Genomic DNA, 45545 nt, shown 5'->3' on the forward strand with positions numbered 1-45545 from the left:
ATCACGCTGTGGATCGTCTTCGACCCGTCGGCGAACCCGCAGCCCAAGCCGAACGTGACGCGGATGGAGGTCAAGCTGAAGGAACTGCCCATCACGCTGAACCTCACCGACTTCGGCAAGGACGTGAAGATCACCAAGCCCGCCGGCTGATCGGCAGGCGCGCGGGCGGGAGTACGAGGGCCCGGCGGACTTCGGGGGAGTCCGCCGGGCCCCGTCGTCGCCCGGGCGCTCGCCCAGCGTCCTTCGCAGGGGACGCTAGCCGGACGATGCGGGGGGCTCTCCGGGGCGCTCGTCGGGCCAGGATCGGACCACCGCGAGGAGTCGTTCGCGGATCGGCGCGGCGCGCTCGGCGAGCGCCGCCTGCTGCCGGACGTACTCGCGGCGACCGTCGGCGGTCTCGATCGGGATGGGCGCGAAACCGTGCTCGGCGAGATCGTAGGGGCTCGCCCGCATGTCCAGCTCGCGGGCGTCGCGGGCCAGGTCGAAGGCGTCCGCCACCAGGTCCGACGGTGCGCCCGGGGTCAACTTGAACGCCCATTTGTAGAGGTCCATCCCGGCGTGCAGGCAGCCGGGCTGCTCCGACCCGACCTGGGTCTCGCGGGTGAGCTCGGTGGCATTGCGGGGGACCGCATCCGGGGTGAAGAAGCGGTAGGCGTCGTAGTGCGTGCACGTCAGTTGTCCCGCGCGGACGACTTCGTCGGTGCCCGTCGGGCCCAGGCGCAGCGGCACCGGGTGACGGGCCTGATCGGCCTCGCGGTAGACCATGGCCCACTCGTGCAGGCCGAAGCAGCCGAACACCGGCCGGCGCGCGGCGGTGGCCCGAAGGAGCCGCGCGACGTATTGCGCGGTGCCGGCGCGCTTGGCGAGAACGGCCGGATCCTGGGTCACGTGCGTCCCCGCGACGGCGTAGCCCCGGACCCCGCCGAATTCTTCCGCCGCCCGCGGCCCGACGAGCTGGGTGCCGAGCCCGGGATGCCAGCGCAGTAGGTGCGCGGGGCGGTGCCCGTAATAGGTGAACAGGAAGTCCCAGACAGGGTGCTTCTCGCCGCGCGCCGCGCGCTGCCGGTGTGCGGCGACGAAGGGGCTGAGCCGATCCCGGTGCGCGGCCGCGAGCGGCTCCCACTGCCCGTCGGTCAGGGTGCGAAGACCGGTACCGCTCACACGCGATGCGTTCCGTCGCGCACGGTGCCGACGAACTCCTCGACCACGTCCTCGAGCGCCACGATCCCGATGGTCCGTCCGTGGTCGTCGGCGACGGCCGCGAGGTGTCCGCCGAGGCGTCGGAGGTCGCCGGCGGCCTGATCCAGGGACAGGCTTCCATCGACCACGGGGAGCGGCCGGATGCGGGTGGCGCCGATGACCGACTCGGGGCCCACGGCGGGGTCCATGATGTCCGGCAACACGTCCTTGACGTGCAGATAGCCGGTGAACGCCCCGGCGCTGCCGCGCACCGGATAGCGCGAGTAGCCGGTCTCGGCGACGGCGGACTCGATCTCGCCGAGGGTCGGGCCCCAGACGCCGTTCCCGTCCTGTACCGCCTGGAGCCCGCGGATCCGGGTGAGCGGGATCGCGACATCGGCGACGGTGCGGCGCGAGTTCTGCAGCGCGCGGGTCAGGCGCATCCGCTCCTCGGCGTCGATCAGACCCTCGTCGTGCGATTCGGCGATGAGCACGCTCAGCTCGCCGGCGGAGACGGTGCCCTCCAGCTCGTCGCGCGGCTCCACCCCGACCGCGCGCAGGACCAGCATCGCGAGCCAGTTGTAGACCGCGATGAGGGGCCGCGCCAGGCGGACGAAGGCCACGAGCGGGGGGACCAGCAGCATGGCCGCGGCCTCGGGGCCGGCGAGCGCGATGTTCTTCGGCACCATCTCGCCGAGCAGGATGTGCAGCACCACGACGAGGCCGAGCGAGACGGTGAAGGAGATGGGGTGCAGCAGCGAATCGGGCACGTTCGCCCAGTTCAGCGGTACTTCCAGCAGGTGCGCGATGGCCGGCTCGCCGACCTTGCCGAGCAGGATCGAGCAGATCGTGATGCCCAGCTGGCAGCCGGCCAGCATGAGGGAGAGGTTCTCCGAGGCCTTGATGACGGCCTTCGCGCTCGACCGGCCCTGCTCCACGAGCGCCTCGAGCCGGTCGCGGCGGGCCGCGATGAGGGCGAACTCCGCGGCGACGAAGAAGGCGTTCGCGGCGAGCAGCAGCACGGTCAGGGCCACGCCCAGGAGGTCATTCATGGGTCACCTCCACCAGGTCCACGCGCCGGCCGTCCATCCGGGCCACCCGCGCCGACCACCGCGGGGCCGCGACCTCGTCGTCGACCGACTGGTGGTGGGGGAGCGGGACGCGGTCACCGACCGCAGGGATGCGGCCCAGAAGGAACATCACCAGGCCGCCGAGCGTGTCGTATTCGCCTTCGGGGGCGCGGTAGCCGGTGTCGCGCTCCAGCTCGTCCACGCGGAGCAGGCCGGAGCACAGGAAGCCGTCGTCCGTGCGCTGCACGTCGACCGGCTCGTTCGCGTCGTGCTCGTCGCGCACGTCGCCCACGATCTCTTCGATCAGGTCCTCGACGGTGACGATCCCGGCGGAGCCGCCGTACTCGTCGACCACGAGGGCGATCTGCAGGCCGTTGGCGCGCAACTGCTCCATCAGGGCGTCGCCGTCCAGTGTCGTGGGCACGACGGGGGCCGTCGTGGCGATCTCCGCCACCGTCACCGTCGCGCGACGGTCCGCGGGCACGGTCAGCGCCTGCTTCACGTGCACCAGCCCGATCGTGTCGTCGAGGTCGCCGCGGACCACGGGGAACCGGGAGTGCCCGGATTCGATCGACAGCGCCACCAGGTCGGCCACGGTGTCGTCCGCGTCGAGCGAGCGGATCCGCTGCCGCGGCGTCATCAGCTCCTCGGCGGTGAGCTCGCCGAACTCGAGGCTGCGGCCCACGAGCTCGGCGGTCGTCTCGTCGATGGCGCCGTGTGCGGCCGAGTTGCGCACGAGCGCACTGAGTTCCTGGGTCGAGCGGGCCGAGCTCAGTTCCTCTGCGGGCTCGATGCCCAGGCGGCGGACCATCGCGTTCGCAGTGCGGTTGAGGAAGGAGATCGCGAATCGGAAGGTCGAGGAGAACAGCGATTGCGCGCCCGCGGTGAGCCGCGCGGTCTGCAACGGCCGCGCGATCGCAAGGTTCTTCGGCGCCAGCTCACCCATGACCATCGACAGCGAGGTCGCGATGACCAGGGCCAGGATCAGGGTGAGCGCAGCCGACCAGACCTCCGGCATCCCCGTCCACTCCAGCGCGGGTCGCAGGAACTTCGAGAGCACCGGCTCCGCCAGGTAGCCGGTGACCAGGGTGGTGATCGTGATGCCCAGCTGCGCGCCGGAGAGCTGGAAGGAGAGGGTGCGGTGCGCGTTCTGCACCTGCTTGGAGCGGCGGTCGCCGCGGTCGCGCACGTCCGCGTCGATCGTCGACTTCTCGAGCGCGGTCAGCGAGAACTCCGCGGCCACGAACAGCGCGGTGCCGGCGGTGAGCGCGAGGAAACCGACGATGGCGCCGACGGTGATCAGCGCACTAGCCATCGGCCCGCCCCTGCGAGGTGGTCGGTGCGGTCCGCGCTCGTCGTCGGCGACCTTCGCCGGGGCTTCGGGACTTCATTGCCTTCCAGAGGTTCGTCGGTCGAGTTACTGCATCGTACCGACGATCCGTCGAAGTTCTCACCAACCGCCGGGGAGCGGCCGGCCCTCGGCGAATCCCGCCGCACTCTGCACGCCGACGGTGGCCTTCGCGTGGAACTCGGGCACCGATCGGGCGCCTGCGTAGGTGAAGGAGCTGCGCACGCCGGAGGTGATCCGGTCCAGCAGGTCCTCGACACTCGGCGCCTCCGGGTCGACGCGGATGCGTGAACTGGAGATTCCCTCCTCGAACAGCGACTTGCGGGCGCGGTCGAAGGCGCCCTCGCCGGCGGTGCGGGCCGCGACGGCCCGTTTGGAGGCCATGCCGAAGCTCTCCTTGTAGGCGGAGCCGTCGGTGGCGTACTTCATGTCGCCGGGCGACTCGTACGTGCCGGCGAACCAGGAGCCGACCATCACGTTGGACGCGCCGGCGGCCAGGGCCAGCGCGACGTCGCGCGGGTGCCGCACACCGCCGTCGGCCCAGACGTGGGCGCCCAGCTCGCGGGCGGCCGCGGCGCAGTCGAGCACGGCGCTGAACTGCGGCCGGCCGACGCCGGTCATCATGCGGGTGGTGCACATCGCGCCGGGGCCCACGCCGACCTTGACGATGGTGGCACCGGCGTTGACCAGGTCGCGGGCTCCGCTCGCGGCCACGACGTTGCCCGCCGCGAGGGGCAGGCCCAGGTCGAGGGATGCGACGGCCTCGAGGGCATCGAACATCTTGGTCTGGTGGCCGTGCGCGGTGTCCACGACCAGGACGTCGGCGCCCGCCTCGGCAAGGGCGCGGGCCTTCGCGGCCACGTCGCCGTTGATGCCGACCGCGGCGGCGATGCGGAGCTTGCCGGCCCCGTCGACCGCGGGGGTGTAGATGCCGGCGCGGACGGTGGCGGTGCGGGTGAGCACGCCGTGCAGCCGGTCGTCGCCGTCGACGAGGACCGCGAGCCCGGAATGGTCCTTGTCCAGCAGGTCGAAGACGACCTCGGGCGCGGTGCCGGCGGCGGCGCACACGAACGACGTGGCCATGACGTCGCGCAGCCGCGCGAACCGGTCGACGCCCTCGCACGCAGCGGCGGTCACGAGGCCGACCGGGCGACTCTCCGCGTCGAGGACCACGACGGCCCCGTGGGCGCGCTTGGGGAGCAACGCCACGGCGTCGCTCACCGAGTGCTCGGCGCCGAGCGTGACCGGGGTGTCGGCGACGAGGTCGCGGCTCTTGACGTAGGAGATGGTCTCGGCCGCAGCCCCCAGCGGGAGGTCCTGCGGGAGCACGACGATACCGCCGCGGCGCGCGACCGTCTCCGCCATGCGGCGGCCGGCGACGGCCGTCATGTTGGCGACGACGACGGGGATGGTGGTGCCGGTCCCGTCGACCGACGACAGATCCACGTCGAACCGGGAGGTCACGTCCGACCGGTTCGGGACGAGGAAGACGTCGTCGTACGTCAGGTCGTACTGCGGGCGGCTGTCAGGAAGGAACTGCACGTGGGGTCATGTTACCCACCCGCGGTGACGGCCCCCGACGACTACGACCGGAGGACGCGTCCCTGTGCGTCACGGACGCTGCCGGTGAGCATCATGATCGCGTCGATCAGCGCCCAGATGCCTCCCGCCAGGAAGAACAGCATCGCGATGAGCATGCCGATGCCGAGGGTGATGAATCCCAGGAAGAAGAAGAACCAGCCGACGAGGTTGAGGCCCAATTGGAGGCCGCCGATCACGCCGTAGCCCAGGTAGAACCGGCCGGCGCCGAGGCCCCCGAGGAAGAGCTGAAGGAGCCCCGCCACGACCTTCGACTTGTCCGACAGCGGGAGACCCGTCGCCGGATCCACGCCGTACCCTCCGGCCGGCCCGTACCCGAACTGCGGGTATCCGGCCTGCGGATAGCCCGGCTGCGGGTACCCCGACTGGCCGTAGGCGCCCTGCGCGACTCCCTGGTAGGGCGCGATCGCGCCGTACGGTTGCTGGGCGTACGGGTCCTGCGATCCGTACGGCTGCGGATCGTATCCCTGCTGGGTGTACGGGTCGTATTGCTGGCCGTACTGACGGCCGTACGGCTGCTGCGGATCGGTCATGGTGGTCTCCTCACTCTCCCCTGAGGAGCTCAGCGTACCGGCGCCGGATCAATGCAGCAGGAGTCGGGAGAGTTCGGTGAGCCAGGGCACCGCGACCGCGACCGTGGGCACCACCAGGATCAGGCCCGCGAGCAGGTAGACCGACGCGCTGAACAGGGTGCTGGCCGGGGGCATCGACAGCCGCTCCACGCGGACGACGGTGCCGGTCCCGCCCACGGCGAGGGCGCCGTGCGGCGCGGGGCTCTGCGCGCAGGTGACCAGGGCGTTGGCGAGGGGGACCGGCCCGGCGGCGGCGACGGCCTCGTCGTCGGCGAGGAGCTCGACCAGGAGCTTCACCGAGTCGAGTGCGGCCGACGAGCGGACCAGCTTGGGGAAGGCGTGGTGGACGGCGGTGAAGGCCTCGAGCACCAGATCGTGTCGTGAGCGCAGGTGGGCTCGCTCGTGCGCGAGAACGGCGGTCAGCTCCTCGTGGCTGAGCTGATTGAGGGTGCCGACGCTGAGCACGACGCGGTGCCGCAGGCCGGGCAGGCAGTAGGCCAGAGGCTGGTCGACGCCGAGCACGCGCAGGTCGGCGGCGGAGACGGGGTGGTCACCGTCGACCGCCTGGGACAGGATGTCGACGACGGTGCGGTGCCGGGCGCGGCGCCGGCGGGTGCGGATCGCGAGCCGCACGGTGGAGGTGATCAGTCGTGCGCCGACCAGGAGGGTCAGGGCGAAGGCGACCACCGCGACGATCCACGGAACGAGGCCGAGTTGGCGGATCTCGTCGAGCGGATTGGTCGTGGGCCGCCCGTCGGCGCCGGGGACCAGCAGGCGGCTGGCGATGGCGAGGCCCGCGCTGAAGGCGGAGAGTACGGCGGCGAGGGCGATCGCCTGCCACAGGACGAGGGCGGACCGGGGGGTGCGCAGAGGCCACTCGGCGCGGGAGAGCCAGGCGGGCACCGGCCCCGCGAGCAGCAGGGCCAGCGCTCCGAAGATGAAGGCCGCCATGGGTTGAGCCTACTGGTTGATCAGGGCTCGACGCGACGCGCGCCCTCGCCGGCTTCGAGCTTGGCGAGCGCACGGCGCAGGGCCTGCGCCTCGTCGGCGCCGACGCGCTCGACGAAGTGCACCAGCGCGGCCTCACGCGAGCTCTCGGCCTGGCTCAGCGCGTCGAACATCAGGTCGGCGACGAGTTCCTCGCGGCCGAAGCTCGCGGCGTAGCGATGAGCACGATCCGTGCGGAGCTGGCTCACCAGGTTCTTCTTCGCGAGGCGCTGCAGCACGGTCATCACCGTGGTGTACGCGAGCTCGCGGTCAGCGGCGAGCGACTCGTGCACCTGCCGCACGGTCTGCGGTTCGGTGGACGCCCACAGGTGGTCCATGACCGCGCGTTCGAGATCTCCCAATGCCGCCATTGTTCAGATTCTACTCGGAATGGTCCACGCCGCTACGACGGCCTGTCGTAATCCACGCCACGTCGATGAGGGCTTGCTAACTTAGGGGAGCCTGTCCTAGAGTGAGTCCCGTCGCCGCGAGCGACACCGAACCACATCGGACCGTGACGCGAACTGAGGGCTGCAGTGATCCGCCGGTCTGTGCCACGGCGGGTCCGGGGGATGGCTGAGCCCCCGGACCCGCCGACTACTTCTGCGCGGCCTCCGTGTCGCGGATCAGCCCTTGGGCATCACGAGCCAGAGCAGCAGGTACAGCAGGAACTGCGGGCCGGGCAGCAGGCAGGAAACCACGAAGAGCACGCGGACGAGCGTCGCGTCGATGCCGAAATAGCGGGCGATGCCGGCGCAGACGCCGCCGAACCACTTGTTCTGGACGTCGCGGGCGAAGCGCTTCGGCGGGGCCGGGGTGTAGGGGGTCTGGGTGAAGGGCGAGTTCTCGGTCATGACTCCACAGTGCCCGCGGCGCTCCCGCCACGCATCGGGGTCTTCCCGGACCCGTCCCGGATCTTCGGCGACGCCCGGCTCTAGGGTGGTTCCATGACGCAACCGACACCCGGACAGCAGCAGGCCATCGACCAGATCCTCGCCGGCGGCACGGCAGGTTTCGACTCGATCCTCGGCCTCGAGTACACGGCCGTCACGGCCGACGGCGTGGAGGCGAGCCTCACCCTGCGCCCCGAGCTCCATCAGCCCTTCGGTATCACCCACGGCGGCGTGTACTGCGCGATCGTCGAGTCGGTGGCCAGCGTCTCGGGTGTGGTGTGGCTCGGCGGTGCCGGGCACGTGGTCGGCGTGAACAACAACACCGACTTCCTGCGTGCGCTCTCTAGCGGCGTCCTGTCGATCCGGTCGACGCCGATCCACCGCGGCCGCCGGCAGCAGCTGTGGCTGGTGGAGATCGACTCCGAGGACGGCAAGGCCGTCGCGCGCGGCCAGGTGCGGCTGCAGAACATCGACGCCTGAGCGGCGCCTCCGGAACGCGACGAGCGCGCCACCCGCAACGGGTGGCGCGCTCGCGTGCGTTCGTACCGGCGTCGTGCCGGGCGGGGCTCAGCCCGCCTTCTCGGCCTTGTCCGCCGCGGTCGACGGTGCGGCCGGGGCCTGCGCCTGCACGCCCGACGTCGGCGCGGACTTCGGCAGCGCCTTGGTCGGCGAGCTGGTGTGCACCGGCGGGATCGCCGGCTTCGCCCCGGTCTGCAGGGCGTCGAGCGCGGTGCGCGCGTAAACCTGCTGCTCGGTGATCGTCATCTGGCCGCGCTTGTTGGTGAGGAAGGTGATCGCCCACGAGGTCAGCGTGATGACGCGGTTCTGGTAGCCCACGATGTACCAGAGGTGCAGCGCGAGCCAGCCGAGCCAGGCGAGGAAGCCGCCGAACTCGAGCTTGCCGACCTTGGCCACCGCGCTGGCGCGCGAGACCGTGGCCATCGAGCCCTTGTCGAAGTACTTGAAGGGCTTGCGCTCTGCGGGGGACTGGCCCTCGAGTCCCGCCTTGATCGCCTTGGCCGCGTAGGTGGCGCCCTGGATGGCGCCCTGCGCCATGCCCGGGACGCCGTCGACCAGCATCATGTCGCCGACGATGAAGACGTTGGGGTTGCCCGGGATGGTGAGGTCGGGCAGGACGCGGACGCGGCCGGCGCGGTCGGTCTCGGCGCCCGACTGCTCGGCGAGGACCTTGCCCAGCTTGCTGGCGGCGACGCCGGCGGACCACACCTTGCACTGCGCCTCGATGCGCCGCTCGGTGCCGTCCTTCTCCTTCACCACGAGGCCGTCGGCATCGACGTCGACGACCATGGCGTTGAGCTGGATCTCGACGCCCATCTTCTCCAGCCGCTTCGCGGCCATGGTGCCCAGCTTCTCGCCCATCGGGGGGAGCACGGCGGGGGCGGCGTCGAGGAGGATGACGCGGGCCTCGGTGGGGTCGATGTTGCGGAACGCGCCCTTGAGCGTGTTGTCCGACATCTCGGCGATCTGCCCGGCGAGTTCGACGCCCGTGGGGCCGGCGCCGATCACCACGAACGTGAGTAGCCGCATGCGCTCGTCGTGGTCGTCCGAGAGCTCGGCCTGCTCGAACGCCCCGAGGATGCGCCCGCGCAGCTCGAGGGCGTCGTCGATGGTCTTCATGCCGGGGGCGAACTCGGCGAACTGGTCGTTGCCGAAGTACGACTGATCGGCGCCCGCGGCCACGATGAGGCTGTCGAACGGGGTGACCGTGACGCGCTCGAGCAGGTGGCTGGTGACCGTGCGGTTCTCCAGGTCGATGTCGGTGACCTCGCCCAGCAGCACCTCCGCGTTGCGCTGCTTGCGCAGGATCATGCGGGTGGCGGGGGCGATCTCGCCCTCGGAGAGGATGCCGGTCGCGACTTGGTACAGCAGCGGCTGGAACAGGTGATGGGTCGTCTTCGCGATCATCGTCACGTCGACGTCCGCGCGCTTGAGGGCGCGCGTGCCGAACAGGCCGCCGAATCCCGATCCGATGACGACCACCTTGTGGCGGTGCGCTGCCTGGCTCATTACTCTCGTCGCTCCTGGGTTGGCGTCGAAGCCGGTATCCCCGGCGTGGGTGTGCAGTCCTACCGTAGTCGCCTGCTCAGCTCCCGTCGCGCCGCACACCGGAACTCGTCGCGCGACGCTCCCGATAGGCGGCGACGTGCGTCCGATTGCCGCAGTTCCCCTCGGTGCAGAAGCGACGCGAACGGTTCTTCGACAGGTCCACGAGAACTCGGTCACAATCGTCGGCCGCGCAGGTCTTCAGCCGGTCGACGTTGCCGCTGCGCACCAGGTCGACGAGGGCCATCGCGCACTCCACCCGGACGCGCACGGGGATCGGCGCGTCGTCGTCGATGAAGTGCAGGTGCCAGTCCCAGCTGCCGTGCCGGGTCAGCCGGGGCTGCTGCGGCGTGGCCGCGAGCATCTCGTTGACGATCCCGGCCACGGCGTCGGGGTGTGCGGCGGCGAAGACCCGTGCCAGCTCGGCGCGCAAGTCGTGAATGGGTGCGAGGTCGCCCGCTGCGGCGCTGCTCCATCCCGTGAATTCGTGCCGCCGCAGGTACTCCTGGAGCGCCTCGAGGGTTCCCAGGCGCTCCTCGTCGCCGTGGTCGGTGTTCACCAGGTCGGCCGCCATGAGCAGGGACGGCTCGGTGTCATGCGCGAATTTCATTTGACTCCTTACGGCGCTGGCCGCTACCGTCATGAGTGTACTTCACTTGACTCCTTACGAATCGCGCATACACGGAGGTGACACATGGGTCGGGGCATCGCAATCGCACTACTGTCGGGTTTCGCTTTCGCGATGTCCGGGCCCTTCGGCAAGCCCCTGCTCGAGGCCGGGTGGAGCCCGGCGGGTGTGGTGCTGGTGCGCATCTGGATCGCGGCGATCGTCACGCTGATCCCGATGCTCCTCGTCGGGCGGGCTCGCCTGGCGACGCTGCGGCACGCACCGTTCACCGTGCTCGCGTACGGGTTGCTCGCCGTGCTCGGCGTGCAGCTGGCGTACTTCAACGCCATCGCACACATGTCGGTCACCGTCGCGCTGCTCATCGAGTTCTCCGCGCCGCTGCTGGTGCTGGTGTACCTGTGGGTCCGGTTCGGGCGGCGCCCCACGCTGCGCACGATGCTCGGCGCGGCGCTGGCCGTTGCGGGACTGGTCGCGGTCGTGGGCGCGGCCTCCGGCAGCGCCGTCGTCACCCCGACCGGCCTGGCCTGGGCTTTCGTCTCGTTGGTCGGCCTCGCCGCGTACTTCCTGCTCGCCGAGGACGGGACCCGGGTCGACGACCTCGACGTCGCGGGCGATGAGGGCGCCAAGCCCGCCGTCGACCAGCTCGCGCTCGCCGTCGGGGGCCTGCTGGTGGGCGCCGTGGTGCTGTCGCTGACGTCGCTCGCCGGGCTCACGCCCGTCCGCGTCTCGACCGCCCCCGTCGTACTCGGCGCCCTCGGCGTGACGCCGTGGTGGGTGCCCGCGCTGGTGATCGGTGCGGTCGCCACGGGCCTGGCGTACCTCGCGGGGATTCTCGCCATCAACATGGTGGGCCCCACACTGGCGTCGTTCCTCGCCTTCTCCGAGGTGGTCGCCTCGGGTGCCGTGGCCTGGCTCATGCTGGGCGAAGCTCTCACCCCGGTGCAGATCGCCGGCGCCGTGGCGATCGTCGCCGGCGTGATCGCGGTCAAGCGGGGCGAGCAGCGCGGAACGGCCGACGGTCCGCGGCCGGCCGAGCCAGCCAGTCCGCGCGATGCAGCTCGTACTCCACCCGCGCGTACGGCGTGAGGTCGGCGTCGCCTTCGGCGTCGAGGTCCACCTCGCCCTGCAGTGACTCCCAGTCGAGCATGGCGATGTCCAACTGCTGCATGCCCAGGCCCGCCAGCACCCGCCGCGACGCGAGGTTCGACCACGCGGTGGAGGCGTAGATCCGCCCCGTGAGGCCGCGCTCGAGGGCGTGGCCCACCAGCGCGTGGGCGGCCTCGGCGCAGAAGCCCCGTCGACGGTGCGCGTCCGCGACCGCGTAGCTCAGCTCGAGTCCCCGTGCGCGACTGTGCCGGGACGCGCGCAGCGCGATCCTGCCCAGCGTGCGGCGACTGTGCCGGTCGACGATGTGGAAGCGCCCATCGGCCTCGGCGGCGGTGTCGGCGGCAGGGGCGAGGTGAAGGCGAGCCGTCTCGATGTGGACCCGCAAATCTCCCCGCACGGCGCCCAGCGTAACCGTTCGGTCGCGGGTCCCGGCGCAGTTGGCGCGGGTGTCGCGACGTCCGTGCGCCGTCGGCTGCCATACTGTCCGGCGTGACGTACCGAATCGCTCTTGCCACCTCCGCGGCGCAACCGGACAGTGACGACCGCGGCCAGGAGATCCTCGCCGCCCTCCGTGCCGCCGGTCACGAGGCCGAGTCCGTCGTGTGGTCCGATTCCGCCGTCGACTGGGAGCAGTTCGACGCGGTCGTGATCGCCGGCGCCTGGGACTACGCGCAGCGCTACGACGATTTCCTCGGGTGGGCCTGGCGCGCCGCCGCGCAGACGCTCGTGCTCAACCCGGAGCCTCTGGTGCGCTGGTACGCGGACAAGCGCTACCTGCGCGACTACGGGTCCGAGGGTATCCCGATCGTGCCGACGCAGTTCATCACGGTGCACGACGCCACGCTGGACCACGACTACCTCGGCACCGACCATGTGGTGCGCCCGTCGATCAGCGGAGGCCTCGCGCAGTCCTTCCGCTTCGGTCCTGGCGACGACGACGCGAGCCGCGCCAAGCTCGACGAGATCAAGGCGTCGGGCAGTAGCGTCATGGTCTTCCCGTACTCGGTCGAGGCCGGCGGCGTCTCGCTGGTCTACATCGGCGGCGAGTACAGCCACGCCTTCGGCCGCGACCTGGCCGCCGAGGTCAACGCGGAGCCCGTCGAGGGCCGTCCGGTGGAGGCGGTCGTCGACGCGGAGCCCACGGACGCCGAGCGCGCCCTCGCGGACGCCGCGCTCAAGCCGATCGATCCCGCGAACCCGCCCCTGTACGTGCGGGTCGACCTCGTGCGCACCCCCGGGGGCGAGCCTGTGATCCTCGAGGTCCAGGTCGTTCAGCCCGATCTGCACCTCGAGCGGCTCGGCGGCGGTGCGGAGAAGTTCGCGCAGGCCGTTGTCGCGCGCATCGCGGCCGAGAAGGCCTGACCAGCACATCGTCGCTCGTGCAGCCCCCGTCCGGACTCCGGACGGGGGCTGCGTCGTTCCCAGGGGGGGTTGCCTAAGAATGCATCACGATATATCGTGAACGCATCGGGTCGCGAACGGTGCGGCCCCTTACCGAAAGGAGTGCCACCATGCGTAGGCACACTCACGACGATCAGCGATTCGAGGGCCGTTGGGCCCGCTCCTGCGACGACCGGTTCGAGGGCCGGTTCGACGGCCGGTTCCGCCAGGGAGGCTTCCCCGGCGGGCCCGGCTTCGGCCCCGGCGGCCCCGGCCCGTTCGGCCCCGGAGGTCCCGGTGGCCACGGCGGCCACGGGCGCGGCGGCCATCGCGGCCGCGGACGCCGCGGCGTCCAGCGCGGCGACGTCCGGATCGCGGTTCTCACGCTCCTGGCGGCCGAACCCATGCACGGCTACCAGATCGTCTCCTCGATCGAGGAGCGCACGGCCGGGGCCTGGAAGCCCAGCCCCGGCGCCATCTACCCCACGCTCAGCCAGCTCGAGGACGAGGGGCTGATCACCATCGAGCGGGAGAACGGCCGCAAGGTCGCCACGCTCACCGCCGCGGGCCGCGAGTACGTCGAGACCGACCTCGCCGACGCGCCGGATCCCTTCGCCGGGTTCGACGGCGGCTCGGCCGAGCGGGGCCACCTCCGCGAAACGCTGCGCGAGCTGCACGAAGTCACCCGCCGGGTGGCCCGTACCGGCAACGCGGAGCAGACCGCCGCGGTCGACACCATCCTCGGCGACGCGATCAAGCAGGTCTACCTGCTGCTGGCCGGCGTGGACCGCACGCCGCCGGCCGCGAACCCCGATGCCGAGAGCACGGCTACGGCCGATCCGGAGCCGGGCGAGCAGTAGCCGCCCGCCGCGCCCGCGCCGGGTCGGGGCGAAGCCGCACGACGTCGCCGGGGTGCAGATCCCGGTAGCGCTCCGCCGGCAGCTCCGCGACCAACGCGGTCCCGTCCTCGACGGTGGCGGTCACGCGGCAGCGTCCGCCCGCCACCGTCACCTCGACCACGGTGGCGGGCCGCCCGTCACCGTCGGTCCCGTCGACGCGCACCGCGTCCGGCGGGAAGACCCACACCCCGTCGCCGTCCGGCAGCAGGTTCATCCCTGCCAGCCGGGCGGCGAACGGCGTCGCGGGGGAGAGCAGGAGCTCGGCGGCGGGGCGGCGATCGACCACCCGCCCACCCTCGAGGACCGCGGCCTCGTCTGCGAGGGCCACCACATCGGCCGCGTCGTGCGTGATCAGGAGGCACGTCCGATCCCGCAGCAGCGCCCGCAACAGTCCGCGCACCTCGGCCCGCGCCGAGACGTCCAGCGCCGACAGCGGCTCGTCGAGCAGCAGCACCTCGGGCTCCGCGGCCAGGGCCCGGGCCAGCGCGACGCGCTGCGTCTGGCCGCCGCTGAGCTCGTTCGGCCGCCGGCCGGCGAGGTGATCCGCCCCCACGGCCTCGAGCCAGCGGTCGGCCGCGGCCGCCGCGGCCCGACGGTCCGCGCCCGCGCTGCGGGGAGCGAAGGCCACGTTCGCGCGCACCCGCAGGTGGGGGAAGAGCCGCGCCGTCTGGCCCAGCAGCGCGACCCGGCGGCGGTGCGCCGGGATCCACGTGCCCCCGTCGAAGACCGTCCGGCCGCCGACGGTGACGCGTCCGGCGCCGGGCCGCACCAGGCCGGCAACGGTGCCCGCGACGGTCGACTTGCCCGCGCCGTTGGGGCCGAGCAGGGCCAGCGTGCGGCCCGCGGGGACCGCGAAGGCCGCCTCGACGCCCCGATCCGCGACGGCGACGTCGACCTCCAAGCCCGGAACCTCCGTCATCGGCGCCACGCGCGGACCCCGTACACCCCGGAGACGATGACCGCGGCCGCCGCCAGGAGCACCAGCGAGAGCGCCACCGCCGCCTGCGGATCGGTCTCGTTGCGCAGGTAGATCTCCAACGGCAGGGTGCGCGTGGTCCCGGCGAGGGACCCCGCGAACGTGAGCGTCGCGCCGAACTCGCCGAGCGCCCGCGCGAAGGTCAGCACCACGCCCGAGGCGATTGACGGCAGCACCAGCGGCAGCGTGACGCGCCGCAGCACGACCGACGGGGGCGCGCCGAGGGTCGCCGCCGTGTGCTCGAAATCCGTTCCCAGCGTGCGCAGCGCGCCCTCCACCGCCAGTACGAGGAAGGGCAGCGCGACGAAGGCCTGCGCGAGCACCACGGCCACCGTCGTGAAGGCGATGTGCCCGCCGATGCCGCCGTACTGGCCCACCAGACCGCGTCGCCCGAAGGCGTAGAGCAGCGCGATGCCGCCGACCACGGGCGGCAGCACCAGCGGCAGCAGCACCAGCGGCCGCAGCACTCCGACGAACCGGGAGCGGCTGCGCGCCAGGACCACCCCCAGCGGCACGCCGAGCACGATGCACACCGCGGTGGCGGCGAGGGAGGTCTGCAGTGAGAGCGTCAGCGCCGTGCGCGAGTCCGGGGAGGTGACCAGCTCGCCGAACCGCGGCCAATCGACCTTCGCCACGATCGCGACCAGCGGGACCAGCACGAAGGCGGCCCCGAGTGCGGCCGGGACGACGATCCAGCGCGGGTACCCGGTGATGGGGGTGGCGCGGGCCGGCGGGGTCAGTTCGGTGCCCCGAATCCGGCGTCCGCGAGCGCCGCCCGACCCTGGGGGCCGCGGACGAACTCGACGAACCGCTGCGCGCCGACGGCGTTCTTCGCGGCGGCGAGCGGCGCGATGGGGTAGACGTTGACCGCACCGTCGGCCTGCGCGAAATCGACGGACCCGACGGCGCCGTTCGCGCCCTTGACGTCGGTGCGGTAGACCAGGCCCGCGTCGGCCTGCCCGTGCCGGACCTTGGCAAGGACGCTGGAGACGGAATCCTCCTCGCTCACCGGCGCGAGGGTCACTCCGGCCGCCCTCGTGACCTTCGCGGTCGCGGTGCCGCACGGCACGGGCTGCGCGCACACGACCACGGACATGCCGGGCTTCGCCAGGTCGGCGAGCGCGGCGATGCCCTTCGGGTTGCCCGGCGCGGTGGCGATGGTGAGCACGTTGGTGGCGAAGGGCTGTGGACCGGTGACCAGGGACGCCGCCCTGGCCTTGTCCATCGTGGGCGTATCGGCGGACGCGAAGACATCCGCCGGCGCGCCCTGCGTGAGCTGGGTGAGCAGGCCGGAGGATCCGCCGAAGGAGAACTTCACCGTGGTGCCGGGGTTGCGTTCGCCGAACTGCGCGCCGAGCTTGTCGAACGCCGCCTGCAGGCTCGCCGCGGCGTAGACGATCACGGTGCCCGTCCCGGCCGCCGACGACGCGCTCTCGGGTGTGGTCGATGTCGAGCAGCCGGAGAGGCTCGCCGCGAGGACGGCAGCGGCGAGGACACGGACGGCGCGCATGACGACTCCCGGTGACGGTGGACGGCTTCCGATGGTCGAGACTATCCCCATGGCAACTCACGAGGTGACGGTCCCGCTGCGGTGGTCCGACATGGACGCGCTCCAGCACATCAACAACGTCGCGGTGATGCGGTTGCTGGAGGAGGCCCGCATCCGGTTCCTGACGGGCCACCTCTCGCAGTCCGGCGACGCGAAGGTCACGATGTTCGTCGCGCATCAGGAGATCGATTATCTGACGCCGCTGCTCTACTCGCCGGAGCCGGTGCGGATCGTCCTGAGCGTCACGCGGATCGGCCGCTCGGGTTTCGACTTGGGTTACGAGGTCATCGACGACGACGGCGCCGTGGCGGCCATCGCCGAGACCTCCATGGTCGTGGTCGACGGTGCCGGCCGCCCGACCCCTCTGCCCGCCGAGCTGCGCACGGAGCTCGGCGCACTCGTCGGCGATCCGGTGCCGTTCCGGCGGCGTCGCGTCTCCGTCTAGGCGATGCGCGCGCCCGCGGCCGGCGCGAGATCCGTCATTCCGCCCGACGGTGCGCCGTCACCGCGCGGCGAGGCGGGCCGCGGCGGCGGCGCCGACGAGGACCGACGCGAGCACCGCGACGCCGTGCCAGCCGCTCGTCGTGACGGTCTCGCCGAGGACGACGGCGCCGAGCGCCGCCGCACACAGCGGCTCGGCGAGCGTGATCGCCGGCAGGGAGGCGGAGATCGGGGCCGGCTGGAAGGCCCGCTGTTGCAGGTACATCGCGCCGAGCCCGCTCAGCACGAGGACGAGTAGCCGCCAGTCGGTGAGCAGCCGGAGCGTGTTCGCGACGAAATCCGTGTGCTCGTAGGACGTGAGCACCGGCTTCGTCAGCACCGTCGCGACCCCGAACAGTACGCCCGAGGCCACGCCGAACGACAGGGCCCGCACCGGACCCGGGAGCGCCCGCACCAGGCCGGCGCCCGTCGCGATCGCCGCGACCGCTCCCACGACGATGAGCGCGGGAAGCCACGTGGTGCCGGGGGCGTCGGTGACGCCGTCGGTGGGCCGCCCCGCGAGGAGGAACACCGCGAGCGCGGCGGCCAGCACTGCCGCGTAGGTCCACTCGCGGGCGGTGACCCTGGTGTCGTTGAGCAGCGCCGAGACGGGGAGCGCGAACAGCAGGGCCGCGACGATCAGCGGCTGCACCACGAGGACGGGGCCGAGGGCCAGCGCCCACGCCTGGAAGGCGTACCCGCCCAAGTCGCCGAGCAGGCCGAGCCACCAACGCGGCCGGCGGATCAACTCGGCGATGAGCGCGTCGCCCTCGTCCACGGTGGCCGCCTCCGCCTGCTGGGCGGCGGAACCGCACGCGAAGAGGAAGGCGGCGATGAGGGCGAGGAAAACCGAGGCCGTGGTGGCGGTCACGCGTGAAATCTACGCTCGCCCGAGCGGGCGCCGCGCCACAGGCTAAGTTCGACAGCAGCAACACGCGAAGGAGGATGACGTGGCGAAGGTTGAAAGCACCGTTGAGGTGGCGCTCCCCCCGGACGAGGCCTGGGCGAAGGCTGCGGACCTGGAGACGCTGCCGCAGTGGGTGACCCTGCACGACGGCTGGCGCGGCCCCCTGCCGGAGCTGGCGAAGGGCGCGAAGATCGCGTGCGTGGTGAAGGTGAAGAACTTCCGCAATCGAGTCGACTGGACCATCACCTCGTACGATCCGCCCCGCACGCTGGTGCTCGACGGCAAGGGCGTGGCCGGCACCAAGTACAAGCTCACCGTGGCGATCGCGCCCAAGGGGAGCGGCTCCACGATCTCCTTGCGCGCCGACCTGGGCGGCGCGCCCCTGTTCGGTCCCATCGGCGCGACGGTCGCGCGGGCCCTCAAGGGCGACATCGCGGCATCGCTCGCTAACTTCAAGCGCCTGTACGAGCACTGACGGGCGGACACGGGAGGGTGGTCGCGTGGAACTCACGGATCTGGTCGGAGCCGCGGTCCGCGGCGGCCTGAACTGGAGCGCGGAGACCGTCGCCCGGCTGCGCCACCGCGCCGGTGTCGACGGTCCGCGGCCCTGCGACGGGCTCATCCTCGACATCGACGACACCCTCATCGACACCGACGCCGCCCTGCGCACCGCGGCCCGAGCGGCCGCGCTGGAGGTGTGGCCGAGGTCGAACGCCACGGTGCGCGAGCGCTTCGCAGAGCTCTTCCTCTCCGACCCCGGCGGCGTCTTCGGGCGGTACACCGCGGGAGAGCTGCGCTTCCACGAGATGCGGAAGGCCCGGATCGCCGTGGCCGCCGAGCGGTCCGGCCTGCTGTGGGAGGCCCGGCGGTACCGCCGGTTCTGCAGCGGCTTCGACCCGGCCTTCGCGGCGGCGCAGCACCTCTTCCCGGATGCGATGCCCGCGGTCGAAGCCGCCGAGCGGTGGGGGATCACGGTCGTGCTCCTCACCAATTCGTCCTCGCCGGCGACCCGGATGAAGCTCCAGGTCCTCGGGGTCTCGGACCGCTTCGAGCGGGTCGTCACCACGGATACCCTGGGCATCGGCAAGCCGGATCCCAGCGTCTTCCTGCACGCCTGTGAGCTCGCCGGCGCCTCCCCGCCGGCGTGCGTCGCGGTGGGCGACAACTACGTGAACGACGTGCTCGCCGCGCGGGAGGCGGGCCTGCGGGGCCTGTGGCTCGACCGGTCGGGTCGCGGCGCCGGCGGGGAACCGCCGGCCATCCGCTCGCTCGCCGAGCTCCCCGCCGCCCTGACCCGGTCGGTCTGAATTGTCGGCGGCTCGTGCTAGAACTGCGCCCATGCTCACCGTGCACCGCTCCGAACGCGGCGATGTCCTACTGGACGCCCTCGCCGAAGTCCTCGCGGTACCCGGCGCCGACCCCTTCGTCCCGGACCTGATCGCGGTCCCCGCGCGCGGCGTCGAACGATGGATCACGCAGGGCCTCGCTTCCCGGCTGGGCATCGCCGCGAACATCGAGTTCCCGACGCCCGCTGCCCTCGTCGCGGACGCGGTGGGGGCCGCCTCGGGGATCGCACCGGAGGAGGACCCGTGGCGTGGCGAGCGTCTGGTGTGGCTCGTGCTCACGGCGATCGACGCGCTCGCCTTCGAGCCGGGAGGAGCCGTGCTGGCCCGGCACCTCGGGGTGTCCCGGCCCGGCGGATGGGACGAGCAGCCCGGCCATCGGCCGCGGCGCCGGTACCCCACGGCCGAGCTCCTGGCCGGCCTCTTCCGCTCGTACGGCGCCAACCGCCCGGGCATGCTCGCCGAGTGGGCCGGCGGCCGCGACAGCGACGGGCTCGGCGGCGAGCTGCCCGAGGACCTGCGCTGGCAGGCCGAGCTTTTCCGTCGGGTCCGTGAACTCGCGGGCGTGCCCAGCCCTGCCGAGCGACTCGAGGCCGCGTGCGCGCGGCTGCGGGACGAGCCCGGCCTCGTCGGCCTGCCCGGCCGGCTGTCGGTGTACGGCCCCACCCGGCTCCCGTCGGACCAGCTGGCGGTGCTGTCCGCGCTCGCCACGGGGCGCGCGGTGCACCTGTGGCTCCCGCACCCGAGCCCGGCCCTCTGGTCCGCCACGCCCGACGGTGCGGCCCCCGCCGGCCCGGTGCCTCCGCCCGTGCCCCGGACCGCGGCCCCGCCGCCGGCCAATCCGCTGCTCGCCTCGCTGGGGCGCGAGGCCCGCGAGCTGCAGCAGCGGATCGCGCCGCTCGCGGGTGCGGATCTGCACCACCCGGCCCCCGGGCGTCCCGCGACGCTGCTCGGCGCGCTGCAGGCGTCGGTGGCCGCCGACGCCCCGCTGGCCGGGTCGCACGCGCCGGACGGGTCGATCGAGTTCCACGCCTGCCACGGCCCGGCGCGCATGATCGAGGTCCTGCGGGAGCGGCTGGTGCGGCTGTTCGAGGACGATCCCACGCTGCAACCCCGCGACGTACTCGTCACATGCCCGGACATCGAGACCTACGCGCCGCTGATCCGCTCCGCGTTCGGGCAGGCCGTCGCCGGCGCTGCGGCCCCGGAGCCGCTCCCGGGTGCCGAGCACGCGCACCCCGCCCAGCGGCTGCGCGTGCGCCTCGCGGACCGTGCTTTGCGATTCACCAACCCCCTGCTCGACGCACTGGTCACCGTGCTGGAGATCGCCGACGGCCGCGCCACCGTCGCGCAGGTGCTCGACCTCGCCGCCACCGAGCCGGTGCGCCGCCGGTACCGATTCGGAGACTCCGAGATCGAGCGGCTGCGCGCGTGGGCCGGCCCGTCGGGTGCCCGGTGGGGCCTCGACGCCGCGGGCCGCGAGCGGTACGGCCTCGGGGGCTTCCCGCAGAACACCCTCGCCGCCGCCCTCGACCGCATCGTCCTGGGCGTGGTCGCCGACGAGTCCGCGGGGGAATGGCTCGGCCTCGGGCTGCCGCTCGACGACGTGGATTCCACCGACATCGACCTCGTGGGCCGCTTCGCCGAGTTCCAGGCCGTGCTCACGCGCGCCGCCGCCGACAGCCGGGGCCGGCGCTCGGCCCGCGCCTGGGCCGAGGTGCTGCAGCGGCTGCTCGGCGAAGTGGGTGCGGTGCCCGCCGCGGATTCCTGGCAGGTCACCCAGGCCGGGCGTGAGCTCACCGCCGCGCTGCGCGACGGAGCCGACCGCGAGCTCACCCTCACCGAGGTCCGGGCGATGCTCGCCTCGCGGCTCGCGGCCAAGCCCACGCGCGCCAACTTCCGCACCGGCGAGCTCACGGTGTGCACGTTGGTGCCCATGCGGTCGGTGCCGCATCGCGTGGTCGTCCTGCTGGGCCTCGACGACGAGGTCTTCCCGCGCTCGACCCGCTACTCGGGCGACGACGTGCTGGGGCGGACACCCTGCGTCGGCGAGCGCGATCCGCGCGCGGAGGATCGCGAGCTCTTCCTCGACGCCGTGACCAGCGCGACCGACCGGCTGCTCGTCTTCTACACCGGCGCCGACCCGGTGAAGGGCACCCGCCGGCCGCCCGCGGTGCCGGCCTCCGAACTGCGCGATGCGGCGCAGGCGCTGCTCGCCGATCCGGCGGGCGCGGGCCTGGAGTTCCGGCATCCTCTGCAGCCCTTCGATCCCGTCAACTTCGACCCCGCCGCGTTCGGGAACGACGCACCGTTCTCCTTCGACCCCGCGGCGTACGCGGGTGCGGTGGCGGCCCTCGCGCCGCCGGCCCCGCCCGAGCCCTTTCTGGCCGCCCCGTTGCTCGCCGCCGCGGTCGAGGACGTGGACCTCGACGCGCTGGTGCGGTTCTGCGAGCACCCCGTGAAGGCCTTCCTCCGGCAGCGCCTCGGCTTCACCGTCCCGGACGCCGACGAGGAACTCGCCGAGGCGCTGACCATCGCGCCCGACGGGCTGCAGAAGTGGGACATCGGGGAGCGAATGCTCGCGTCGGTGCTGGCCGGCGTGCCGCCCGAGAAGTTCGAGGCCGCCGAGGTACGCCGCGGCACGCTCCCGCCCTTCGCGCTCGGCGCGGCCGTGCTGGGGGACGTCGGCGCCACCGTCGCGGAGCTGGCCCGCGTCGCCGGGCCGCTGATGACCGGCGCCGCGACCACGGTCGACGTCGCGGTCGACGTCGGGGACGGGCGCAGGCTCGTCGGCTCCGTGCCGGCCGTCCGACCCGAGGGAGTGGTCCGCGCCTCGTTCTCGCGGCTCGCCCCAAAGCACCGGATCGCGGCGTGGATCGCGCTGCTGGCCCTCGCCGGCGCCGGCCACGACGGGGTCTCCGCCGTCGCGATCGGCCGGGCCCGGTACCGCGGCGTGCTCACCTCGCGGCTGAGCGTGCCGCCGGACCCCGCCGCGGTGCTCCGCCAGCTCGTCGACCTGCGCGACCGCGGGCTGCAAGAGCCGCTGCCGCTGTTCCCGTCGGCGTCGGCCGTGTACGCGGAGCGGCGCCAGAACGGCGACGACCAGCCGACCGCCACCGAGACCGCGCGGCGCGACTTCGACGACACCTACGGCGATACGACCGATCGGGCGATCCGCTACGCGCTGGGGGAGAGCGCCTTCGCCGACGCCCAGGGCCCACCGCGCGCGGGCGAGACGGGTTTCTCCTTTGAGCGCAGCCGGTTCGGCACGTTCGCCGCGCGGTTGTGGGTGCCGATCCTCGCGTGTGAGGAGATCCTCTGATGAGTACCCGCGAACCGGTGCTGGGCGCCGTCCCCTTCGAGCTCACGGGCCCGCTGCCCGCGGGGCCGACCACCGCGGTGCTCGAGGCGAGCGCCGGTACCGGCAAGACCTACGCCATCGTGGGGCTGCTGGCCCGATACGTCGCCGAGGGGGTCGCGGAGCTGGGGGAGATGCTGCTCATCACCTTCTCCCGGGCCGCCACGCAGGAACTGCGCGAACGCGCCCGGGCCCGGCTGCTGTCCGTCGAGCGGGCGCTACGCGACCCCGGCGCGGCCGCCGCGTCGAGCGATGAGCTGGTCCGCCACCTCGCGACCGGTGAGCCCGCCGAGGTCGCGGCGCGACACCGCCGGCTGGTCACCGCGCTCTCCGACTTCGACGCGGCGACGATCACCACCACGCACGGCTTCTGCCAGCGGATGCTCGACGCGCTCGGCCTCGCGGGCGATCTCGAGCCGGGCGCGGTCTTCGTCGAGGACGTCGACGACCTGGTCCAGGAGGTCGCGGAGGACGTCTACCTCGGCATGTTCGCCGGCCGCGAGCGCGCGCCCTTCCCGCTGGCCGATGCCCGGATCTACGCCCGCACCGTGGTCGCGAACCCTCGGGCCGAGATCACCCCCGCCGATGCCGAACCCGGGTCGGAGACGGGGCTGCGGGTGGACTACGCGCGGATCGTGCGCCGGGAGGTGGACCGGCGCAAACGGATGGGTCGGCTCCGCGACTACGACGACCTGCAGGGACTGCTGCGCGACGCGCTCACCGACCGGGCGCACGGACACCGCGCACGCGCCCGGCTCCAGGCGCTGTACTCCGTGGTCCTCGTGGACGAGTTCCAGGACACCGACCCCGTGCAGTGGGACATCCTGCACGCGGCGTTCCACCGCGCGAGCACGCTCGTGCTGGTCGGCGACCCGAAGCAGGCGATCTACGCCTTCCGCGGCGCGGAGGTCTACAGCTACCTCAGCGCCGCCACCGCCGCCGACCGGCACCAGGCGCTCACCGTCAACCACCGCTCCGATGCGCCGCTCGTCGACGCGCTGCAGCACCTGTACGGCGATGTCGCGCTCGGGGATCCGCTCATCGTGGCCGGGGCGGTCGAGGCGCACCGCGCCACGTCGCGGCTCCCGGGGGGCGCGCCGCTGCGGCTGCGGCACCTCGGCAGGAACGGCCTCGGGCCCAAGAGCCAGTCGGGCACGCCCTACGCGCGGAACGTCCGGCCCGCCGTGCTCCGCGACGCCGCCGCCGACATCACCCGGACGCTCACTGCCGGCGAGCAGCTGGAGACGGCGTCCGGGGAGAGCCGTGCGCTCCGCCCCGGAGACGTGGCGGTGCTCGTGCGCAAGAACGCCCACGTCGCCGAGCTGCAGTCGCTGCTGCAGGACTACGGGGTACCCGCTGTGGCCGCGGGCGGCGCCAGCGTCTTCACGACGGCCGCCGCGACCGACTGGCTGCGTGTGCTGCAGGCCCTGGAGAACCCGGGCCGCAGCGACCGCGCCCGCCTCGCTGCGCTCACTCCGCTGTTCGAATTCACCGCCCGCGACCTCGACGAGCGTGGTGACGAGCTGGTCTCCGCCATCAGCGGCCAGCTGCGCACGCTCGCCGGGATCTTCGCGCGCTCCGGCTTCGCGGCGATGTTCGACGCCCTCGCCACGCGCTCGCGGTTCGACGAGCGCCTCCTCGGCCGGGTCGGCGGCGAGCGGATCCTCACCGACCTGCGGCACGTCGCCGAGCTCGTCCAGCACGCCACCGTCTCCCTCGGACTCGGCCTGGGTGCGGCCACCCGGTGGCTCGCCGACCGCATCGCCGACCCGGGCCTCGGCGGCACCGCCGACCCCGCGAGGCGGCTCGCGACCGACACCGCCGCAGTTCAGCTCATGACCGTCCACGCGAGCAAGGGCCTGCAGTTCCCGGTGGTCTACCTGCCCTTCGGCTGGGACGACGGCTCTTTCGGTGGCAAGAAGACCTTCGTCTTCCACGACGAGAAGGGCGAGCGCCTCATCGACGTGGGCGGCGAGTACGCGCCGGGCTACTCCGACCGGTATGCCGTCTCCCAGAACGAGGCGACGGGCGAGGAGCTGCGCCTGCTCTACGTCGGCGCCACCCGCGCGCAGTCGCGGCTCGTGCTGTGGTGGGCGCCGAGCACAACCACCCGCAGCTCTCCGCTGCACCGGCTGCTGTTCTCCGGCGACGTGGGCGGTGGTCGGGTACCCGCCGCGCAGGCGGCGATCCCACGCGACGCCGAGGTGGAGTCGCGGCTGCGGGAATGGGCCGCGCCCGTCGCGGCGGCGGTCTCGATCGAGGCGGTCGACCTCGCGGCGCCGAAGCCCTCCCCGTGGCGCCCGGCGGACCGCACGTACCCGCAGCTCGAACTCGGCCGCGCCGACCGCAGGATCGACCCCACGTGGCGGCGCACCAGCTACTCCGCACTCGTCGCCGGCGCCGCGCACGGACCGGCGGAGGCCGCCCCAGACACCGGCAGCGAGCCGGAGGATCCCGCCACCGACGACGAGCCGACCGAGGAGCCGATGGACGCGCCGGTGGAGGCCGGCGGCGCACCGTCGTCCCTGATGAACGGGCTGTCGGGCGGGGCGGTCTTCGGCACGCTCGTGCACGAGATCCTCGAACACGTCGACACCGGCGCGCCAGACCTCGCGGCGGAGGTGCTCGCCCGCTGCCGGGAGGCGGCCGAGTTCGGCGCCACCCCGGACGATCCCGCCGAGGTGGCCGCGGCGCTCGTCGCCGTGCTGCGCACGCCGCTGGGCACCGGCGACCTCGCGCACCTGACCCTGGCCGCGGTCGCGCCGCACGATCGCCTCGCCGAACTGGATTTCGAGCTGCCGCTCGCGGAGAACGACGACGCCCGCGCCGCGACCCTCGCCGCGATCGCGGACCTGCTCGACGAGCACCTGTCCGACGACGATCTCCTGGCGCCGTACGCGGACCGCCTGCGCGAGGTGCCGGGTGCGGCGCTGCGCGGCTACCTCACGGGCAGCATCGACTCGGTGCTGCGCATCGCGACGCCGGACGGCCCGCGGTTCACGGTGGTCGACTACAAGACCAACCGGCTGGCGCGCGGCGATCTGACGACCGCCGACTACACCACGGAGGCGATGGCGGGGGAGATGATCTCCTCCCACTACGTGCTGCAGGCGCTGCTGTACAGCGTGGCGCTGCACCGCTTCCTGTCCTGGCGGGTGCCCGGCTACGCGCCGCACACCCACCTCGGCGTGGTGCAGTACCACTTCGTCCGCGCGATGATCGGTCCCGACAGCCCACCCGGCGCGGGCGTCTTCGAGTGGCACCCCCCGGCGGCCCTGGTGGTCGCGGTGTCCGACGCGCTGGCCGGAGGTGCGCGATGACCACGACGGAGCCGACGTTGCTCGGGATCTTCGCCGAGGCCGGCGTCCTGGGGCCCGCGGACGTGCACGTCGCGTCCACGCTGGGCCGGCTCGGCGGCGAGTCCGACGAGGCGGTGCTCCTGGCCGCCGCGCTCGCCACCCGCGCCGTCCGGCTCGGGTCGGTGTGCCTCGAGCTCTCCCGGTTGCGGGACGTCGCGGTCGACGGCGAGGGCGAGGTCGACGTGGCCGCCCTGCCGTGGCCGGAGGACGCCGCCGTGCTCGACGGCCTGCGGCGCAGCCCGCTCGTGGTGGGCGCCAACGCGGGCCCGCTGCGGCCGCTGCGGCTCGTCGGCGACGAGCTGCTCTACCTCGACCGGTACCACCGGCAGGAGGAGACGGTGCGCGCGATCCTCGACGCGCGCGGCGGCGCCGCGCCCGGCGTCGATCCCGCGCGGCTGCGCGCGGGACTGCTCGCGCGGTTCCCCGAACCCGGACCGGATCGGCAACGGCTCGCCGCGGCGGCCTCGGTGCTCGGGCAGACCACCGTGCTCGCGGGCGGACCCGGCACGGGCAAGACGTACACGGTGGCGCGGATCCTGGCCCTGCTCTTCGACCAGCACGGCCCGGAGCTGCGGATCGGTCTCGCCGCGCCCACCGGCCGGGCGGCGGCACAGCTCGCGGGCGAGGTCCGCGCGCAGGGCGCGACACTCGGCCTGCCGCGGGAGATCCCCGCCCAGACCATCCACCGCATGCTCGGGTTCAAGCCCGGCAACGCCAGCCGGTTCCGGCACGACGCGACCAACCACCTGCCCTACGACGTGGTCGTCGTGGACGAGACCTCGATGGTCTCCCTGACCATCATGTGCCGCCTGCTGGAGGCGCTGCGCCCCGAGGCGCGGCTCATTCTCGTCGGCGACCCGGACCAGCTCGCGTCGGTCGATGCGGGCGCGGTCCTCGGCGATCTGGTCGCGCGCGGCGTGACCACGGCCCCGTCGCCGGAGCTCGAGGCGCTGCTCGCGGACGAGAGCGAGCGCCCCGGGGGCGACGAGGCGGGGATCGACCCCGCGGAACTCGCGGACGCCCGCCGCGGCGTGGTGCGACTGCGGCGCGGGCGCCGGTTCACGGGTGCGCTGGGTGAGCTCGCCGACGCGGTCCGCCGCGGCGACGCCGACCGCGTCGTCGAGCTGGCCCGCTACGGCGGCGACGGCGCGATCGAATGGTGCGAGCCCGACGATCTCGCGGGGCTGCGCGCCGACGTGAAGGAGGCGAGCGAGGTCACCGTCGGCGCGGCCCAGCGCGGGGACGCGGCGGAGGCCGCCGCGGGCGTGCAACTGCACCGGGTGCTGTGCGCGCATTCCGAGGGGCCGTCGGGCGTGACCCGGTGGGCGCAGCTCGCTGAGGAGTGGGCGGGGGTCCGGGGCGGCGGAGTCGGCTGGTACGCCGGGCAGCCGCTGCTGGTGACCGCCAACGACTACGACGCCAAGGTCTACAACGGCGATGTCGGCGTCGTCATCGCGCACGACGGCGACCCCGCGGACCTGCGCGCCGCGTTCGCCCGTGGCGGCGACGTCGCGCTGCTGTACCCGAACCAGCTGGTCGCGGTGCGCACCGTCTACGCGATGACGATCCACCGCAGCCAGGGCAGCCAGTACGAGGCCGTCTCCGTCGTGATCCCGCCCGCAGACTCCCGTCTGCTCACGCGGGAGCTGCTGTACACCGCGATCACCCGCGCCCGGCAGCGGGTGCGGCTCGTCGGCGGCGAGGAGGCGCTGCGCGCCGGCGTCGGCCGGCAGGTGTTGCGGGCGAGCGGCCTCCGGGGAGACACCCGCGCTGGACTCGCCCCGCCCAGACCTCGCGACGTGCGCTAAGGCTGGACGAGGAGGCGGATCGGGTTGCCCTCGTGGCGCTCGAGCCGCTCGATCCCGGCGGCGATCTCCTCCAGCGGCACGATGCCGCTGATCGACCGGGACAGGTCCAGGCGTCCCAGCGAGACGAGGGTCGCGAGGGTTTCGATGTCGGCGTTCTTGTAGCCGAGGTGGCCGAGCACCTGCTTCTTGGTCAGGCCCAGCATCGTGGTGGACCCGACGGTCGGTTCCTGATCGCTCATCCCGACGGAGACCAGGCGCCCACCGACGGTGAGGTGGCCCAGCGCCTGCTCGAAGGTCGATTTGAGGCCGACGGCGTCGAAGGCCACGTCGAGGCCGCGCCCGCCGGTCGCCTCCGCGATCTTCGTCCCGAGGTTCTCGTCGCGCGAATCGAAGGCGTGGTCGGCGCCCAGCTCCAGGGCGCGCTCGAGGACCTCGGGATTGAGGTCGACCGCGATGATCGGCGCCGCGCCGACGAGCCGCGCCAGCTGCACGACGTGCGTGCCGACGCCGCCGAGGCCCCACACGCCGACGGACTCCCCGACGCCGACCTTGCCGGTGCGGACCACGGCACCGTACGGCGTGGAGACCGCGTCGGCGAGGATCGCGGCCTGCTCGAGCGGGACGTTGTCCGGGACGCGGGTGAGGCCGGCGGCCTGCGCGACGGTGTACTCGGCCCAGGCGCCGTCGTAGGCGAAGGCCATGATCTGGACCTGCGTGCAGTCCGCGGAGTTGCCGCGGCGGCAGTTCGGACAGGTGGCGCACGGCCGGCCGGCGGCGACGATCACCCGGTCGCCCTCGGCCCAGCCGGTGACGCCGGAGCCAACTTTCGCGATGGTCCCCGACGCCTCGTGCCCCTGCGTCACCTCCGGGAGCATCGCCGGGAACGTGCCGTTGATGAGGCTGAGGTCCGAGTGGCAGATCCCGCAGAATGCGACCTTCACCAGCACCTCGCCGGGGCCGGGCTCGGGGACCGGTACGTCCTCGACGGTGATGGTCTTCGTGTCGGCGTGGAATCGCTGCGCGCGCATCGTGGAGGTCATGACTCCATCATCGCCCGGAACTCAGCCCGCGAACAGCGGCGTGGCGAAGACGAAAGGGCCGCGAGGGCGAGGTTGATGATCGCGTTGGCGAGGTTCTGATCGGCCATGACGTGCCTCCTAGCTCGGGTGAAACAGGTCGGTGATCGCCGCCGCAGCGCGGGCGGCGCCGTCCTCCGTACGCAGGGCCGCGCCCACGCGCTCGGCCGCCGGCTGGTGCTGTCCGACGGTGCGGAGCGCGTCCGTCAGCGCGTCGGCGGTGAGGGCGTGCCGGGGGAGCGGCGCGGTGGCCGCGCCGAGGAGGTGCAGGCGGCGGGCCCAGAAGGGCTGGTCCATGATCCCGGGCACCGGGATCGACGGCGCTCCCGCGTGCAGGGCGGCGGCGGTGGTCCCGGCGCCGCAGTGGTGGATCACCGCGGCGCAGCGGGGGAACAGCAGGGCGTGCGGTACGTCGTCGACTACGAGGACGTGCTCACCGACCGGTTCGAGACCGGCCCAGCCGCGTTGGACGACGGCGCGCACCCCGGCCGCCGCGGTGGCCTCGGCGAGAATCGCCGAGATCGCCGCGCCGTTCGCCGTCGCGGTGCTGCCGAGCGTGACCGCGACGGGCGGCGGACCGTCGGACAGGAAGGCCTCGACGTCGGCGCCGAGTGCGCCCACGGGTTCGGGGCGCAGGTATCCGGTGACGCGCAGGTGGTCCGGCCAGTCGGCCGGCCGCGGGAGGATCTGTTCGCTGAACGGGTAGAGCACGGGCCAGGACCGGTCGCGCTCCGCGCGCGTGGGCTTCGCGGGAAGGCCGAGGTCGCGGCGCAGCTCGGCGATCACCGGGGCGTAGACGCGTTCGGCGAAGCCGCCGGCCCACCAGACGAAGCGGTTGCCGAGCCGCCCGTAGGAGCGCACGCCGAGTGCCGGTGGACTGAAATCGCCGGTGGGGGAAGCGGGCTGGAACATCACGCCGGCACTGGGGACGCCGAGCGCGGCGGCGACGTGCCGGCCGAGAAGCGCGCCGACGGGGCCCTCGAGCAGGAGGAGGTCGCTGCCTTCTGCCGCGTCGGCCATCGCCTGCCCGACGCCGCGCAGTTCCTCGCGCATCCCCTCGAGTGAGTCCTTCGACGGACGCATCCTCGCCCCGTCGACGAGGGCTTGCGCGGCGGGGGAGGCGAGCGTCGCCGCGCGGGTGTCCCTCGGCAGCGGCGCGAAGGCGACGCCGGCGCCCGCGACCTCGGCGCGGTACGGCTCCTGGGCGGCGAGCACCACTCCGTGGCCGTCGGACTGCAGCCGAAGGGCCAGGCCGGTGAGCGGGACGACGTCGCCGCGGGTGCCGAAGGCGAGGATCGCGGTCCTCATGCGCGCACCCCGCGGGTGAAGATCTCCACCAGCGTCTCGCCGTACGCGACGGGGTCGTAGTCGACGCCGATCGCCCCGAGGCGCGCGAGGTCGGTGGCGGCACCGTCGAGGGCGCCGCGCAGTGCCGCGCCGGCGCGGGTCGGGTCGAGGTCGGCGCGGAACTCGCCGTTCTCGACCCCGAGCGCGAAGATCGCCGCCGGGTCCAGGAGCGCGAGGTCCCCCTGCGGCGGGTTCGCCGCGGTGTCCTCGGTGACGGCCTCGTCGAACCGGCGACCGTCCGCGGAACGGTAGGTGGTCGCGATCTCCCGCAGCGCGACGGTCGCCGCCCGGTGCTCGGCGAGGAAGGCGGCATTGGCTCGGATGTACGCGGCGAGCTTGTCGGTGGCCGTCTGCGCCGCGGCGATCGAGGGCACGATGTACCCGGCCGCGACGGTGAAGACCGCGGTCGTGACCGCCGCGACCAGCTCGTCCTTGGTGCGGAAGTGATAGAGCGCCACCGACTTGGCGATGCCGACGTGGTCGGCGATCTTCGCGACCGACGCCGCCGGGTAGCCGTGCTCCGCGATCACGGCGATGGCCGCGTCGACGAGTTGGGCCCGGCGCTGCTCCGAGGTGAACGTCTCTCTAGACCGCATGGTCTAAATATAGACCGTGCGGTCTAGAGGTGTCCAGGGTGGGTACTTCGCGCTGTGAAAGCCGCCACATGATTGGGCTCCGGGCCCGGGGGGCTGCGATTCTCATGTGAGAGAACTTCGGCATAGTTCTATCGCGGCGAGGGAGGCGGCATGACAACGGTGCTGGTGCTCGCGCTGCTCGCGGTCGTCATCGGCGGCGCGATCTGCGTCGCGATCGCCGCGCCCGGACGCCGCGCCGCCCTGCCGAGCCGGTTCGCCGTCGCCGTGCTCATCGGGCTCGTCGTGGGCGAACTCGTGTCGATGCTCGCGCTGAACGGCGCGATCGAGGACCGGCTCGCAGCGGAGGCGGATCGCGCGGCGGTCTCGGCCCCCGCGGTGCGCTCCGCGCAGGCCGAGCTCGACGCCGCCCGCGCCGACCGGGCGGCCCTCGATAGCACGGTCGCGGAGGCCGCCACCCGCCGCGACCAGGCGCTCGTCGTCGCCCGCTGCGAGTACCGGCCCAGTCCCGCCTGCCCGCAGACGACGATCACCGGGGTCCCCGGCCAGGGCCCGGAGACCCGGACCGCCAACCAGCGCCTCGCCTCGGCGCAGAGCGACCTCGACCGCGCCACTGCGGACCGCGCGAGGAACGCGCCCGGTCGGGACGCCCGGGTGGACACGGCCACCAGCGAGCTGGCCGCAGCCAGGGAGGCGGCCACCGCGGCCGACGACGGCGTCGGCGCGCGCTGGGTGGCGCTGAACGGCGTCACGGCGCACTCGCTCTCGGCCGCCGCACTCCGGGTCGCGCTCGACCTGCTGTGCGCGGTGCTCGCCCTGCTGCCGCTGCTCCTTCGTCTCTGGCGCGGCGAGACGGTCCGCGACATCCGGCACCGCCGGGACCTGAAGAGCGAGCGGCTCGCCTCCGCCGCGCAGCTCGCGATCGAGCGCCGCGACCATGAGCGCCGCGTGGAGCTCGCGATCGCCGCCGACCGTCCCACCGAGCTGCCGCCCGCCCTCGGCGCCACGGGTGGCGCGGCGGCGCGCGCGGCGGCCCTCGAGGCCGCCGGATTCGAGCCGGTCGCGGTGACCGCGCGACGGTACCGACAGGAGATTCCCGCCGTGAACGACGACTTCCTGCCCATCGCCGCCGCCGCGGAGGCCGCCAGCCTGCGCGCGACCGGCCAGCCCCCGGCCGACGAAACGCCGACCGGGCCGATTCCCGTCGCCGGCGCAGCCGGGACGACCCCCGAACCCACCGAGGAGGCTCCCGTGCGCGACGAGTCCCACCAGCTGCCCGCCCGTATCTCCGAGACCGCGCCCGCGGTCCCGGCCCGCGAGGTGGAGCGCAAACCCAACCCGTTCGTGCCGCCCGTGATCGACGACGCCGCCCGCACGATCGCCGGTTTCGTCCGGCCGCTGATGCCGCCCATCGTGGCGCGCGTGCTGCCCGGCGGAGGGACCCGCACCGTGCACCAGTCGTACGAAGAGGTCGAGGAGGTCACCTTCGCGATGCGCCGCACGCGCAAGGTGGTGGTCGGCACCGTCGAGCAGAGCGTGCCGGCACCGTCGGCCGACGGTGACCCGGGCGTCGCCACGCCGCCCGCCCAAAAGCAGTGATCGGGGCCCGGAGGTCGTGACCTCTCGCGCACAATCGCGACCATCTCGTACGCAGTGCTTGGTAAAATGCATCTGGGAGATCCGAGCGCAGAGGAGGCGCCCGTGGTTACCGTTTTCGCAGTCTGTGCCGTCGTCGGGATTCTGGTCCTGATCGCGTCACTGATCCTGGGGGACTTCGAGGTCGGGGGAGTCGAGATCGGCAGCGCCGACGCGGGCCTGCCCTGGCTCAGCGCGCCCGCCCTGGCCGCCGCCGTCGGCGTCTTCGGGGTGGTCGGCTGGCCGCTGGCTGCCGGGACGCCGCTGTCGACGCCCGTCGTCGTGGGTGCGGCCGCAACGTCCGGGGTCGCCGCCTACGGGCTGCTCATGCTGGTTCTCCGGGCGATGCGCCGGGCGCAGACCGGCACGGTCGTGGGGCTCCGCGCCGCGGTCGGCACCATCGGCGAGCTCAGCATGGAGATCCCGGCCGGCGGCTGGGGGCGAGTGAGCTACATCGACTCGGAGTCGGTGCGGGCCACCACGACCGCCGTACTCGTCGATCCGGGTGCCGCGGCCCCCGGCGGCCAGCAGGTGCTGATCGTCGACGTCGACGGGGATCGGCTGGTCGTCCAGCCGCTCGACACTCAGGCCTGATCAACTGGGCCGGGCAGCTGTGCCCGGCAGAGGGAGGAAACCATCATGACCGTATCGATCCTGATCGCGGCCGGTGCCGCGGTGATCGTGATCCTGCTCGCGCTGTGGATCTTCTTCCACAACTACATCAAGTCGCCGCCCGACCAGGTGGCGATCTTCACCGGCCGCGGCGAGATGAAGGTGGTGCGTGGCGGGGCGCGCTTCAAGGTGCCGGGGCTCGAGCGCGTGGACTACATGCCGCTGCGGCCGTTCGAAGTTCGCATCGCGCTCAGCAACGCCCGGAGCATCGATGGCGTGCCCGTCGAACTGCAGGCCGTCGGGCTGGTGCGCATCGGCACGACCGACGAGATGACCCGCACGGCGGCGCAGCGCTTCCTCACCGCGAACATGGCCGAGCTCGAGAATCAGATCAACGAGATCCTGGCGGGCAGCCTGCGTGGCATCGCGGCCACGATGACCGTCGAGCATCTCAACAGCAACCGCGAGGCCCTCGCCCGCGGGGTGGTCGAGGAGGCCGGCGGCGATCTCGCACGCATCGGCATGGAGGTCGACATCCTCAAGATCGCCGGCATCGAGGACCGCAACGGCTACCTCGAATCACTCGGCCAGAAGCGCATCGCCGAGGTCAAGCGGGACGCCGACATCGGCAAGGCCGAGGCCGAGCGGGACTCGCTGATCCGCTCTGCCGATGCCCGCCGCGCCGGCGAGATCGCTCAGACCCAGGCCGAGACCGCGATCGCGGAGGCCCAGCAGGGACGGGACGTGCGTATCGCCCAGCTCCGCGCCCAGACCGAGGCGCAGAACGCCGAGGCCGATCAGGCCGGTCCGCTCGCCAAGGCCACGGCGGAGAAGGCCGTCGGCATCGCGCTCGAGGAGGCCGAGGCGGCCCGCGTGGAGGCACGCACCGAGGTCGAGCGCAAGCGCCGCGCCCAGGCCGAGGCGTCGCTCGAGGCGGACGTCATCGCGCCCGCCGAGGCCGCGCGCCAGGCGGCGGTCGCCCGCGCCGAGGGCGAGCGGCAGGCGGCGATCCTCGCCGCCGAGGCCGCAGCGGAATCGACCCGCCTCGATGGCGAGTCGAAGGCGCAGGCTCGCAAGTCCGCCGCCGCGGCCCTCGAGGCGGAGCTCCGCGCCGACGCCGCCGGTAAGCAGGCGCAGGCCGAGGCCTTCAATCAATACAACGCCGAGGCCGTGCGGCTGCTGCTGGCGCCGCAGGTTCTCGCCACCGTCGAAGCGGCGGTCCGCGCGCAGTCCGAGGCGACCGCCTCGATCGACAGCATCAACATCATCGGCGGCGGCCAGAACGACGCCACCGGCGGGCTGCTCGGCCTCTCGGGACAGTCGGTCGCGGCGGTGGTCGCCGCGCTGAAGTCGCAGGGCATCGACCTCGGACAGCTGCTCGGCGCGGCCCCGCACGACACCGACGTCGTCGACGTGGTCGACGAGTAGCCACGATGAAGCCCGGCGACGCCGAGGCGCTGCGCCTCGCGGTGGGTGAACTGGAGCAGCGGCTCCGGCAGCTGCCCGCCGCGGGGCTGCGCGGCTCCGAGCTGTTCGTTCTCGCCACCGTCGAGGCCCTGGGCGCCGACGCCTTCCCGACCGCGATCGGCGACCGGCTCGCGATGAAGCGGTCGAACGTCTCCGTCACGATGGCGGACCTGCGGCGCCGCGGCTTCCTCGCGAGCGAGGCCGACGGTTCCGACGGCCGGCGGCGGCCCGTCGCCCTGACGGACCGGGGACGCGAGGTCCTGCACGCCCGTGACGCCGCGCAGGACGCGTGGCTCGCGGACACGGGCGCCGCGCAGCTCACCGCGGACGAGTTGGCGCGGCTGCGCGAGGCCGTGCCCCTACTGCTGCGTCTGGCCGCCGGATCGGAGACGCGGGTCTGAGAATCGCAGCGAGCGCAACCCTGTGCGGGCGACCCGCCCGGCGATAGGCTTCGGGGCGTGAGTGGTCTTTTCTCGTTCCCGAACCCCGTCAACGAGTACGCGGCGCGCGTCACCGCCGGCCTCGTGGTCGTCCTCGCGGTGGTGACGATCGTCGCCGGGCAGTGGTGGCTCTACGCGGCTCTGGCGATCGGCTTCGCGCTCCGCGTCGCGGGCGGGCCCCGGTACTCGCCCTTCGGCCGGCTGGCGGTGCACGTCATCGCGCCGAAGCTCGGCCCCGCCAAACTGGTGCCCGGCCCGCCGAAGCGCTTCGCGCAGACCATCGGCCTCGTCTTCTCCACCGTGGCGCTGGTGCTGTTCCTGACCGGGAACCACGTCGCGGCCCAGGTCGTGCTCGGCCTGCTCGTCGTGGCGGCTCTGCTGGAGTCGGCGGCGGGTATCTGCCTCGGCTGCATCGTCTTCGGGTGGCTGCAGCGCCGCGGCGTCATCCCCGAGTCCGTGTGCGAGGCCTGCGCGGGTGTGAACACCACGCCCCCGACCCTCAGCGCCCGGCAGTAGCGCTGTCGACGAAAGAACGCCGCCGCGGAGCCCGCGGCGGCGTTCGTCTGTCAGGGGGCGGCCTCCTCGTGGGGTCAGATCTGGCCGACGATCTCCTCGGCCCACTCGACGGCCTTCTCGTCCACGTCGTCGGTGCCGGAATTGTCGTGCTCGAAGCGGGTGCCCACCTGGGTGGCGCCCAGCCCCGTGAGGTGCTTGACGACGGTCTTGCCGCCGGCGTTGTAGGTGTCGACGTAGATGGTGTCGCCGAGACCGAAGACCGCGAAGCGCAGGCCGGTCAGGTCGGGCGCGGCCTCGAGCAGGTCCTCGAAGAACTCGGTGGTGCCGGCGGGCAGCTCGCCCTCGCCGTAGGTGGCGCACGAGAAGACGTGGAAGTCCGCGGGATCCAGCGCGTCGATCTCGCCGTCCATCATGTCGTGCAGCTCGACGGAGCCGGCCTTCGCGAACACGGTGTACATGGCGTTCGCCGCGCCCTCGGCGGTGCCGGTCGAGGAACCGTAGAAGATGTGAACAGACATGGGAGAAGATCATAGCCAAGCCTCACTCCGAGGTGTGAGCTGTGCCCCGTCGGTGTGAGGTCCTAAGCTTGCCGCCATGCCTCACGCGACCCTGTCCGACGGTGTTCGGCTCGCCTACACCGTGCACCCCGCGGCCCCGGGCGCGACGGGGCCTGGGGTGCTGTTGTTCGCAGGTCAGGCCCTCGCCGGGTCGTCGTGGGCGCCGGTCGTCGAGGACTTCCGCGCCGCCGGCCCCGTCGTCACCTTCGACCACCGCGGGATCGGCGCCAGCGACGACGCCTTCCCCCGCGGGTGGAGCACCCGGGACTGCGCTGCGGACGCCCTCGCCGTGCTCGATGCCGCCCGGGCGGACGGCACGATCGGCGCCGCCGTCGACGTGTACGGCTTCTCCATGGGCGGCCGGGCCGCGCAGTGGCTCGCCGCCGACCATCCCGGCCGGGTGCGCCGTCTCATCCTCGGGGCCACCTCGGTCGGCGACGCGCACGGCGTCGCGCGCACCAGCGAGATCCTGCGCATCCTCGTCCGCTCCGACCGGCGGGCACTGCTGGAGCTGTTCTTCACTCCCGACTGGCTCGCCGCGCACCCCGAGGCGGCCGAGGCGATCCTCGCGCAGCCGCGATCGCTGCCGGCGCAGCGCGCGCACTTCGCCGCGAGCACCGACCACGACGCCGCGGCGGCGCTGCCGTGGATCGAGGCGCCCACCCTGGTGCTGCACGGGGCCGACGATCGCATGTGCCCGGCCGAGAACGCCGAGATCCTGCGCGCGGGCATCGACGGTGCGCGGATGCGCGTGTATCGGGGCGTGCGCCACGGCTACCACCTGCAGGAGCCGGCGGCCACCGTCGACGCCCTGGACTTCCTCACCGCGCCCTGACCGCCGCTGCTACGGTCCACGCATGGCGGACTACGGCAGCTTCCAGGACGGGATCTACGCGGAGGGGCTGCTCGCGAAGCACCGTCACTTCCCGTACACCTTCGGCGATCTCGAGGCGCGCGCGAAGCAGGTGCTCGACCACGCCCTCTTCGACTACGTGCGCGGCGGCGCCGGCGACGAGACCACGCAGGACGCGAACGTCACCGAGCTGCGCCGCTACGGCTTCGTTCCCCGAATGCTCCGCGACCGGAGCGTGCGGGACCTCTCGACCACCTTCCTCGGGGCCGAGCTCGACGCGCCGGTGATCCTCTGCCCCGTCGGGGTGAACGGGCTCGTCCACGACAACGGCGACCTCGAGGTGGCCCGGGCCGCCGCGACGCTGAACGTGGCCGCGATGTACTCGACGCTCTCGGAGGCGCCGCTGGAGGAGGTCGCCGACGCCCGCGGCGACTCCTTCGCCGCGTTCCAGCTGTACCCGACGAAGGACGACCAGCTGACCGACAGCCTGGTGCGACGGGCCGACAAGGCCGGTTTCGACGCGCTCACCATCACCCTCGACACCGGCAGCCTGGGCTGGCGGCCGCGGGACCTGAGCAACGGCTACATCCCGTTCCTGCGCGGCCGCTGCCTCGCCAACTACCTCACCGATCCGCGGTTCATCGAGCTCTGCGGCGTCGAGAAGCCGCCGCCGCTGCACGCCGGGATCGTCTGGTCGTCGCTGTTCAGCAAGCCCACCTTCTCCTGGGAGGACGTGGCCCGCATCCGCCGGCTCACCGACCTGCCGATCATCCTCAAGGGAATCTGCCACGCCGAGGACGCGCGCAAGGCCGCCACCGAGGGCGTCGACGCGATCGCCTGCTCGAACCACGGCGGCCGCCAGGCGAACGGCGGTCTGCCCGCGGTGAGCCACCTCGAGGGGGTCCTCGACGCGGGTCTGCCCGTCACCTTCGACAGCGGCGTCCGTGACGGCGTCGACGTGCTGCGGGTCGTGGGTCTCGGCGCGACCCTCGCGGGCATCGGCCGCCCGTACGTCTACGGGCTGACGCTGGGTGGCGCCGCGGGCGTCGAACACGTGCTCCGCTCGATGCTCGCCGAGGCGGACTTGACGATGGCCGCGGACTGCCTCACCTCGCTCGCCGATCTGCACGTCGTCAGGCGATGACGGGCGCCGGCTTCGACTGGTCCGGCTTCGAGGACGCGATCCGCGCGGAGCCGAGCCGGCCGTGAGATCCGCGTCGGACCAGGAGCTTCGGGGGTACTGGGCGGCCCGCGCGGAGTAGCGTCCTCGCAATGACGTTCTCGACGTTGGCGCTGATCACGGCTCTGGGGCTGCTGGGCCCGTTGCTCGCCGCGAAGCGATCCTGGAACCTGCCCCTGATCCTGGGGCCGATGGTGGCGGGCGTGATCTTCGGTGCCACGGGCTTTCGGGTGCTGGACGCGACCGAGCCCACGTTCGCGTTCCTCGCCGACATCGGCTTCGCGATCGTCATGTTCGTCGCCGGTACGCACGTCCCGGTGCGCGATCCGGCGGTGCGGTCGGCGCTCGGCGCGGGCGCGGTGCGCGCCGCGGGCGTCGGCGTCATCGCCGCGGTCCTGGGTACGGCTCTGGCGGCGGCCTTCGGTACCGGGCACGCCGCGCTGTACGCGGTGATCATGGCCTCGTCGTCGGCGGCCGTGGTGCTGCCGATCATCAACGCCGGTCACCTCACCGGCAAGCCGGTGCTGGCGCTCACGGCCCAGGTCGCGATCGCGGACACCGTCTGCGTCGTCGCCCTGCCGCTGGTGATCGATCCGCCCACCGCGGGCCGGGCGGCCCTCGGGGCGCTCGCGGTGGGCGGTGCGGCGTTCGTCTTCTACTTGATCCTGCGCTGGTCGGAGCGCAGCGGCGTGGGGGACCGGATCGAGGCGGTCTCGGAGGAGCGCGAGTTCGCGCTGCAGTTACGGGTCAGCCTGGTGGCGCTGTTCCTGCTGGCGGCGATCGCGACCACCATGCACGTCTCGGTGATGCTGGCCGGTTTCGCCCTGGGCCTGGCGGTCGCGGCGGTGGGGGAGCCGCGCCGGATGGCGGCGCAGCTCTTCGCGCTCGGGGAGGGTTTCCTCGCGCCGCTCTTCTTCGTCTGGCTGGGTGCCCGAGTGAACCTGCGCGACCTCGTCGAGCACCCGTCGTTCATCCTGCTGGGGCTCGCGCTCGGCCTCGGCGCGATCGCGGCGCACGTGGCGATGCGGTTCGTCGGGCTCCCGGTGCCGCTGGGGGTGCTCGCGGCGGCGCAGATCGGCGTGCCCGTCGCGGCGGTCACCGTCGGGGAGCAGTTGCACCTGTTCGCCGCGGGCGAGGGCGCCGCCCTGATCCTCGGCGCCCTCGTCACGATCGGCGGCGCCGCGATCGCCGCCGGCCCCGCCGCTAACTCCGGAAGGACTGTTCCACCTGGGCCAGCGTCGCCCGGAGCGCGTCCGGCGCATCCGTCGTGAAGATCGCGGTATCGCCCGAGTCCTTCACGACGGCCTCGCGCACCCGCTGGTCGTGGTACAGCGCCGCGAGCGCCGTGTAGTCGCCGATGCGGGGATCGTTCTCCCGCGCGGCGAAGATGTTGACGTACTGCGCCAGATCGGGGCGGCGAGGATCGTCGGTGTAGATGGAGTCCTTGCTCGTCAGCCCCAGTTTCACCGCGAAGGTGTCGTCCACGAAACCGGCGTCCACGCTGTCGAGCGCCGGCCCGATCTGGGTGGGGTCCAGCGTCACGAGGTTCACCTTGGACCGCGCGCGGTCGACGTCGGCCAGCGAGGACTGCCAGGTGCCCGTGCCGTCACGGAAGGTCACCAGCCCGGCCGCCTTGAGGCTGAGCAGGGGGCGGATCTGGTTCGCGGGGTTGTCCGACAGGGCGATGGTGGCGCCCTGCGGCAGTGCGTCGATCGTGCGGTACCGCTTCGAGTACAGCTGCAGCGGGTAGATCTGGGTGGCCCCGACCGGGGTGAGCCGGACGGTGTTCTTGACGTTGTAGGCGGCGAGGTAGCGCACGTGCTGGAACTGGTTGAGGTCGATGGATTCGTCGGCGAGGGCGGGGTTCGGGGCGTTGTAGTCGGAGAAGGAGACGAGCTTCACGGTGTATCCGTGCTCTTTCGCGACGTCGGTGAACACCTTCCAGTGGGGTTTGCCGACGTCGACCACCCCGAGCTTGATCTCGTTCGACGGGGCGTCGCTCGTGCAGGCGGTGGTGCCGACCGCGACGAGGGACAGCAGGACTGCGAGGAGGGCGGTAGCCGTTCGTTTCACGAGGGCCCACTGTTCGGCACCGCGCTCCTCGCGGACAGGGTTGCGGTCACGGTGATCCCGCGCCCTCAGTCGCGTGCGTACTCCACGACGACGGGGGCGTGGTCGGACAGCCGCTCGTCGGGCGAGGGCTCCTTGTCGACGGTGACGGACAGCGCGGCGCGCGCGAGGCGCGGGGTCGCGAGGTGGTGATCGATGCGCCAGCCCACGTCCTTGGTGAAGGACTCGCCCGCCCAACTCCACCACGACAGCGGGCCGGGGCGGTCGCCGTGCAGGGCGCGCACCACGTCGACGAGGCGCCGCGGGCCGAGCTGCGCGCCCAGCCATCGTCGCTCCTCGGGGAGGAAGCCCTCCATCTTCTGGGCCGGCCGCCAGTTCGTGACGTCGTGCGGCAGGTGCGCCAGGTTCAGGTCGCCCAGCAGCAGGAACTCCCGCCCGGCCGCGAGCGCCGCCCGGCGGTTGCGGTCGAGTTCGCGCGCGAAGGCCTCCAGGAAGCGCATCTTCCGGGCGTGCTTCGCGCCGCCGTCGGGGGTGTCCCGGAGGTTCCCGGGCCGCTGCAGGTGCACGGGAAGGCCGCCCTTGGGCAGGTAGAGGCAGGCGATCGTGAGGCCGGGCAGGTCGGCCTCGAGGTACCGGCCCTCGGTGGCGTACTCCCCGAGGCCGCGAGCGCGGGGCGGACGACTCGCCCAGCTCCGCACCTCCGACGGTGCCTCCCTGGTCAGGATCGCCACCCCGTTGCGGCCGGGGATAGACCCGCAGTCGACGGCCACGTGATAGCCGCGGAACGCGCCCACCTCGGCGGGCGGGCAGCGCAACTCCTGCAGCGCCAGCACGTCGAGGCCGCGGCCCGCGAGCCAGGCGTCGAAGCCGCGCCGCCGCGACGCCCGGATCCCGTTGACGTTGAACGTGCCGACCCGCAGCGCGTCCGGTGCGGTCAGGGGGCGGTCGCCGTGCTCGACGGGTCGATGAGGATCTTGGCGTGCACCTCCGGGTCGCCGAGCGCGTCGAACGCGGTCGCCACGCCCTCGAGCCCGACGGTGCCCGTGACCAGTGGCTTCACGTCGACCTTGCCGTTGGCGATCATGTGCAGCGTGTCGTGGAACTCGCCCGGGTCGTAGCCGAAGGCGAACCGTAGGTCGATCTCCTTGTTGCCGGCGAGCGCGGGCATGATCTGGTCGGGCTCCATGCAGACGCCGACGACGATCACCCGGGTGCGCAGCGGCGCGGCCTCGATGATCGAGTTGATCATGCCGGGCACGCCCACGCACTCGAAGACCACGGGGCCGGACGGCATCTCGCCGATCTTGTCCGCGAGCCGGAAGACGTGCCACCACGGCACCGGGCCGGGCACGAGGGTGAGCTTGTCCATGGTGCTCACGCCCAGCTTGAACAGGTCGGTGGCTTTGCGGATCTCGGTGCGGGGCTGCTTGTAGGCGTTCCAGGGCTCCTGCACGCGCGGGTCCACCACCACGTGCGCACCCATCTGCTTCGCGAGGGCGCGGCGGCCGGGGGAGAAGTCGCTGGCGATGATCTTCTTCGCGCCCGAGGCGCGCAACATCGCGATGACCGCGAGGCCGATGGGGCCGCAGCCGATCACGATCGCCGTCTGCCCGCGGCCGACCTCGGCGCGGCGCACCGCGTGCCACGCCACGGCCATCGGCTCGGTCAGGGCGGCCTCCTCGTCGGACACCTTGCCGGGGACGGGCATCGTCATCGACTCCTGGACGAGAACCTGTTCGGCGTACGAGCCCGGGGAGCGCTCGGAGAGGCCGACGAGCTGCGGCTCGTTACCGACCATGAGGGTCGGGAGGGCCACGACGCGGGTGCCCACCGGCCAGCGCTTGCGGCAGCCGGGCCCGTACTCCGCGACGGTGCCCACGAACTCGTGCCCCATGACGACGCGCTGGTCGGTGCGCATGCAGTCGGGGTACCCGGCCTTCGCGGCGAGATCGGCGACGAGATCGGCGTGATGGCGGGCGTGCAGGTCCGAGCCGCAGATCCCGGTGCGGGTCACGTTCAGGAGCACCTGCCCGCGGGCGGGGCTCGGTGCGGGGAGTTCTTCGACGGTGAGGCGACCTTCGTTGACCACGACAGCTTTCATACGTTCGAGAATAATCCTTGCCCCCGACACATCCGGCCCCGCACCCGGCCGGTGCTCTGCGCCGCCTCACCCTCGGGCCCGGAACCCGGCGACGGAGGGCTCGACCCCGCGCCTTGAGCACACGTCGATCCCATCCCTGGGCAGGATGCGCGTGGACCTGGTTCGATGATCGGGTGACCACATCGGATGAGACCCGCATCGTTTCCGCCTCCCGTGACATCGCCGCGGCATCGGACGCCGTCTTCGGCCTGATCGCCGACCCGGCGCGCCAACCCGAGTGGGACGGCAACGACAACCTCAGCGAGGCCGCGCCGGGCCAGCGGGTCCGCGCCGTGGGGGACGTCTTCACCACGACGCTCACCAACGGCCAGGTCCGCGAGAACCACATCACCGAGTTCGACGAGGGCCGGCTCATCGCCTGGACGCCCGCGCCTGTCGGCGAACCCGCCCCGGGTCACCTCTGGCGCTGGGAGCTCGCGCCGCTCGCGGACGGCGGTACCCGCGTCACCCACACCTACGACTGGACTGAGCTGCACGACGAGCAGCGGCTGCCGCGCGCCCGGGCGACGACCGCGGACCGCCTGGCCGCATCCGTCGACCGCCTCGCGGAGCGCGCTGAGTCCCGGTGACCGAGCCTGCACTGCGCCGCTCGCTCGGCCTGGGAGACGCCGTCACGGTCGGCCTGAGCGCCATGATCGGCGCGGGCGTCTTCGTCGTTTTCGCACCGGCCGCCGCGGCGGCGGGATCCGCGCTGTTCCTCGGCCTGGCGATCGCCGCACTGATCGCCTACTGCAACGCGAGCAGCTCCGCCCGCCTCGCCGCCCGCTACCCGCAGTCGGGCGGTACCTACGTCTACGGGCGCGAGCGCCTGGGCCCGTTCTGGGGGCACCTCGCCGGCTGGAGCTTCGTGGTCGGCAAGTCCGCGTCCTGCGCCGCGATGGCGCTCACCGTCGGGCACTACGCGTGGCCGGGCCAGGCCCACGCCGTCGCCGCGGGCGCGGTGGTCGCGCTGACCGCGCTCAACGTGGCGGGGGTGGAGCGCTCCGCGCGCGTCGCCCGGGTGGTCGTCGCGCTCGTGCTCGCAGTGCTGGTCGGCGTGGCCGTCGCCGCTGTCACGTCCGGCACGGCCGCGCCGTCCCGGATCGTCGACGGTGCCGCCGCGGGGCCGCTCGGCGTGCTGCAGGCGGCGGGCCTGCTGTTCTTCGCGTTCGCCGGGTACGCCCGCATCGCCACCCTGGGCGAGGAGGTGCGCGACCCCGAGCGCACGCTGCCGCGCGCGATCTTCCTGGCGCTCGGCGTCGCGCTCGGCGTGTACGCACTCGTCGGCGTCGTCCTGGTCGCGGTGCTGGGCATCGACGGGCTCGCCACATCGGGCGCGCCCGTCGCCGACGCGGCGCGCGCGGCGGGCTTCCCGGTGGCGCTGGTGACGGTGACGGCGTGCATCGCGGCGCTCGGCGCGCTGCTCGCGTTGCTGCTCGGCGTCTCCCGCACCGCTCTCGCGATGGCGCGCGACGGTCACCTACCGCGGGCGCTGGCGACCGTCGACGAGGCCCGCCGGGTGCCGGTCTACGCGGAGCTCGCGGTCGGCGCCGTCGTCACCGTCGTGGCGGCGACGGCCGATCTGGGCGCCGCCATCGGCTTCTCGTCCTTCGCGGTGCTCGTGTACTACGCCGTCGCCAACGCCTCCGCGTGGACCCTCGACGGTGCGGTGCGCTCCCGGATCGTCCCGGCTGTGGGACTGGTCGGCTGTCTCGTGGTGGCGCTGTCGCTGCCCGCGGGCTCGGTATCGGCGGGAGTCGTCGTGTTGGTGGCCGGAGCGCTCGCCTACACCGTGACCCGCTCTAACAGCCCGTCTGGTACAGCGCCTTGAGCCAGCCGGCGCTCTGGTATCCCCAGCCGAAGACCGTCTCGGCGGCGCCCCGATCCTCAGGGAAGTCCGTCATCTGCATCTTCCTGCCGTAGCAGCGCTCCAGGATGAAGCGCGCGCGTTCGAGGTGCGCGGTGGTGGTCACGACGATGATGTCGTTCCAGCCGCGCGCGGCGGCGAGCCGCTGGACCTCCTGTGCCTCGCCGCGCGTGGTCCACGGCTGCGGTAGGAAGCAGGTGATGTTCACGCCGCTGATCGCCCGCGCGCACAGTTCCCGCATGCGAGCGTCCGTGACCCCGACCGAGTTCGACAGCACGACCTGCCGGGCCAGGCCGCGTTCGGCCAGCTGCAGCCCGTATTCGAACCGCTCGTAGGGGTTGCCGCCGAGCACCACGATCGCGTCCGCGCGCGAGAGGTCGCGGTCGACCTGGGGCTGGAGGTACGCGCGGTCGATCGCGGTGCCGATGGCGGCGATGACCACGAGCGCGGCGGCGCACGCGACCAGGCGGCGCGCCCACCGCTGTCGACTCACCGCTGTTCGCACCAGAGAAGTATCGCGGCTGCCACCGCAGCGCGCACACCGGGGTGATACCCGGGGTGATCGCCGACAGCGGTGCGCACGGTGTCCACGCGGGCACCGCTGGGCAGGTGGCGCAATCCCTCGGGGCCGCGCTGGGAGTCGAACCACGCGGCGTCGGGCGGCGCAAGGACGAGGACCGCGTCGGTCCCGCCGGCGACGACGGGCCGCAGCAGCACCTCGGGGACCTGGGTGACGCCGCGGCGGCCCAAAAGCCGCCACGCGGGGTACGGCAGTCGGGTGCGCAGCAGTTCCTTGACGCGGCCCCGCGGACTGCGCGCGAAGGCGGGATCGGTGCGGGGCACGCCCAGATCCCGCGCGGGCGCGGCGCTGATCGAGGGCTTGAGGCGCCACGAGTAGAGCACCGCATTGACCAGGACGGTGGCATCGGCGGCGGTCGCGCGGGCGGCGTGCGCGGCGTACCAGGACCCCGAGCAGACGCCGGCGGTGAGGAGCGGACCGTCGAGCGCGCGGGCCGCGGCGGTGGCGTCGTCCACCCCGGACGCGGGGAACAGTGCGACGGCCTCGCCCGCATCGACGGCCCCTGACTCGCCCGCGCCCCGGCGGTCGAAGCGCATTGCCGCCCCACCCGCGCGGGCCGCCTCGCGGGCCAGCTGCACCCACGCGCGGTTGGGGCCGTGCCGGGTGTCGTTGGCGGTCGCGCAGAACAGCACCGACCGGCGCGCCGCCCCGTCGGCGGGGACGGTCCGGATCGCCGCGGCGCCGCCGACGTCCTCGATCCGCTCCTCGAGGCCGCCCCACCGGGCGCGGGTCCGGAGGATCGGGGCGACGGTGACGCGCTCCCCGTCGGGCAGGGCGGCGCCGAGCCAGGCGGCGATGCGCGCGACCGCGTCGTCCGGGATGCGGACCAGATGCGCGCCGGGCTCGACGAACTCGGGCATCCCGTCGACGACGATCCGCTCGGCGCCGTCGGGGGCGGACGGGCCGGCGCCGGGGCGCTCGGCGAGGAGGAGACGCGGGGCGGTGAGGGCGTCGTCGGGCAGGGTGGACAGCGCGGCGACGGCGTCGGCGTGCACGTCGAGCCCGATCCAGGTGCCGGCGCCCGCGCCGATCGCCATCCGGGCGAGGGCCGCCTGCCCGCGGACGAAGACCCGGCCCGCCACGGGGTCCCACCGCACCGCGGCGGG

The 45545-nt window shown here is 73.1% G+C and carries 45 protein-coding genes (1 of these 45 only partly in view); 21 read left to right on the forward strand and 24 right to left on the reverse strand.

The genetic code is table 11. The features are described 5' to 3' along the window. Positions 1 to 150, forward strand: partial view of an LppX_LprAFG lipoprotein gene (locus FK529_RS15850; protein ID WP_146562943.1) — the 3' end only. 672 nt of this gene lie to the left of the window's left edge; 150 of the gene's 822 nt are visible here — the last part of the coding sequence; the start codon falls outside the window, past its left edge; its stop codon occupies positions 148 to 150. Positions 151 to 255: 105 nt separating this feature from the next. Here the strand turns inward: FK529_RS15850 and FK529_RS15855 are convergent, their stop codons facing one another. From FK529_RS15855 to FK529_RS15890, 8 genes are all read right to left on the reverse strand, one after another. Beyond that, positions 256 to 1161, reverse strand: coding sequence for a 3-methyladenine DNA glycosylase (locus FK529_RS15855; protein ID WP_231703129.1), 906 nt, complete (start codon positions 1159 to 1161; stop codon positions 256 to 258). Beyond that, a complete protein-coding gene (locus FK529_RS15860) occupies positions 1158 to 2231 on the reverse strand; it encodes a hemolysin family protein (protein WP_146562945.1) in 1074 nt (357 codons plus the stop codon). Before FK529_RS15860 ends, FK529_RS15855 begins: the two co-directional genes overlap by 4 nt. Then, positions 2224 to 3564, reverse strand: a complete 1341-nt coding sequence (locus tag FK529_RS15865; protein WP_146562947.1) for a hemolysin family protein — start codon at positions 3562 to 3564, stop codon at positions 2224 to 2226. The genes FK529_RS15860 and FK529_RS15865 overlap by 8 nt, the downstream gene beginning before the upstream one ends. Positions 3565 to 3699: 135 nt before the next feature. Further along, the gene (gene guaB1 / locus FK529_RS15870; RefSeq protein WP_146562949.1) at positions 3700 to 5139 is read right to left on the reverse strand and encodes a GMP reductase; all 1440 of its coding nucleotides are present in this window, start codon (positions 5137 to 5139) and stop codon (positions 3700 to 3702) included. Positions 5140 to 5180: 41 nt separating this feature from the next. Further along, positions 5181 to 5729 (reverse strand): NINE protein, encoded by a 549-nt coding sequence (locus FK529_RS15875; protein WP_146562951.1) that lies wholly within the window; start codon positions 5727 to 5729, stop codon positions 5181 to 5183. Between the two features lie 48 nt (positions 5730 to 5777). Next, on the reverse strand, positions 5778 to 6719 hold the full coding sequence (locus FK529_RS15880) for a M56 family metallopeptidase (protein WP_146562953.1): 942 nt from the start codon (positions 6717 to 6719) through the stop codon (positions 5778 to 5780). A 20-nt stretch (positions 6720 to 6739) separates the two neighbouring features. Further along, positions 6740 to 7126, reverse strand: a complete 387-nt coding sequence (locus FK529_RS15885) for a BlaI/MecI/CopY family transcriptional regulator (RefSeq protein WP_146562955.1) — start codon at positions 7124 to 7126, stop codon at positions 6740 to 6742. 255 nt (positions 7127 to 7381) lie between these two features. After that, positions 7382 to 7609: a PspC domain-containing protein gene (locus FK529_RS15890; protein WP_146562957.1), complete on the reverse strand. Its 228-nt coding sequence runs from the start codon at positions 7607 to 7609 to the stop codon at positions 7382 to 7384. A gap of 93 nt (positions 7610 to 7702) precedes the next feature. On the opposite strand from FK529_RS15890, the gene FK529_RS15895 reads away from it, so the two are divergent. Continuing rightward, positions 7703 to 8128, forward strand: a complete 426-nt coding sequence (locus tag FK529_RS15895) for a PaaI family thioesterase (RefSeq protein ID WP_146562958.1) — start codon at positions 7703 to 7705, stop codon at positions 8126 to 8128. An 87-nt stretch (positions 8129 to 8215) separates the two neighbouring features. Here FK529_RS15895 and FK529_RS15900 read toward each other — a convergent pair whose 3' ends face one another. Both FK529_RS15900 and FK529_RS15905 read right to left on the reverse strand, forming a co-directional pair. Beyond that, positions 8216 to 9676: an NAD(P)/FAD-dependent oxidoreductase gene (locus tag FK529_RS15900; protein WP_146562960.1), complete on the reverse strand. Its 1461-nt coding sequence runs from the start codon at positions 9674 to 9676 to the stop codon at positions 8216 to 8218. Positions 9677 to 9752: 76 nt separating this feature from the next. Continuing rightward, positions 9753 to 10322: a CGNR zinc finger domain-containing protein gene (locus FK529_RS15905; protein ID WP_146562962.1), complete on the reverse strand. Its 570-nt coding sequence runs from the start codon at positions 10320 to 10322 to the stop codon at positions 9753 to 9755. Between the two features lie 84 nt (positions 10323 to 10406). On the opposite strand from FK529_RS15905, the gene FK529_RS15910 reads away from it, so the two are divergent. Continuing rightward, positions 10407 to 11426: a DMT family transporter gene (locus FK529_RS15910; protein WP_146562964.1), complete on the forward strand. Its 1020-nt coding sequence runs from the start codon at positions 10407 to 10409 to the stop codon at positions 11424 to 11426. On the opposite strand, the gene FK529_RS15915 is transcribed toward FK529_RS15910, so the two are convergent. Next, positions 11326 to 11844 (reverse strand): GNAT family N-acetyltransferase, encoded by a 519-nt coding sequence (locus FK529_RS15915; RefSeq protein ID WP_158635137.1) that lies wholly within the window; start codon positions 11842 to 11844, stop codon positions 11326 to 11328. The two genes, FK529_RS15910 and FK529_RS15915, sit on opposite strands and share 101 nt — an antisense overlap. A gap of 92 nt (positions 11845 to 11936) precedes the next feature. On the opposite strand from FK529_RS15915, the gene FK529_RS15920 reads away from it, so the two are divergent. Then, positions 11937 to 12809, forward strand: coding sequence for an ATP-grasp domain-containing protein (locus FK529_RS15920; protein WP_146562968.1), 873 nt, complete (start codon positions 11937 to 11939; stop codon positions 12807 to 12809). Positions 12810 to 12958: 149 nt separating this feature from the next. After that, entirely contained in the window at positions 12959 to 13687 is a 729-nt protein-coding gene (locus FK529_RS15925) for a PadR family transcriptional regulator (protein WP_146562970.1), read from the forward strand. Here FK529_RS15925 and FK529_RS15930 read toward each other — a convergent pair. Genes FK529_RS15930 through modA form a run of 3 tightly spaced genes read right to left on the reverse strand, consistent with a single transcriptional unit; the run spans position 13656 to position 16212 of the window. Next, positions 13656 to 14645, reverse strand: coding sequence for a sulfate/molybdate ABC transporter ATP-binding protein (locus FK529_RS15930; protein WP_146562972.1), 990 nt, complete (start codon positions 14643 to 14645; stop codon positions 13656 to 13658). The two genes, FK529_RS15925 and FK529_RS15930, sit on opposite strands and share 32 nt — an antisense overlap. Continuing rightward, positions 14642 to 15415 carry an ABC transporter permease gene (locus FK529_RS15935; protein ID WP_146563051.1) on the reverse strand — a complete coding sequence of 258 codons (774 nt, stop codon included), beginning with the start codon at positions 15413 to 15415 and terminating at the stop codon, positions 14642 to 14644. Before FK529_RS15935 ends, FK529_RS15930 begins: the two co-directional genes overlap by 4 nt. 23 nt (positions 15416 to 15438) lie before the next feature. After that, complete coding sequence (gene modA / locus FK529_RS15940) at positions 15439 to 16212, reverse strand: molybdate ABC transporter substrate-binding protein (protein ID WP_146562974.1); 774 nt, start codon at positions 16210 to 16212, stop codon at positions 15439 to 15441. A 49-nt stretch (positions 16213 to 16261) separates the two neighbouring features. On the opposite strand from modA, the gene FK529_RS15945 reads away from it, so the two are divergent. Further along, a complete protein-coding gene (locus tag FK529_RS15945) occupies positions 16262 to 16696 on the forward strand; it encodes an acyl-CoA thioesterase (protein ID WP_146562976.1) in 435 nt (144 codons plus the stop codon). 57 nt (positions 16697 to 16753) lie between these two features. Here the strand turns inward: FK529_RS15945 and FK529_RS15950 are convergent, their stop codons facing one another. Then, positions 16754 to 17602 carry a DMT family transporter gene (locus FK529_RS15950; protein ID WP_231703131.1) on the reverse strand — a complete coding sequence of 283 codons (849 nt, stop codon included), beginning with the start codon at positions 17600 to 17602 and terminating at the stop codon, positions 16754 to 16756. Positions 17603 to 17681: 79 nt separating this feature from the next. On the opposite strand from FK529_RS15950, the gene FK529_RS15955 reads away from it, so the two are divergent. The 5 genes from FK529_RS15955 to recD are packed head-to-tail and all read left to right on the forward strand — an operon-like array spanning position 17682 to position 27506. Beyond that, on the forward strand, positions 17682 to 18113 hold the full coding sequence (locus FK529_RS15955; RefSeq protein WP_146562980.1) for a type II toxin-antitoxin system Rv0910 family toxin: 432 nt from the start codon (positions 17682 to 17684) through the stop codon (positions 18111 to 18113). A 25-nt stretch (positions 18114 to 18138) separates the two neighbouring features. Continuing rightward, complete coding sequence (locus FK529_RS15960; RefSeq protein ID WP_146562982.1) at positions 18139 to 18945, forward strand: HAD family hydrolase; 807 nt, start codon at positions 18139 to 18141, stop codon at positions 18943 to 18945. Positions 18946 to 18976: 31 nt separating this feature from the next. Then, positions 18977 to 22303 (forward strand): exodeoxyribonuclease V subunit gamma, encoded by a 3327-nt coding sequence (gene recC, locus FK529_RS15965; RefSeq protein ID WP_146562984.1) that lies wholly within the window; start codon positions 18977 to 18979, stop codon positions 22301 to 22303. Beyond that, positions 22303 to 25659, forward strand: coding sequence for a UvrD-helicase domain-containing protein (locus FK529_RS15970; RefSeq protein WP_146562986.1), 3357 nt, complete (start codon positions 22303 to 22305; stop codon positions 25657 to 25659). The genes recC and FK529_RS15970 overlap by 1 nt, the downstream gene beginning before the upstream one ends. Further along, positions 25656 to 27506, forward strand: coding sequence for an exodeoxyribonuclease V subunit alpha (recD, locus tag FK529_RS15975; RefSeq protein WP_146562988.1), 1851 nt, complete (start codon positions 25656 to 25658; stop codon positions 27504 to 27506). The genes FK529_RS15970 and recD overlap by 4 nt, the downstream gene beginning before the upstream one ends. Here the strand turns inward: recD and FK529_RS15980 are convergent. The 3 genes from FK529_RS15980 to FK529_RS15990 all read right to left on the reverse strand — a co-directional run bounded on the left by FK529_RS15980 (position 27503) and on the right by FK529_RS15990 (position 30525). Continuing rightward, positions 27503 to 28546, reverse strand: a complete 1044-nt coding sequence (locus FK529_RS15980) for a zinc-binding dehydrogenase (protein WP_146562990.1) — start codon at positions 28544 to 28546, stop codon at positions 27503 to 27505. The two genes, recD and FK529_RS15980, sit on opposite strands and share 4 nt — an antisense overlap. 117 nt (positions 28547 to 28663) lie before the next feature. Next, a complete protein-coding gene (locus FK529_RS15985) occupies positions 28664 to 29890 on the reverse strand; it encodes a glycosyltransferase (RefSeq protein ID WP_146562992.1) in 1227 nt (408 codons plus the stop codon). Continuing rightward, positions 29887 to 30525: a TetR/AcrR family transcriptional regulator gene (locus FK529_RS15990; RefSeq protein WP_146562994.1), complete on the reverse strand. Its 639-nt coding sequence runs from the start codon at positions 30523 to 30525 to the stop codon at positions 29887 to 29889. The genes FK529_RS15985 and FK529_RS15990 overlap by 4 nt, the downstream gene beginning before the upstream one ends. A 150-nt stretch (positions 30526 to 30675) precedes the next feature. On the opposite strand from FK529_RS15990, the gene FK529_RS15995 reads away from it, so the two are divergent. From FK529_RS15995 to FK529_RS16015, 5 genes are all read left to right on the forward strand, one after another. After that, positions 30676 to 32121: a DUF4407 domain-containing protein gene (locus tag FK529_RS15995; RefSeq protein ID WP_146562996.1), complete on the forward strand. Its 1446-nt coding sequence runs from the start codon at positions 30676 to 30678 to the stop codon at positions 32119 to 32121. 102 nt (positions 32122 to 32223) lie between these two features. Further along, positions 32224 to 32751: an NfeD family membrane protein gene (locus FK529_RS16000; protein WP_146562997.1), complete on the forward strand. Its 528-nt coding sequence runs from the start codon at positions 32224 to 32226 to the stop codon at positions 32749 to 32751. Between the two features lie 45 nt (positions 32752 to 32796). Continuing rightward, positions 32797 to 34197, forward strand: coding sequence for a flotillin family protein (locus FK529_RS16005; RefSeq protein WP_146563010.1), 1401 nt, complete (start codon positions 32797 to 32799; stop codon positions 34195 to 34197). A gap of 5 nt (positions 34198 to 34202) precedes the next feature. Further along, the gene (locus tag FK529_RS16010) at positions 34203 to 34637 is read left to right on the forward strand and encodes a MarR family winged helix-turn-helix transcriptional regulator (protein ID WP_146563012.1); all 435 of its coding nucleotides are present in this window, start codon (positions 34203 to 34205) and stop codon (positions 34635 to 34637) included. 57 nt (positions 34638 to 34694) lie between these two features. Continuing rightward, the gene (locus FK529_RS16015) at positions 34695 to 35192 is read left to right on the forward strand and encodes a DUF4395 domain-containing protein (RefSeq protein WP_146563014.1); all 498 of its coding nucleotides are present in this window, start codon (positions 34695 to 34697) and stop codon (positions 35190 to 35192) included. A gap of 74 nt (positions 35193 to 35266) precedes the next feature. On the opposite strand, the gene FK529_RS16020 is transcribed toward FK529_RS16015, so the two are convergent. Continuing rightward, on the reverse strand, positions 35267 to 35710 hold the full coding sequence (locus FK529_RS16020; RefSeq protein ID WP_146563017.1) for a flavodoxin domain-containing protein: 444 nt from the start codon (positions 35708 to 35710) through the stop codon (positions 35267 to 35269). Between the two features lie 76 nt (positions 35711 to 35786). Here FK529_RS16020 and FK529_RS16025 point away from each other — a divergent pair, with 76 nt between their 5' ends. From FK529_RS16025 to FK529_RS16035, 3 genes are all read left to right on the forward strand, one after another. Beyond that, positions 35787 to 36584: an alpha/beta fold hydrolase gene (locus tag FK529_RS16025; RefSeq protein WP_146563019.1), complete on the forward strand. Its 798-nt coding sequence runs from the start codon at positions 35787 to 35789 to the stop codon at positions 36582 to 36584. A 22-nt stretch (positions 36585 to 36606) separates the two neighbouring features. Then, positions 36607 to 37746, forward strand: a complete 1140-nt coding sequence (locus tag FK529_RS16030) for an alpha-hydroxy-acid oxidizing protein (protein ID WP_146563021.1) — start codon at positions 36607 to 36609, stop codon at positions 37744 to 37746. 128 nt (positions 37747 to 37874) lie between these two features. Next, positions 37875 to 39053 (forward strand): cation:proton antiporter, encoded by a 1179-nt coding sequence (locus tag FK529_RS16035; protein ID WP_146563023.1) that lies wholly within the window; start codon positions 37875 to 37877, stop codon positions 39051 to 39053. Here FK529_RS16035 and FK529_RS16040 read toward each other — a convergent pair. From FK529_RS16040 to FK529_RS16050, 3 genes are all read right to left on the reverse strand, one after another. Further along, a complete protein-coding gene (locus FK529_RS16040; protein WP_146563025.1) occupies positions 38986 to 39855 on the reverse strand; it encodes a MetQ/NlpA family ABC transporter substrate-binding protein in 870 nt (289 codons plus the stop codon). The genes FK529_RS16035 and FK529_RS16040 overlap by 68 nt on opposite strands. Before the next feature lie 65 nt (positions 39856 to 39920). Continuing rightward, positions 39921 to 40772 (reverse strand): exodeoxyribonuclease III, encoded by an 852-nt coding sequence (locus FK529_RS16045; protein WP_146563053.1) that lies wholly within the window; start codon positions 40770 to 40772, stop codon positions 39921 to 39923. Between the two features lie 14 nt (positions 40773 to 40786). Next, on the reverse strand, positions 40787 to 41953 hold the full coding sequence (locus FK529_RS16050; RefSeq protein WP_146563027.1) for a zinc-binding dehydrogenase: 1167 nt from the start codon (positions 41951 to 41953) through the stop codon (positions 40787 to 40789). A 173-nt stretch (positions 41954 to 42126) separates the two neighbouring features. On the opposite strand from FK529_RS16050, the gene FK529_RS16055 reads away from it, so the two are divergent. Together FK529_RS16055 and FK529_RS16060 are read left to right on the forward strand one after the other, a co-directional pair. Beyond that, entirely contained in the window at positions 42127 to 42582 is a 456-nt protein-coding gene (locus FK529_RS16055; RefSeq protein WP_146563029.1) for an SRPBCC family protein, read from the forward strand. An 11-nt stretch (positions 42583 to 42593) separates the two neighbouring features. Then, complete coding sequence (locus FK529_RS16060; protein WP_205124399.1) at positions 42594 to 43823, forward strand: APC family permease; 1230 nt, start codon at positions 42594 to 42596, stop codon at positions 43821 to 43823. Here FK529_RS16060 and FK529_RS16065 read toward each other — a convergent pair. After that, positions 43795 to 44364 carry a YdcF family protein gene (locus tag FK529_RS16065; RefSeq protein WP_231703132.1) on the reverse strand — a complete coding sequence of 190 codons (570 nt, stop codon included), beginning with the start codon at positions 44362 to 44364 and terminating at the stop codon, positions 43795 to 43797. The two genes, FK529_RS16060 and FK529_RS16065, sit on opposite strands and share 29 nt — an antisense overlap. Beyond that, positions 44349 to 45545: hypothetical protein (locus tag FK529_RS20080; protein WP_158635138.1), on the reverse strand; the 1197-nt coding region annotated here is incomplete at its 5' end. The genes FK529_RS20080 and FK529_RS16065, both read right to left, overlap by 16 nt.

Origin of the sequence: Tsukamurella asaccharolytica, assembly GCF_007858435.1 — a bacterium.
GTDB lineage: Bacteria > Actinomycetota > Actinomycetes > Mycobacteriales > Mycobacteriaceae > Tsukamurella > Tsukamurella asaccharolytica.

Excerpts from the sequence above, each read along its gene's own strand:
- FK529_RS15930 (WP_146562972.1), bottom strand. The coding sequence starts at position 14,645 with ATGACGGAGGTTCCGGGCTTGGAGGTCGACGTCGCCGTCGCGGATCGG.
- FK529_RS15875 (WP_146562951.1), bottom strand. The coding sequence starts at position 5,729 with ATGACCGATCCGCAGCAGCCGTACGGCCGTCAGTACGGCCAGCAATAC.
- modA (WP_146562974.1), bottom strand. The coding sequence starts at position 16,212 with ATGCGCGCCGTCCGTGTCCTCGCCGCTGCCGTCCTCGCGGCGAGCCTC.
- FK529_RS16020 (WP_146563017.1), bottom strand. The coding sequence starts at position 35,710 with ATGTCTGTTCACATCTTCTACGGTTCCTCGACCGGCACCGCCGAGGGC.
- FK529_RS15860 (WP_146562945.1), bottom strand. The coding sequence starts at position 2,231 with ATGAATGACCTCCTGGGCGTGGCCCTGACCGTGCTGCTGCTCGCCGCG.
- FK529_RS15910 (WP_146562964.1), top strand. The coding sequence starts at position 10,407 with ATGGGTCGGGGCATCGCAATCGCACTACTGTCGGGTTTCGCTTTCGCG.
- FK529_RS16030 (WP_146563021.1), top strand. The coding sequence starts at position 36,607 with ATGGCGGACTACGGCAGCTTCCAGGACGGGATCTACGCGGAGGGGCTG.
- FK529_RS16005 (WP_146563010.1), top strand. The coding sequence starts at position 32,797 with ATGACCGTATCGATCCTGATCGCGGCCGGTGCCGCGGTGATCGTGATC.
- FK529_RS15900 (WP_146562960.1), bottom strand. The coding sequence starts at position 9,676 with ATGAGCCAGGCAGCGCACCGCCACAAGGTGGTCGTCATCGGATCGGGA.
- FK529_RS15905 (WP_146562962.1), bottom strand. The coding sequence starts at position 10,322 with ATGAAATTCGCGCATGACACCGAGCCGTCCCTGCTCATGGCGGCCGAC.
- FK529_RS15890 (WP_146562957.1), bottom strand. The coding sequence starts at position 7,609 with ATGACCGAGAACTCGCCCTTCACCCAGACCCCCTACACCCCGGCCCCG.
- FK529_RS15885 (WP_146562955.1), bottom strand. The coding sequence starts at position 7,126 with ATGGCGGCATTGGGAGATCTCGAACGCGCGGTCATGGACCACCTGTGG.
- FK529_RS16025 (WP_146563019.1), top strand. The coding sequence starts at position 35,787 with ATGCCTCACGCGACCCTGTCCGACGGTGTTCGGCTCGCCTACACCGTG.
- FK529_RS15880 (WP_146562953.1), bottom strand. The coding sequence starts at position 6,719 with ATGGCGGCCTTCATCTTCGGAGCGCTGGCCCTGCTGCTCGCGGGGCCG.
- FK529_RS15945 (WP_146562976.1), top strand. The coding sequence starts at position 16,262 with ATGGCAACTCACGAGGTGACGGTCCCGCTGCGGTGGTCCGACATGGAC.
- FK529_RS15985 (WP_146562992.1), bottom strand. The coding sequence starts at position 29,890 with ATGAGGACCGCGATCCTCGCCTTCGGCACCCGCGGCGACGTCGTCCCG.
- FK529_RS16010 (WP_146563012.1), top strand. The coding sequence starts at position 34,203 with ATGAAGCCCGGCGACGCCGAGGCGCTGCGCCTCGCGGTGGGTGAACTG.
- FK529_RS15970 (WP_146562986.1), top strand. The coding sequence starts at position 22,303 with ATGAGTACCCGCGAACCGGTGCTGGGCGCCGTCCCCTTCGAGCTCACG.
- FK529_RS15865 (WP_146562947.1), bottom strand. The coding sequence starts at position 3,564 with ATGGCTAGTGCGCTGATCACCGTCGGCGCCATCGTCGGTTTCCTCGCG.
- recC (WP_146562984.1), top strand. The coding sequence starts at position 18,977 with ATGCTCACCGTGCACCGCTCCGAACGCGGCGATGTCCTACTGGACGCC.
- FK529_RS15895 (WP_146562958.1), top strand. The coding sequence starts at position 7,703 with ATGACGCAACCGACACCCGGACAGCAGCAGGCCATCGACCAGATCCTC.
- FK529_RS15995 (WP_146562996.1), top strand. The coding sequence starts at position 30,676 with ATGACAACGGTGCTGGTGCTCGCGCTGCTCGCGGTCGTCATCGGCGGC.
- FK529_RS15980 (WP_146562990.1), bottom strand. The coding sequence starts at position 28,546 with ATGACCTCCACGATGCGCGCGCAGCGATTCCACGCCGACACGAAGACC.
- FK529_RS16035 (WP_146563023.1), top strand. The coding sequence starts at position 37,875 with ATGACGTTCTCGACGTTGGCGCTGATCACGGCTCTGGGGCTGCTGGGC.
- recD (WP_146562988.1), top strand. The coding sequence starts at position 25,656 with ATGACCACGACGGAGCCGACGTTGCTCGGGATCTTCGCCGAGGCCGGC.
- FK529_RS15925 (WP_146562970.1), top strand. The coding sequence starts at position 12,959 with ATGCGTAGGCACACTCACGACGATCAGCGATTCGAGGGCCGTTGGGCC.
- FK529_RS16050 (WP_146563027.1), bottom strand. The coding sequence starts at position 41,953 with ATGAAAGCTGTCGTGGTCAACGAAGGTCGCCTCACCGTCGAAGAACTC.
- FK529_RS15990 (WP_146562994.1), bottom strand. The coding sequence starts at position 30,525 with ATGCGGTCTAGAGAGACGTTCACCTCGGAGCAGCGCCGGGCCCAACTC.